The sequence below is a fragment of the Niveispirillum sp. FG156 genome (assembly GCF_057809555.1).
Window position 1 is genome coordinate 57,672 of sequence record NZ_JBMDKE010000011.1, and the last position, 56,305, is coordinate 113,976.

Below are 56,305 nucleotides of genomic sequence, written 5' to 3' on the forward strand. Positions count from 1 at the left end.
TCCGTCGACATAATCATAGGCCACGGCCTCAATGGCCTGGATGGTGGCGGTGTCGGCCTGCGCGCGGGCGGGCAGGGCGGCCACAGAAAGGGTCAGCAGGGTCAGCAGAACGGCCAGACGCATGAAATGTCTCCAACGGGATCGGTCATCCGACCCCCTTCCTGGGATTGACGTGGGCCTGTGCCAAGCTGGAAACTGCGGCATGCGTGGGGCGGGCAGGAGATTGATCGGGATGGGCATGCCGACGGGTACAGCCGCGCTGGACGGGCTGGCACCGCTGCTGACGGGGTTGCGGATTGACAATATGGACCTGTCGGGCGTGCGCGTGACCCCGTTGACCCCGTACTTGCGGGAAAAGACGGGGGAGGGGCCGTTGTTCCTGTTCGCCCGCGATGGGGCGGCCCGCATCACCCTGATCCAGCCGGGGGCGCAGCCGGTACTGATCCGGCGCGGCAGCTTCGCGGCACTTCCCCATGGTCATGGTTTCCGTCTGGCCCCGGACAAGGATCATCCCGCCGCCGCCCTGCTGATCGGGACGGCCACGCTGGACCGACGCGCGGTGGCGCCGCTGCTGGACCGGCTGCCGCCGCTTCTGTTCATGTGCCCGTCGCGCACGCTGGGCATGGATTGGCAGGATGGCACTTTCGCCATGGTGGAGGCGGCCCTGGCCCAGGGTGATCTGGCCGGGCGGCTGGTGGCGCAGCGGCTGCTGGAAAGCCTGTTCATCATCGTTGTCCGCCGTTTCCTGGAAACGAACGAGAGCTATGCCTTGGGCGCCAGCCGCACCGCCACCTCGGTGGGCCGTGCCCTGGTGCTGATGCAGGACCGGTTGGCCGATGACTGGACCCTTGCCAGCCTTGCCGATGCCTGTGGCTTGTCGCAGGCCACCCTGATCCGCCGCTTCCAGGCGCTGGTTGGGGAGGCACCCATGGCGCATCTGATGCGCCTGCGCATGGAACGGGCTGCGGAATGGCTGAAATCCGGGGATGACAAGTTGTCGGTGCTGGCCAGCCGTCTTGGCTATCAGTCAGAAGCCGCGTTCGCCCGGCGGTTCAAAGAGTTCCATGGCATCTGGCCGGGGGAATTCCGGCGGGCGGGGTAAGGGGACAGGTCACGAGCGGGGGCGCCAGCGCCATTCCCCCTCCGCCCGCCGCCAACTTATCCAGATCAACCATGCCGTTGCCGGAATCACGGCCGCAAAGACGATAGCGACATGCAACAGGGTACTCCGGACCGGGGCGATAAAGGGCAGGCCCCAGATCAGTAACAGGATCAGGGCGCTGTAACCGCCGGTGATGGCCCAGCCTTCCCAGGTCGCGGGCACCACGCCATAGCCATGCGTCTTCTGCCGGAACCAGTAACGGCTGGCCATCGGCTTACTTCCCGCCCCACCGCCAGCGCACCTCGCCCTCTGTGCGGGACCGCGCAATCATGAAGAAGATGCCGGCGTTGATTGCCACCCAGGTCAGCACGATGACGGGACGCCATGGGCCGGGCGGGATGGGGACAAAGGACTGGATGGCCTTTACCCCGCCGACAAGGATCAGGATGAAGGCTGCGGTGGCGAACCACCCCTCCCAACCGGCGGGGGAATAGCCGATACCGTGACTTTTGGGGACGAACCACGCCCGCTTTGTCATGCCGACCTCCATCTGTTGAAAGCGAGGCCCATTATAATGGCGTGTGGTGATGGGGGCAATCACAACCGGCTGATGCCGGCCCCGACCAGCAGCCGCACATCGATGCCCAGCAGGGTGACATTCTCCGCCCTGGCGCCCAGCGCACGGTAGAACAGGCCGGCGCGGACATTGGCGGGCCGCGCGTGCCAGCAGATCCAGGACAGGCCCTGATCCTGTGCCATGCGCCCCGCCGCCGCCATCAGGGCGCGGCCCACGCCCAGGCGGCGGGAACCGGGTTCGACATAGATATTTTCCAGCATCATGCCGCCGGTGGCCGTCTGGCTGTCATAACCGGGGGTCAGCAGGACCATGCCGGCCATCCGGTCCCCGCATTCGGCTACCAGACAGCGGAACATCGCATCCTCCCCGAACCCCTGTCGCCGGAACAAGGTAGGGGTCAGGGCGGGCGGTTCCATGCCTTCTTCCGCCGACAAGGCGGCGACAAAGGCACAAACAAGATCGGCGTCCGCCGGGGTGGCCCGACGGACGCCGATCTGTTTCTTAGGCTGGCTGATCACGGGACCGCGATCAGGCGGCGGCGACCTTGTCCATCTCGCGCAGGATGCTGTCGGCCATGACGGAGGTCGAGACCTTGGCCATGCCCGGCTGCATGATGTCGCCGGTGCGCAGGCCGGTGTTCAGCACGTTCTCCACGGCATTTTCCAGGATGTCCGCCTCGGCCTGCAGGTCGAAGGACCAGCGCAGGGCCATGGCGAAGGACAGGAACATGGCGATGGGGTTGGCCAGATCACGGCCGGCAATGTCCGGGGCCGAACCATGCACCGGCTCATACAGGGCCTTGCGCTTGCCATTGGCGTCGGTGGCACCCAGCGAGGCGCTGGGCAGCATGCCAATGGAACCGGTCAGCATCGAGGCTTCGTCCGACAGGATGTCGCCGAACAGATTGTCGGTGACGATCACGTCGAACTGCTTGGGATTGCGCACCAGCTGCATGGCGGCGGCATCGGCCAGCATGTGCGACAGTTCCACGTCTTGGTATTCGGCCTTGTGCAGGGCGGTCACTTCCTGACGCCACAGCAGGCCCGACTCCATGACATTGCCCTTGTCGGACGAGCAGACCTTGTTGCCGCGCTTGCGCGCCAGCTCAAAGGCCACGCGGGCGACGCGATGGATTTCGTGGGTGTCATAGACCTGGGTGTTCACGCCACGGCGTTCACCGTTCGGCAGGTCGGTGATGCCGCGCGGCTCACCAAAGTACACGCCGCCGGTCAGTTCGCGCACGATCATGATGTCCAGGCCGCGCACGATATCCGGCTTCAGCGAGGAGGCGTCGACCAGGGCGTCGAACACCTTGGCGGGGCGCAGGTTGGCGAACAGCTGCATTTCCTTGCGCAGGCGCAGCAATCCGGCTTCCGGACGCTTGTCGAAGCCCAGATTGTCCCATTTCGGACCACCCACGGCGGCCAACAGGACCGCGTCCACGGCCAGGGCGCGGGCCATGGTCTCGTCCGAGAGCGGCGTGCCATGCGCGTCGTAGGAGCAGCCGCCGACCAGACCTTCCTCAAGCGCGAACTCAATACCGCGCTTGCGGGCATACCAGTCGATGACGCGGCGGACCTGACGCATGACCTCGGGACCGATCCCGTCGCCCGGCAGCAGAAGGAGCGAACGCTTCGACATGGAATACCTCTGTGTGTTTGCTTGGCATTGGCGGCGGGTCTTCGCCGCGGCTGGATTCATAGACCTTCCCGGTCACGCCGCCAAGGGGCGGCGCGACTAGGCTAAGGCGCAAAGGTACAGGTGGATCAGGAGGCCCAGAGCCAGGGCTGACCATCCTTGGCCTTGGCTTCGAACGCATCGATGGACCCGGCCTCGCGCAGGGTCAGGCCGATATCGTCCCAGCCATTCAGCAGGCACTGGCGACGGAACGGCTCCACATCGAAGCCGATCTTCTCCCCGTCGGGCAGGGTGATGGTCTGTGCTTCCAGATCGACGGTGAAGGTGGCGTTGGCGCCATTATCGGCGGCGGCCATCAGACGATCCACCACCTCGGTCGGCATGCGGATCGGCAGGATGCCGTTCTTGAAGCAGTTATTGAAGAAGATGTCGGCGAAGCTGGGCGCGATGATGCAGCGGATGCCGAAATCGGCCAGCGCCCAGGGCGCATGTTCGCGCGAGGAGCCGCAGCCGAAATTATCGCCGGCGACAAGGATCTTGGCCTGGCGGTAGGCCGGCTTGTTCAGCACGAAATCCGCGACCTCCTGGCCATCCTTCAGGCGCAGGGAGGCGAACAGGCCGGTGCCCAGGCCGGTACGCTTGATCGTCTTCAGATAGTCGGCGGGAATGATCATGTCGGTATCGACATTCATCAGACGCAACGGGGCGGCAACACCGGTGAGCTGAACAAACTTTTCCATGAGGCTTACCCGACGACAAAGGGGACGAAACGGCCCCTTTTCTGCCATGTGCCCGCCGCATCGCGCAATACATGATCGCTGGAAGGCAGCCCTGCGACAGATGCTTGCGTAGTACTTAAACCACCACCCTTTTTCTCCCGATCCTCACCCATGGTCGGGATGGCAGAAGGGCCAAGGGCACCCTATCTTGAATGGAAGACCAAATATCTGGTTCAGCGGAGGGTCGCGCCATGCGTGTGTTCCGTATCATCCTTCCCGTCACCGCCATCGATGATGCGGCTGGCTTCTATGGTGCGCTGCTGGCGCAGGCCGGGCGGCGCGTGTCGGCGGGCCGGCATTATTTCGATCTGGGTCAGATGGTGCTGGCCTGTTACGACGCAGAGGCCGAGGGCGATCAGGGGCCGGTGCCGCCGCTGCCGCAGCCGGTCTATTTCGCGGTGCATGATCTGGAGGATTTCCACGCCCGCGCGGTCGCGGCGGGTGCCGTGATGGAGGGCGGGATCGACACCCGCCCCTGGGGCGAACGCAGCTTCTATTGTCGCGACCCGTTCGGCAACCCGCTCTGCTTTGTGGAGGCAGGCACGGAGTTTACGGGGTGATGGCACAGGCCTGTTGGGATTCGCAAATCGCCTCCCCGGCGGAGGCCGGGGCCCAGGGCCACAAGCATAAACCCTTCCATCTGCCTCGCTGTTCGCAGCACCGGCGTCGGGCACTTGGCCCCTGGGCCCCGGCCTCCGCCGGGGAGGCGGGTATAATCACGTTGAGATCAATCTCACTCAACAGGCCCCTGTCCTACGCCGCCTTGCCCAAATGTTCCTTGACGCCGCCGGCCATCAGGAAGGCCAGGCATTCATTGCGCCGCGTGCGATAGGCGCCGGGCGTCATGCCGACCGTGCGGCCGAAAATGCCCGTCAGATGCGCCTGGGATGAAAACCCCGTCTCCGCCGCGATCTCGGCCAGCGGCAGATCGCTTTCCAGCAGCAGGCGCTTGGCCCCGTTCACGCGGCGGGCCAGAACATAGCGGTGCGGTGCCTCGCCCAGCGCCGCCTTGAAACGGCGGGCGAAATGGCTGGCGCTCAACCCCGCCACGGCGGCCAGGGTGGCCAGCGACAGATCGTCATCCAGATTCTGTTCCACGAACAGCAGCACGCGGCGCAGCTGCATCGCGGACAGGGCGTTGCCGGCATCGGTGCCGGTACCGCTGCGGCGGGCCAGCACGGCCTCCACGCCTTCCGTCTCGGCGGCGATGCAGGCGGTGAATTGCGGGGGCAGGCAATCGGGCGGCGGAACGGGCATGGCATCTCCCCTGTCTGAACCGGCACCGGCATGGGCGCGAGGCTGGCTCATCAACATGGATCGCCACGGGCCGACGCCAATCCGGCCATGCTGTCATCATCGACAGGGATGGTCAGGGATGGGGCGGGCGTGGCGGGAATGGACTGAAAGAGACCGGCGGATGAAAGGGTAACCCCGAAACCGGCTCCTGACCATATGATTAACCGTCCGATCCATGGCCGGTCTGTGCGCGTCGTCACTGCTGCTGAAAAACAGGCGGGCTGCGGGTGATATCGATGTCCTTTGAGGGGTTGGCGCGTGGTGGCCGCCTGTTCTTGGAATTGGTCCGGGAAAGGTCCTGTTTGCCGGGATTTTCTCCGTAACAGCCCTGGACATGGCGGCCCATAGACCGCACATAGACGCGGGGCAATGTACCGGTGCAGTTGGAGTTACATCATGGGTTTTGCGCGTCGCATCGCGCCGGCCGCCATTGCGGCCATGGCCACCTTTTCCCTTTTCGCCGCCGGTGCCATGCCGGTCTTTGCCGAAATGGTCCTCAATCGCGGCAACCAGGCGGAACCGACCTCGCTGGACCCGCATAAGGGTACCGACGTGCAATCGGCCCGCATCGGCTACGACCTGTTCGAAGGGCTGATGACCTTCGGACCCGATGGTAAGACCATCCCCGGCGTGGCTGAAAAGTGGGAGATCAGCCCCGATGGCCTGACCTATACCTTCACCTTGCGCGCCGACGCCAAATGGTCGGACGGCACCGCGGTGACGGCAGAAGATTTCGTCTTCTCCTGGCGCCGGCTGGTCAATCTTGCGACGGCATCCGACTATGCCTATTTCCTGTGGCCCGTGAAGAATGGCGAGGCGATCAGCAATGGCAAGCTGGCGCCGGACAGCCTGGGGGCGGTGGCCGTCAATCCGCGCACCCTCAAGGTGACGCTGGAACGTCCCACCGGCTATTTCCTGGCCTCGCTGGTCCACCGCATGACCTATCCGGTGTCCAAGGCCAATGTGGAAAAGTTCGGTGCCGATTTCGTGAAGCCGGGCAATCTGGTCTCCAACGGCGCCTACAAGCTGACCGACTATATGCCGCAATCCTTCGTGAAGGCGGTGAAGAACCCGTTCTTCCGTGATGCCAAGAGCGTGAAGGTCGACACGGTCGTTTTCCACCACACCGACAGCCCGGAAACCGAGCTGCGCCGCTTCCGCGCCGGTGAGCTGGATATCGTGCAGATGGCGCCGGTCACCCAGATCGACTGGCTGAAGCAGAATATGCCGGAAGTGATGAAATTCTATCCGGTGCTGGGCACGCAGTATCTGGCCGTCAACATGACCAAGGAACCGCTGGCTTCTAACCCCAAGCTGCGTCAGGCCCTGTCGCTGGCCGTGGACCGGCAGATCATCGTGGACAAGATCACCAAGTCCGGTGAGGTCCCGGCCTATACGCTGACGGCGCCGGGCGTGCCCGGCTACACCCTGCCCGACGCCAACATGGCCAAGGCGACCCAGGCCGAACGCGACGCCATGGCCAAGAAGCTGGTGGCAGAGGCCGGCTATGGTCCCGGGGCCAAGCCCTTCACGGTTGAGATCCTGCACAACACCAACGAAAGCACCCGCAAGATTGCGGTGGGCATCGCCTCCATGTGGCAGTCCAAGCTGGGCGCCAAGGTCAGCCTGAATAATCAGGAATGGAAGGTCGTGCTGCAAAATGCCGGGGAGAAGTCCTACGCCAACATGGTCGTGCTGGGCTGGATCGCGGACTTCCCCGATCCCTACACGTTCTTGAAGCTGTTCCTGGCCGATGTCGGCAAGATGAACCGGTCCGGCTATACCAACGCCGCCTATGACGCCAAGCTGAAAGAGGCCAACCTGACCACCGATCCGGCCAAGCGTCTGGCCCTGGTGACGGAGGCGGAGGGGATGATGCTGGCCGATGCGCCGATGATCCCCATCTACCACACCTCCTACCGCAATCTGGTGCATCCGCGCGTCAAGGGCTGGTTCGAAAGCCCGATGGGCGTGCAGCCCACGCGCTATATCGAGGTCAACCGTTAACAAGCGGTTTTAATAAGGGGCGCCCGTCACCAGTGGCGGGTACCCCCAACCGGGTCATCAACAATAATCAGGCCCGGAGCAAACAGGCGGTTCGCAACCCACCATGTAAGGAACAGGAGATAATCGGGCATGTCATCATTGTGGAAGAAGATGCGCGGTCTGGTGGCCGCCACGGCCCTGCTCGTGTCGGGCATGGGGCTGGCGGCGCTGCCGGCGCAGGCGGAAAAGGTGCTGCACCGGGGCAATGGCGCGGAGCCGGAAACCCTCGACCCCGCCAAATCCAGCGGCGTGCCCGAAAGCTGGCTGCAATATGACCTGTTCGACGGGCTGCTGGTGCCCGACGGCAAGGGCAATTTCATCCCCGGTGCCGCCGAAAAATGGGATGTCAGCGCCGATGGCCGTGTCTACACCTTCCACCTGCGCCGTAATGCCAAATGGTCGGATGGCACGCCGGTGACGGCGCAGGACTGGGTTTATTCCTGGCGCCGGCTGGTCGATCCCAAGACCATGGCCGATTACGCCTATTTCCTGTGGCAGGTGAAGAACGCGCAGGACATCACGCTCGGTCGCAAGGCACCGGAAACGATGGGCGTGCGCGCCGTCGATGATTATACGTTTGAGGTGACGCTGGGCGCCCCCACCCCGTACTTCCTGTCGATGCTGCACCACCACTCCACCTACGCCGTGTCCAAGGCGAATGTGGAGAAGTTCGGGAATGAGTTCGTGAAGCCCGGCAATCTGGTCACCAACGGCGCCTATATGCTGGCGGAATCGGTACCGCAGAGCCACATCAAGATGGTGAGAAACCCCCACCATTACGACGCGGCCAATACCAGGATCGACACGGTCTTCTTCTACCCGACCGAAAACCAGGAAGCCGAACTGAAGCGCTATCGTGCCGGCGAACTGCACATCGCCTATGAAGTGCCGGTGGCACAGATGCAGTGGCTGCGTGACAACCTGAAGAGCGAATTGCACCTCGCCCCCTATTTCGGCACCTATTTCTATGCGCCGAACCTGACCAAGGAGCCGTGGAAGTCCAATAAGGACCTGCGTCTGGCCCTGAACCTGGCCATCGACCGCGACATCATCGTGGACAAGGTGAACCAGCGCGGCGAAATCCCGGCCTACAGCTTCGTGCCACCCGATACCACCAACTATACCCAGCAGTTGCCCGACTATGCCAAGTGGACGCAAGCTCAGCGCGATGCCAGGGCCAAGGAACTGATCGCCAAGGCCGGTTACGGGCCGGGGGGCAAGCCGCTGGAGATCGAGGTCCTGTACAATACCCAGGAAAACCATCGCAAGGTGGCCATCGCCGTTGCCGCCATGTGGCAGCAGAAGCTGGGCGTGAGGGTGACCTTGAACAATCAGGAATGGAAGGTGTTCCTGAATACGCGTGACGAGAAGAAGTTCAAGGACATCACCCGCCACGGCTGGATCGGCGATTACAACGACGCCAACAATTTCCTGGAACTGGTGCGCGGCGATATCGGCAAGCAGAACCCGTCCGCCTTCTCCGACCCGCAGTTCGACCTGCTGATGGCAGAGGCCAACACAACGGCGGATACGGCCAAGCGCGCGGCCCTGTTGCAGCAGGCTGAACGCCTGATGATCGAGGAAGTGGCCGTCTTCCCGATCCATTTCTACAGCTCCAAGCATATGGTCAGCCCCAAGCTGATCGGCTGGACCGACAATCTCCAGGATTTGCACCCCTCCCGCTTCCTGGATTTGAAGCCGTAGGGTTTGTCAGGTTTTGATGGAATCGGGTTGTTGCTCTCTCCACCGTCATCCCCGCGAAAGCGGGGACCCAGCGTAAGGCGCGGTCAGCGCCGATATGAGTCATATCGCGGCTATCGCCGCTCGACGCTGGGTTCCCGCTTTCGCGGGAATGACACTGTTCAAGCACACCCATCAATGTAGCCCTCCCGCGAAACCCCGACCGCGCCAACGGTTGGGGTTTTTTCTTGCCCGCATTCCGGGGCCGTCTATCCTGGGTTTCGGCCCTTTGGTGGAATGGAGAATGTCCAGTGCGGTTCCTGGCGACGTGCGTGTCCTGCCTGCTGTTGCTGGTCACCCTTCTGGTGGCGCCGGCGCGGGCAGAGATGGTGCTGCACCGTGGCAACGGGTCGGAGCCGGAAACGCTGGACCCGCATAAATCGACCGGCGAGGGCGAAAGCTGGATCGCGATGGACCTGTTCGAAGGGCTGGTCACGGCGGATGCGCAAGGCCGCATCATTCCCGGTGCCGCCCTGTCCTGGACCATCAGCGATGACCGCCTGACCTATATTTTCAAGCTGCGGCCCAATGGCAAATGGTCGGACGGGATGAAGGTGACGGCCTCGGATTTCGTCTTCTCCTGGCGACGGCTCGTCTCGCCCGCCACCCGTTCCCGCTATGCCTTCTTCCTGTGGCCCGTGAAGAACGCGGAGGCCGTGTCGAAGGGCGACATGCCGGCCAGTGCCATGGGCGTGGAGGCGGTGGATGACCTGACCCTGCGTGTCACGCTGGAGGCGCCGACCTCCTATTTCGTGGCCTCGCTGCAGCATCACGCCACCTATGCCGTGTCGCAGGCCAATGTGAAACGGTTCGGGGATGATTTCATCAAGCCCGGCAACCTTGTCTCCAACGGCGCCTTCATGCTGGCCGAGGCGGTGCCGCAGGGCCATGTGAAGCTGGTGCGCAACCCGCATTTCCATGCAGCATCCACGGTCGTGCTGGACGCCGTCTATTTCTATCCCACGGAAAACCGCGAGTCCGAACTGAAGCGCTTTCGCGCGGGCGAACTGGACGTGACCTATGACCTGCCGGATGGGCAGATCGCCTGGGTGCGGCAGAACATGCCCGCCGACCTGCGGCTGGCGCCCTTCTTCTCCACCTACTGGTTCTGCTTCAACCTGCGCAACGAGCCGTGGAAGTCGAACCCCGACCTGCGCGCCGCCCTGTCGCTGGCCATCGACCGGCAGTTGATCGTGGACAAGATCACCCAGGCCGGCGAAATCCCCGCCTATACGATCACCCCGCCGGGCACGGAGAATTACGTGGCCCCCCTGCCGGAATGGGCCCGCTGGACACAGGCACAGCGCGACGCTAAGGCCAAGGAACTGCTGGCCAAGGCGGGATATGGTCCGGGGGGCAAGCCGCTGGAGGTGGAGATCCTGTTCAACACCTCGGAGAACCACCGCAAGATCGCCATCGCGCTGGACAGCATGTGGCGGCAGAAGCTGGGTATCCGGGTCAAGATGACCAACCAGGAATGGAAGGTGGTGTTGCAGTCGCGGGCCGAGGGCAGGTTCCAGGATCTGGTGCGGGCCGGCTGGATCGGCGATTACAACGACGCCTATTCCTTCCTGTCCCTGTTCCTGTCGGACGTGAAGGGCCAGAATCACAGCGGCTATTCCAATCCCGACTATGACCGCCTGGTCCGCGCCGCCGCGTCAGAAGTGGACCCGGCAGCACGGCGGCAGCTGTTGCAGCGGGCCGAGGCCCTGATGCTGGCCGACCACCCCGTGATCCCCATCTACACCTACGTCACCACCCACATGGTATCGGCCCGCGTCAGCGGCTGGCAGGACAATATCCGCAACCTGCATTTGTCGCGGTATTTGTCGGTGGTGCGGTGAGGTTCGGTTCCGTTCACCGCCCCACCCACCCCGCCAGCATCCGCACCCAGAGGCGGCGCAGGGCTTCGTGCCCTGGGGCGGGGCCGGCGGCCAGTTCCTGCATGGCCATGCCGCGCAGCATGTAGATGGTCAGCACCATCAGGTCGGCCATTTCCGTTACATCGTCCGCGTCGGGGCGCAGCGACATGCCCCAATTGCTGCCGATGGCGGCCAGGAAGCCCGAGAAGATCGGGGCCAGCCGGGCGCGCAGTTCGGCGTCGGTGCGCGCCGCCATCGCCACCTCGAACAGCAGGTCGCGGTGGCGGCCTGTGTAGAACCGGGTCCATGCCGCCTCGATCATGGCGGACAGCCTGTCCTCCAGCGGCAGGGAAGGGTCAGGCGTCTGTGCCGGTCCCAGGGCGCGGGCCGACGCCACGGCGCCCAGCAGCAGACCCTCCGCCGCCAGGGCCAGCATCTCTGCCTTCGTCTCGAAATGATGGGCCCAGGCCCCGCGTGAGACGCCGGCCCTTTCCAGGATCACCGACAGCGACGCCCCGGCATTGCCATGGTCGGCCAGCGCGTCCAGCGTGGCCGCCGCCAGCCGCTCCCGCATCTCCTCGCGCCGTGCCGCCTGGCTGCGCCGTTCGGGCTTTGCCTGCTCCGCCACGTTCCTTCACCCGCTTCAACTTTTTCCGTTTTCATCATTGCCACAAAAGCCGGGTCGATGTAAAAACAAACCAATCGGTCTGTTTTTATAAACACACAGCGGGAGGACAGGATGGCACAGACGGACAATGTCGGGCGGCTGGCGCGCAGCATGGCTTTCTATTCGGCCTATCACCGGCACCCGCATAACCGGCTGACGCATTATTTCGGCGTGCCGACCATCGTGTTCGCGGTGATGCTGGGCCTGTCCTATATCCCGGTGCCGCTGGGCGGAGCGCAGGTCAGTGTGGCGCTGATCCTGATGGCGGTTCTGGCCGCCTATTATGTCTATCTGGACCCCATGATCGGCGGCACATTGGCGGCCCTGTCGGTGCCGTTCCTGATGCTGGCGGACCGTGTCACCACCTTGCCGGGACAGATTGCCGCCATCATCGGGGCCGTCACCTTCATCGGCGGCTGGGCGGTACAGTTGCTGGGCCACAAGTTTGAGGGCAACAAGCCGGCCCTGACGGCCAATCTGCTGCAAATCTTCGTGGCCCCGCTGTTCCTGGTGGCCGAGGCCTATTTCGCCCTGGGCCTGCGCCGGGAAGTGGAGGCACAGGTGGAACGGCTGGTGGCCGATGGTATCGGCGGTCCCGGTGCCCTTGGCCTGCCGGCGCATCAGGGCTGATCCGCCATGGGGCAGGGGCGGCGTATTCTGATCGCGGGCGCCGGCAGTGTCGGTGCCTATGCCGGTGGCTGTCTGGCGCTGGAGGGACGTTCCGTCACCCTGCTGGGGCGTCCGGCCCTGATGGACCGGGTGCGGGCACGCGGCCTGCGGGTCAGTGATCTGGACGGGCTGGACCGCAAGGCGCTGCCCGGCCCCTGCCTGCGGCTGGATACCGATCCGGCGGCGGCCATGGCAGATGCCGGCCTGATCCTGGTTACCGTCAAATGCGCCGACACGGCCGCCATGGCCGACCTGATCGCCACCCATGCCCCACCCGATGCCTGGGTCGTCAGCTTGCAGAATGGGGTTGGCAATGCCGGCATCCTGGCCGACAGGCTGGGACCCGGACGGGTGGTGGCCGGCATGGTGCCCTTCAACATCGTGCAGTTGCCTGATGGCCGCATCCATCGCGGTACCGGCGGCACCATCATGATCGCCACGGGCTTTTTCGGTCTGCGTCAGGAACTGGACGTGCCGGGCCTGCCCGTGGCTGAAAGCGCCGACATGGATGGGGTGCTGTGGGGTAAGCTGCTGATCAACCTGAACAATGCACTGAACGCCCTGTCGGGCCTGCCGCTGGCCGAACAGCTGGCCGCGCGTCCCTGGCGCCGGCTGCTGGCGGCACAGCAGTTGGAAGGGCTGGCGGCGTTGCGGCGCGCAGGTATCCGTCCGGCCACGCTGGGCGCCGTGTCGCCGCGCCTGCTGCCCCATATCCTGCGCCTGCCTGATCCGCTGTTCCGGGTGCTGGCCCGGCGCATGCTGTCGATCGACCCCTTGGCCCGGTCCTCCATGTGGGAGGATCTGGAACGCCGCCGCCCGACGGAGATCGATCAGCTGCAAGGCGCCGTGATCGCGCTGGCGGCCCGCCATGGCCTGTCCGCGCCGGTCAATGCCCGTGTGCGCGATCTGATCCGTGCGGCGGAGGCGGTGGGCGGCGGTTCGCCGGGGTTGAGGCCGGAGGCGGTGGCGTAGAGCGCATTTCCGCCGAGCGGAAACGCGCTCTACGCTTTTGTTTTCCTCAATCGCCGGCGCTGCATCCGCAGCTTGGCTTACGCCGCACGTGCGGCGCGGTGGCAGTCGCCGCCGCCGCCGCTTCCGGTAACCGCAAGCTGCTCTTAACCCATCCCGCGACAACCATCCCATTGCCATTCCCGATGATCGGCCTAGGATGCGGGGACGTTTCCCCTTGGATGTCGCATCATCATGAAGAACGCCCGCCATATCGCCGCCGCCCTGCTGGCGCTTTCCAGCCTTGCCGGCTGCATGGCCGCCCCGGCCCAGCGCGAGGCGCGCGAAGGTCTGGACCCGCGCCGGGCCTGCCTTGCGCAATGCAACCGCGACAACAATATCTGCATGGACCAGCAGTCGGCCAGCCCCGGCAACACCTCGCAGGTCGGTCGCACCGACTATGGCATGGGGGCGACCTGCAAGGCCGAATTGCAGAGCTGCCAGGCCCGCTGCTGACCCCGCTTCCGTCTCCTGGAGTCGGTACCCATGAAGAAGCTTGTCATCTCCTGCCTGGCGGGCCTGCTGCTGGCGGCCCCCTTGCCCGTGCTGGCGCAGGACCGTGCCGTGCCCGTCAACCGGGCCGATATCACCCTGTCCTTCGCGCCCCTGGTGAAACAGGCCGGCCCCGCCGTGGTGAATATCTACACCAAGCGGCGGGTGCAGCAGCGCATCTCCCCCCTGTTGCAGGACCCGCTGTTCCAGCGCTTCTTCGGTGACGCCCTGTCGGGCATTCCGCGCGAACGGGTGGAAAGCAGCCTGGGCTCGGGCGTGATCCTGGGGGCCGATGGCCTGATCGTCACCAATGCCCATGTCATCAAGGATAGTGACGAGATCACGGTCGTCCTGTCCGACCGCCGCGAATTTGCGGCCCGGCTGGTGACCACGGATGAACAGGTCGATCTGGCCGTCCTGCGCATCGATCCGGGCAAGGAAAAGCTGCCCGTGCTGGAGATGCATGACAGCGACAATCTGGAAGTGGGCGATCTGGTCCTGGCCATCGGCAACCCGTTCGGGGTGGGCCAGACGGTCACCAGCGGTATCGTCTCCGCCGTGGCCCGCACCGCTGTCGGTATTTCCGATTATAATTTCTTCATCCAGACCGATGCCGCCATCAATCCCGGCAATTCCGGTGGCGCGCTGATCAGCATGGATGGGCGGCTGGTGGGGATCAATACCGCCATCTACAGCCGGTCCGGTGGCTCCATCGGCATCGGCTTTGCCATTCCGGCCAACATGGTCCGCACCGTCGTGGATGCCGTGCGCAATGGCGGCAAGCTGGTCCGCCCCTGGATCGGGGCCGGCGGGCAGCCGGTGACCAGCGACATCGCCGCCTCCCTGGGGCTGACGCGGCCTGCCGGCGTTCTGATCAATCAGGTGCGCAAGGGCGGGCCGGCGGATCAGGCGGGGCTGAAGGTGGGCGACGTGGTCACCGCCGTCAATGGCAAGGCCGTGGATGACCCGGACAGCATGCGTTACCGCGTGGCGACGCTGGGCGTGGGCGGCACCACCAATGTCACCGTTCTGCGCAATGGCCGGGAACAGAACCTGTCCCTGCGCCTGATCGGCCCGCCGGAGGACCCGCCGCGCCAGGAAACCACGCTGGCCGGTCGCACGCCCCTGACGGGGGCCAAGGTTGCCAACCTGAACCCGGCCCTGGTGGAGGAACTGCGCTTCGATGGGGCCGACAGCGGTGTGGTCGTGCTGGAGGTCGGGCGCGGATCGCCCGCCGCGTCGTTGGGCCTGCGCCCCGGCGATGTCGTCCTATCGGTCAACAATACCGAGGTGAAACGGGTGGGTGACCTGGATGCCGCCCTGGCCGGACAGGTCCGCCGCTGGACCATCGCCGTCCGGCGCGGGGATCAGACGCTGACGACGACGGTTGGTGGATAAGAAAACCCCCGCCGGAGCGATCCGGCGGGGGTTTTGACCATACGGATGTCACACCGAAGCCCTTGTTGACGACCGCTTGCTGTAGGTCGCGGGTGAGCCGAAGGCGAACCCCGACATCAATGGCACCGTCGTTCGTCGGGGTTCACTCGCGTTCACCCACGACCTACGGCACGGGTCAGTATCAAGGACTCCGACGGTATCAGTTCACGCGGGAACCGGTGCCCAGCAGGCCCCGGTTGCGCAGCAGGGCGTCAACCTTGGGTGCGCGGCCCCGGAAGGCGACATAGGCCTCCATCGGGTCCTTGGAACCGCCGGCGCTGTACACTTCCTGGTACAGTTTCTGGGCCAGCTTCGGATCGAAGATGTTGCCGGCTTCCTTGAAGGCGTCGAACCCGTCGGCGTCCAGCACTTCCGCCCACATATAGCTGTAATAGCCGGCGGAATAGCCATCGCCGGAGAAGACGTGCGTGAAGTGCGGGCTGCGGTGGCGCATGACGATTTCCTTCGGCATGCCCAGCTTGGCCAGCTCATCGCGCTCGAACTTGTCCGGGTCCAGGTCCTTGGCGTCGGTCAGGCTGTGATAGGCCAGATCGACCAGGGCGGACGAGGTATAGGAGACGGTGGCAAAGCCCTGGTTGAAGGTCTGCGCCGCCAGGATCTTGTCCAGCAGGGCCTTGGGGATCGGCTCGCCCGTCTTGTAATGCACGGCGAAGCGCTGCAGAATCTCCGGCTGCGCGATCCAATGTTCCAGGATCTGGCTGGGGAATTCCACGAAGTCGCGTAGCACCGACGTGCCCGACAGCTGCGGATAGGTGACATCCGACAGCATGCCATGCAGGCCATGGCCGAATTCATGGAACAGGGTGGTGGCGTCATCAAACGACAGCAACGTCGGCTGGCCCTCGGCCCCCTTCGCGAAATTGTTGTTGTTCATGACGATGGGCGTCACCTTGCCCGACAGCTTCTCCTGTTCGCGCAAGGACGACATCCAGGCGCCGGAACGCTTGGAGGGCCTTGCGAAATTGTCGCTGTAGAAGACGGCGACGTGCTGACCCTTCTTGTCCTTGACCTCATACACCTTCACGTCGGGGTGATAGCGCGGCACGTCCTTCAGCTCGGTGAAGGTCACGCCGAACAGCTGATTGGCCGTGAAGAACACCGCTTCCATCATCTTATCGAGCTGGAAGTACGGCTTGATCTCTTCCTCGTTCAGGTCGTACTTCGCCTTGCGCACCTTCTCGGCGTAGTAATACCAGTCCCAGGGTTCGATCTGGATGTTCTGGCCCTCGCTTGCCGCCATCTTGGCCAGATCGTCCTTTTCCTCCGCCGCGCGCACCTTGGCCGGTTCCCAGACCTGCATCAGCAGATCGCTGACGGCCTGCGGGTTCTTGGCCATCGTGTCGGCCAGCTTGTATTCGGCAAAGGTCTTGTAGCCCAACAGGTTCGCGCGCTCGATCCGCAGCTGCACGATCTCCTTGATGGCGGCGTTGTTGTCCTGGGCATCGCCATTGTCACCGCGCGCGGTCCAGGCCTTCCAGGCCTTTTCCCGCAGGGCACGGTCGGCGGAGAAGGTCAGGAACGGCTCGATCGAGGAACGCGACAGGGTGATGACATACTTGCCCTCATCCCCGCGCTCCTTCGCGGCCTGGGCGGCGGCGGCGCGCACGAATTCCGGCAGGCCGACCAGTTCTTCCTGGCTGGTCAGGACCAGCTTGTATTCCTTTTCATCGGCCAGGACATTCTGGCTGAACTGCGTGGACAGGACGGCCAGACGCTGCAGGATGGCGGCCATCCGGTCGCGGTCCTTGCCCTCCAGCTTGGCGCCGGCGCGCACGAAATCGATGTAATAGCGCTCAAGGACGCGGGCCTGTTCCTTGGACAGTTTCAGGCTGTCGCGCTTGGCATACAGCGTGTCGATGCGCGCGAACAGGGCGGCATTCAGGTTGATGGCATTGCCATGCGCCGCCATGACCGGCGCCATTTCGCGCTGGATCTTCTGGAGCTGATCATTGGTGTTGGACGCGGTCAGGCTGCTGAACACGCGGGACACATTGCCCAGCATGGTGCCGCTCTTTTCCAGGGCGTCGATGGTGTTGGCGAAGGTGGGGGCGTCCTTATTGTCGGTGATCGCCTTGATCTCCGCCAGATGGTCAGCCATCGCCTTCTCATAGGCCGGCTTGAAATGCTCCGGCTTGATGGCGTCATAGGGCGGAACGCCGAACCGCGTGTTCCAGGGATGGAAGAAGGGATTGTCGCTGGTCACCTTGGTCTCCGCCTGCGCCACCTGCATGGGCGCTTCCGCCGCCTGCGCCATCATCGGCATGCATGTGCCTGCCATGGCCAGGATCAGGGCCGAAGCCCCGTTCTTCAATACCGCTTTCACTGCCTGTCCCCTTATTTCTTATTGAGGGATTGTCCGAACCGTCATGGGTCGGGCATCGCGCCGCACCTGACAAGAGGCGAAACATTTCCGTTACAATGAACCATCATCTTCGCCGAAATTGTCGCGGATCATGTCAGCCCGAGGGCTGGCGGCGGTATGAAAGGCTCGTTTACACTGCCCTTCCGCCCCTATCACCGGACCCGCCATGACCGCCGCACATACACCCGTTCCCCGTCTGGCCGACCTTGACATGAAGGCCCATCGCTATGCCGACAAGGGGGCCTATCAAAAGGAACTGGAAAAATTGCAGGAGAATATCCTGCATGTGCAGCAGGCCTACTGGCATGGCAAGCGCCGGGCCGTGATCGTGTTCGAGGGCTGGGACGCCGCGGGCAAGGGCGGGGCCATCCGCCGCCTGACAGAGAACCTGGACCCCCGCGGCGCCCATGTCTGGCCCATCGCCGCGCCTACGGCGGCCGAACAGGGCCGGCACTATCTGTGGCGCTTCTGGCAGCGTCTTCCCGAACCCGGCACCTTCGCCATTTTCGACCGGTCCTGGTATGGGCGCGTGCTGGTGGAACGGGTCGAAGGCTTCGCCAAGCCCAATGAATGGCGCCGCGCCTATGATGAGATCAACGAGTTCGAGCGGCTGCTGGCCGATGATGGCGTGCGCATCATCAAGCTGTTCCTGCACCTGTCGCCCGAGGAACAGTTGGACCGGTTCAAGGAGCGGCTGAACAATCCCTATAAGCGCTGGAAACTGACGGCGGAGGACCTGCGCAACCGCGACCGGCGGCCTGCGTATGAGGAGGCCATCGACGAGATGTTCGCGCGCACCAGCACGGATCAGGCGCCCTGGGTCGCCGTGCCCGCCGATGCCAAATGGCATGCCCGCGTGGCCGTGCTGCGCCATGTCGTGGATGCCCTGGCGTCGGGCGTGGACGTGACGCCACCGCCGCTTGACCCGGCGGTGAAGAAGGCGATGGAGAAGCTGCTGGCTTGATATGGCCGGTCAAGATTTCTGACCCGCCATACGGCGGCGACTGCCGCCGCGCCGCGCGTGCGGCGTGATGCCCAAGCCGCCGGATGGCGGCGCCCGGCGCCCGAGGGAACATGGGAAAAGGCGTTACGAGCCCTTCTTGTCCAACGGCGTGGCATCGGCGGCGCGGCGGGTGCGCTGCCAGGCGTCCAGGGTCCGGCGCAGATTGGCGGCGGCTTCCCGCTGTAACGCGGTGCGCCCGGCGGCGGGATTGTTGAAGGCTGTCTCCAGTTCCTCCTGCTCCGCCAGACAGGCCTCATAGCTCAACAGCGCATTGCGGTCGCTGTCGATGCGGTCGGCATGGCCGCTCTGGATGCCGCCATCGATACGCGGCAGGGTGCAGGGACCCGCAAGGGCTGGCCCGGCCAGCAGCAGGGCGGTCAGGGTAAGGGTACAGGCTTTGGCGGACATGCGGACACCCGATGGAGGGTCGCGATAGAGACGAGGATAGCGGCCATAACCGCCATGCCTCCCTCAGAGAGTCGCATGAAAGAACAGGGTGCGACAGTGCGTATTTCACATGAAAAGCATCTGCACCTAACTTAGGCACGCGCGCGGAAAATGCCGGCGCTGCATCCGCAGCTTGAGCCTATCCGCCTCCCCGGCGAAGGCCGGGGCCCAGGGGGTCAAGCGCCCAACACTGGTGCCGCGGACAGCAAGGCAGGTGGAAATGTTAATGCCCTTGGCCCCTGGGCCCCGGCCTTCGCCGGGGAGGCGATCTATAAATTTCAATGGGTTGGACAGACAGTCTGTTAAATTTCAACAGACCCTAACCACGCCGCCCGCACCACGCAGGGCGACGGCCAGGGTGGTTGCCGTGCTTTCGGCATCGCGCGGCACAATCGCCATGCCGTCGGCGGCAGCGGCCAGGCCGGCATGATCGGCGGGGCCCGGCTGGTCAGCCAGGATCACGTCCCAGGAACTGGCGGCCTTGCGTAGCACCTGTACCGCGCGTGACGGGGTGGGGACCAGCGTCACCTCGCACCCATACCCATCCAGTTCCAGGATCAGGGCATCGGCATCTTCGGAGGCCGACACCATCAGCACCCGCACCGCCGCCTCACGCCGGCTGGACGGGATGCGTTCGGCCAGTTCCATGGCCTGACGGCCTGCCTTCTGGATCTGGCGGGCGAAATCACGCTGCGGCCCGTCGGGCAGGTCAGCCTCCAGGAAGGAGGCGAAGCCCAGCAGGGCGTTCAGCGCATTGACAAGGTCGTGGCGCAGCCCGCGCGGCAGGCCATTGGCCTCCAGCGCGGGGGTTTGCGCGTCATCAGCGGGCAAGGCCCAGCTCCACGGCGCGCATGGCGGCCTGCGTACGGTTCTTGGCGCCCAGCTTCCGGCACAGGCCCCGGATATGCAGCTTCACCGTCACCTCCTCAAGGTCCAGCGCGCGGGCGATCTCCTTGTTGGACTGTCCCTTCAGCAGGAAGTCCAGCACCTCACGCTCGCGCCGTGTGAAGGTGCTGTTGAGCGCGTTGCCGTCCGACGCCATGGCGCTTTCGGCCAGATTGTCGGGCATGAAGGTTTCGCCCGCCGCCATGCGCTGCACGGCCTGCAACAGGATGGACCCCGGCAGCGTCTTGGGCAGGAAGCCCACGGCGCCATGGGCCATGGCCAGACGGATATCCTCGTTCTTGGCCTCGCCCGACATCAGGGCGATCTTCAGCGACGGGTAGCGTTCGCGCAGGCGGACAAGACCGTTCAGCCCGTTCATGCCGGGCATGCGCAGGTCCAGCAGCAGGATGTCGAACGGCGCCCCGTCATCCAGGACTTTCAACGCCTCGCTCACTGTACCCACGCCCTGGACGAAAGTACCCGGCGCCTCGCGCTCGAAATGCGAGCGCAGGGCATCACGCAGCAGGTCATGGTCGTCGGCAATCAGCAGGCGCATGTTTTTCTGCCCAAGGAGTTCACGTTAACGGGTCAATATTACAGCAACGGACGATTGCGCATAGCCCCCTGTTTGGGCCACCACCGGAATAGGTGCCATTAGCCTATGACCTTAGGCCGCATGGGCAGGGTGAAGGGGCGATGATGTTTTGCTTTGACTTGGCCGCGCGGCTGCGATAACGGTTTGGACAGGTGAAAGGTAATGCCGTTCGCCGGGGTGTCTTGACATATCCCCGTCCTTTCCGGACTGCCGCAGGGTGGACCGGCGCGAATCGCCGAAAGCAGGTTCTACCCGGACCGCCTTCGGCAAGGGTCATTACCGGGGTTGGTTTCCCGACCGTCCCTCTGCTTCACCCGCCGCCCCCATCCATTTTCAGGTCATTCGTCCAAAGCGAAGTCCCGTACTTCCGGCCCCTGGTTCCGATTCCGTCGCCGAACCTTGGCCGTGATCCCGCCCCAATCGGGGCGCATCCATGGGGGTGCCGCCCCCGTTCCCGCAACCGGCCCCACGGCCGACCGACAGCCAGATCCGATGAATCTCCAGGAACTCAAGGCCAAAACCCCCGCCGAGCTGCTCGCCTTTGCCGAAGAGCTGCAGATCGAGAATGCCGGCACCCTGCGCAAGCAGGACATGATGTTCGCCATCCTGAAGCAGCTGGCCGACAATGACGTGCCGATCTATGGCGAAGGCGTGCTGGAGGTGCTGCCCGATGGGTTCGGCTTCCTGCGCAGCCCGGAAGCCAACTATCTGCCCGGCCCCGACGATATCTATATCTCCCCGTCCCAGGTGAAGCGCTTCGGCCTGCGCACCGGCGACACGGTGGAGGGTCAGATCCGGGCGCCCAAGGATGGGGAGCGCTATTTCGCGCTGCTGAAGGTCAACACGATCAATTTCGACCATCCGGACAAGGTGCGCCACCGCATCAATTTCGACAACCTGACCCCGCTTTACCCGGATGAACGGCTGAAGCTGGAGGTGGAGGTCGATAATACCGGCAAGGGCCGCAAGGACATGACCACCCGCGTCATCGACCTTGTCGCCCCCCTGGGCAAGGGCCAGCGCGCCCTGATCGTGGCGCCGCCGCGCACCGGTAAGACGGTGATGCTGCAGAACATCGCCCATTCCATCGCCACCAACCACCCGGAAGTCTATCTGATCGTCCTGCTGATCGATGAGCGTCCGGAAGAAGTGACCGACATGGCCCGCTCCGTGCGCGGTGAGGTCGTGTCCTCCACCTTCGACGAACCCGCCACCCGCCATGTGCAGGTGACGGAGATGGTCCTGGAAAAGGCCAAGCGTCTGGTGGAGCACAAGCGTGATGTCGTCATCCTGCTGGACAGCATCACCCGCCTGGGCCGCGCCTATAACACCGTCGTTCCCTCGTCGGGCAAGGTGCTGACCGGTGGTGTGGACGCCAACGCCCTGCAGCGCCCGAAGCGCTTCTTCGGTGCCGCCCGCAATATCGAGGAAGGCGGCTCGCTGACCATCATCGCGACCGCCCTGATCGATACCGGCAGCCGCATGGACGAAGTGATCTTCGAAGAGTTCAAGGGCACTGGCAACAGCGAGATTGTCCTGGACCGCAAGCTGTCCGACAAGCGCATCTTCCCGGCGCTCGACATCCAGAAGTCGGGCACCCGCAAGGAAGACCTGCTGGTCGACAAGGGTGCGATGGCCAAGATGTGGATTCTGCGCCGCATCCTGAACCCGATGGGTCCGCAGGACGCGGTCGAGTTCCTGGTCGACAAGCTGAAGCAGTCGAAGACCAACAACGATTTCTTCGACAGCATGAACCAGTAAGGGGCGCTCGCCCCGGGTTTGGAAAGGGCCGCCACCGGGCAACCGGGGCGGCCTTTTTCATGGGTTGCGTCGGGGACGAAAATCCTCAGCTCCTGCCCTCGACCTGACCTGCAACCATGATCCCGTCCCCCCTATCTGCTGACGCCGTCCGCCCTTTCTGCTATGCTTGGCGCCATCAACACCCGATCAGCGCTCACTGAAACACACCCCGTTTTTATGTTTCACAGCGTTGCACAGCGCCGAAAACGCCGGGCCCTCCATCCGAAGCCATAGACCTTTTCATAGGCCGCGTGACCGCCATCACGGCGCCCCGCCACGCAAATGGATAGGATGGGTGAAATTGATCATCCCGCCATTGAAATGTCATGGAACCGGCGCATGATCACATCGTTGCCTCGTGGAACCGCGTATGCAGGCCCTCAAGGGGCCCGGACAGGAGGACGCCTATGGAAAACAATGATTTGATGCTTGATGACACCCTGCTTGGCGAGGCCAGCCTTGGTGAGCTTCTGTCCGATCCCATCGCTCTGCTGCTGATGGATCGCGACGGGGTGATGCCGGAGGATGTGCTGCGCATCGTCCGCGTCACGGCGGGCCGGATCGCCAGCAATGATTGCGGTCCCGTTGGTGCGGCCATATCGGCGGCCTGACCTTTTGCACCCGATATGACGGACGGGGGGATCGCCCGTCCGATTGAACTGCCGCTGCCCCCGTGCCATATGCAATTGTGAGATTGCAATGCCGGAGGGGTATCGTGCCCGACAGCCTGAACCATGCCGACCTGGGCGAATTGCCCGCCTGGGACCTGACCGACCTGTATGCCGGCCCTGACTGCCCGGCACTGGCCGCCGACCTGACCCAGGCGGATGCCGATGCCGCCGCCTTTGCCGAACGGTACCAGGGCAAGCTGGCGGGGTTGAGCGGGGCTGAACTGGCCCATTCCATCGCCGATTATGAGAAGCTGGATGAGGTTCTGTCGAAGGTCATGTCCTTCGCGGGCCTGCTCTATGCCTCCAACATGGCCGATCCCAATATTGGCCGCTTCTACCAGGGGATGAGCGAGCGGGTGACGGGCATTTCCGTCCATCTGCTGTTCTTCACGCTGGAGATCAACCGGCTGGAGGATGCGGCGCTGGAGGCCAAGCTGGCCAGCCCGGTCCTGGCCGCCTACCGTCCCTTCCTGCGCGATACCCGCATCTTCCGCCCGCATCAGCTTTCGGACGAGCTGGAAAAGCTGCTGCATGAGAAGTACGTGGCGGGCCGTGCGGCCTGGACCCGGCTGTTCGATGAACATCTGGCCGACCTGCGCTTCCCCATCCGGGGGGAGGAACTGACGTCGGCCCAGGCCCTCAACCTGCTTTCCTCCACCGATGCCGGTGTCCGCCGGGAAGCGGCCCAAGTGCTGGGGGAGGTGCTGGGGAAGAACCAGCGCACCTTCGCCCACATCATGAACACCCTGATCAAGGACAAGGAGATCGAGGATCGCTGGCGCAGCTACGCCAACCCCTGGTCATCCCGCAACCTGGCCAATCAGGTGGAGGATGAGGTGGTGGACGCGCTGCTATCCTCGGTGCGCGCCGCCTACCCCCGCCTGTCCCACCGCTATTATGCGCTGAAGGCCAAGTGGTTCGGTCAGGATAAGCTGGACTATTGGGACCGCAACGCGCCGCTGCCCGGCGATGATGATCAGAAAATCCCGTGGAACGAAGCCAAGCGCATTGTGCGCGACGCCTATGCCCGCTTCAGCCCGCGCATGGCGGAGATCGGGCAGCACTTCTTCGACAATCCCTGGATCGATGTGCCGCCGCGCCCCGGCAAGAACCCCGGTGCCTTCGCGCACCCGGTGGTGCCCTCGGCCCATCCCTATCTGCTGCTGAACTATATGGGCCGCACGCGCGATGTGATGACCCTGGCGCATGAGCTGGGCCATGGCGTTCATCAGTATCTGTGCCGCGAACAGGGGCATTTGCAGGCTTCAACCCCGCTGACCTTGGCCGAAACCGCGTCGGTGTTCGGGGAGATGCTGACCTTCCGTGGCCTGCTGGACGCCACCACCGATCCGAAGAAGCGCATGGCGCTGCTGGCCGGCAAGGTGGAGGATATGATCAACACCGTCGTCCGCCAGATCGCGTTTTATCAGTTCGAGCGCAAGCTGCACTCGGAGCGGCGCGAGGGTGAGCTGTCAGCCGAGCGGATCGCCGATATCTGGATGGAGGTGCAGACCGAAAGCCTGGGTCCGGCCTTCCGCTGGGAAGACAGCTACCGGCCTTACTGGACCTATATCGGCCATTTCGTCCACTCGCCCTTCTATGTCTACGCCTATGCCTTCGGCGACTGTCTGGTGAACAGCCTCTATGCGGCCTATCAGGAGGCGGCGGCCAAGGGCCAGGGGGCGGAGTTCGCGGACAAATATATGGAAATGCTGTCGGCGGCGGGCACGCTCCACCATACCGACCTGCTGGCCCCGTTCGGCCTGAACCTGACCGACCCGTCCTTCTGGAACAAGGGCCTGGGCCTGCTGGACAGCTTCATTACGGAGTTGGAGGGGCTGTGAGAGGGGAGTACTCCCCTCGGGCCGAGTTTCCGTGGATTACGCTTCGCCAATCCGCGCTACGCAATTTGCTCGTCCAATCGTGGAGCAATCGTAGCGCGGATTAGGCGAAGCCGTAATCCGCGGACCCCCGGCTCACCCGCTTACTTCTTCAACCCGATCTCGCGCAGGCGCTGATCCAGATACTGACCCGCCGTCAGCGCGTCCGACAGGGGCGCGTCGGGGCGGGGGTGCAGGAACAGCGGCATGGAATAGCGGGAGACGTTGTGCTCCGGCGGCGGGTTCACCACGCGGTGGGTCGTCGCCGGGAAATACCCGCCCGACGCCAGTTTCAGCATGTCGCCGGCATTGACGGCGATCATCCCGGCATCGCACGGCACGTCATGCCAGTTGCCGGCGGTGTCCTGGGCCTGCAGCCCCGGCTCGCTGCCCGTCACCAGCAGGGTGATCAGGTTGATATCCTCATGCGCGGCGGCGCGCACGGCCCCCGGCTCATACCCCTCGCCGATGGGCGGGTAGTGCAGGACGCGGAACAGCGTGCTGGTGGACCCATCCATCATGTTGGGCAGCGGCTGCTTGAAGCTGTTGCGCAGATCCTCGGGCACAGTGTCCTGGATCCAGTTCAGCAAGGTCAGGCCCATGGCAGACAGGTCGGCATACATCCGGTCGGTCGCGTCCTTCACCTGCGGCGGCAGGCGGCGACCCGGATAGACATGGTAGAATTCCTTCAAGTCCTTGACGGCGTTGTCCTTGGCGTTTTCTGACTTGAAGGGGAAATAGCCGTCCTGGGTTTCCGGGTCGAATTTGTACTCGTGCTTGCCGTCCCAGGCGAAGAAGCCGGACCAGACCTTGTACAGGTCCTGGATCAGGGCGGTATCGATGCTGTGATTGCGCAGGACGGCAAAGCCGGTCTCGCGCAGCGAGGTGACGAACTGCTCTGCTGCGTCGGGCGCCCGGTAATCCACGGTGGCGATGTTGAACATGGGTCTGTTGCCTTGGGGCTAACGGTTATGCGTATGGCTTGGTTCCTATCATCACGTTGCCACGCCCCGCGTCAATAGGCGGCCCCTTGCCGGAATGTCGCGCACTGAATATGTTGCGGCGCGATAGACACCTTAACCATGCGGCGGCCCCCGATGCGTCCCACGCCCCTGCGTTTCCTGGCCGGTTCAGAGGCCATGGCCCGCATCCGCCGTGACGGGTTGCATGAGGATCTGTTCGATGTGGTGGCCGGGGCCAGCGGCGGGGCGAAATGGCTGGCCCTGACAAGGCTGGACCAGGCCCTGTTCGGACGCTGGTTCCAGAAGCGGGAGCGCCCCCTGCACATGGTGGGCAGTTCCATCGGCACTTGGCGCTTTGCCTGTCTGGCCCAACCCGACCCGGTGGCCGCCTGCAAGCGGTTTGAGGCCTGTTATCTGGACTATGCCGTGGATGGGCCGGTAACTGCCGCCGAACTGACCGCCCATTGCCGGGACTTCCTGGATGTGATCTTCGGGGCCGACGGGATCGGCCATGTACTGGCCCATCCCTTCATGCGGCAATCGATCCTGGCGGTGCGGGGCCGGGGGCCAATACGGCCCGGTGCGGGCAAGGTGGGGCTGGGCCTGGGATTGGGTGCCGCCGGCCTTGCCAATCTGGTCAGCCGCCGGACCCTGCCGGCCTTTTTCGAACGCACCGTCCTGCATGATGGCCGCGACGCGCCGCCCTTCGACCTGAAGGCGGAATTCCCGACCCAGGCCGTGGCCCTGTCGCCCGCCAATCTGGTGCCGGCCCTGCTGGCATCGTCTGCCGTGCCCTTCGTGTTCGACGGGGTGGCGGATATGGTGGGGGCACGGCCCGGCCTGTATCTGGATGGCGGCATCATGGATTACCATCTGGATATGGGCTTCACGCCGCCGGGCCTTGTCCTCTATCCGCATTTCTCCCACCGCATCGTGCCGGGCTGGTTCGACAAGACGCTGCCCTGGCGCTGGCCGCGCGTCGCCAATTTGTCACGCATGCTGGTCCTGTGCCCGTCGGTGGCGTTTGCCCAGGCGCTGCCCTTCGGCAAGATCCCCGATCGTGGCGATTTCCGCCGCATGGATACCGCTACGCGGCAGAAATACTGGCGCACGGCGGTGGCGGAGACGGACCGGCTGGCCGATTGCTGGCGTGAAGCGGTGGAAAAGGACCGGGTGCCGGACCTGCTGGAACCGCTCCTCCCCTGACGCGCCGGACCAGTGTCATCGAACCGGCACTTGACCGCCGGCCCCTGCATCGGCTTCATGCGCGAACCTTACTCCCCTCCAGTCGGAGCCCGCACCCATGGCCGTCTCGCCGCTCGCCCCCGCTTCCTTCCCGTCGCTGCCGCCCATCGCCGGCGTGCGTCTGGCCGGGCACCGCGCCGGCATCCGGTACAAGACGCCGCGCAACGACGTGATGGTGGCGGTGCTGGATGAAGGCTCCAGCGTGGCCGCCGTCCTGACCCGGTCGCTGACGGCATCGGCCCCCATCCATCGTTGCCGCGCCCATCTGGCTGGTGGGGCTGTGCGCGCCCTGGTCGTCAATGCCGGTAATTCCAATGCCTTCACCGGCAAGGCCGGCGAAGCATTCGTGGACGCCACCATCGACGCCACCGTCGCCCTGCTGGGCTGCAAGGCATCGGAAGTGTTCCCCGCCTCCACCGGCGTCATCGGGCAGCCGATGGCCGCCGACCTGATTGCCAAGTCCCTGCCCGAAGCCTTCACCAAGCTGGCTCCGGCGGAGGGTGAGGCGTGGGAGGTGGCGGCGCGCGCCATCATGACCACCGACACCTTCCCCAAGGGGGCCTCGGCCACGGTCACCATCGACGGCGTGACGGTGACGGTGGCCGGCTTCGCCAAGGGCAGCGGCATGATCGCGCCCGACATGGCGACGATGCTGGCCTATGTCTTCACCGACGCCAATATCGCCCATGCCCCGTTGCAGGCCGTGCTGTCGTCGGCCACCGACCGCAGCTTCAATTCCATCACGGTGGATGGCGACACCTCGACCTCTGACACGTTGGTTCTGTGCGCCACGCGCAAGGCCGGGCATGGGGCCATCGAGGCGAATGACGATCCGCGTCTGGCGGCCTTTGCCAAGGCCGTGGACGCCGTCTGCCTGGACCTGGCGCAGCAGATCGTGCGCGATGGTGAGGGGGCGACCAAGTTCGTGGAAATCCGCGTCACCGGTGCCGACAGCGATGCCGCCGCCAAGCGCATCGCCCTGACGGTCGCCAATTCACCGCTGGTGAAGACCGCCGTGGCCGGTGAGGATGCCAACTGGGGCCGTATCGTGGCCGCCGTGGGCCGCTCGGGCGAACGCGCCGACCGCGACCTTCTGGTCATCTCCGTCGGCGGCGTACAGATCTGCGCCAACGGGATGGAGGTTCCTGGCTATGACGAGACGCCTGTCGTCGCCCACATGAAGGGCCAGGAAATCCTGATGGAGGTTGATATCGGCCTGGGCTCCGGCAACGCCACGGTGTGGACCTGCGACCTGACCCACGGCTATATCGACATCAATGGCAGCTACCGGTCGTGAGCGGCGGCGACACACCCTGCTGGCAGGAGCCGGCCCGGACAGGGCCGGTCCGCACTGTCCTGGTGGCCGCCGTCGCCCTGGTCGATGCCGACGGGCGCGTGCTGCTGGCGCAGCGTCCGCCCGGCAAATCCATGGCGGGCCTGTGGGAATTTCCCGGCGGTAAGGTCGATGAGGGCGAGACGCCGGAAGCGGCCCTGGTGCGGGAATTGAAGGAGGAGTTGGGGATCGATACGGCGGAAAGCTGCCTCGCCCCCATCGCCTTCGCCAGCCACACCTATGAGACGTTCCACCTGCTGATGCCGCTTTATGCGGCACGCGTGTGGAAGGGGACGCCGACCCCGATGGAGGGGCAGCAGCTGGCCTGGGTCAAGCCGGTGCGTATGGCCGATTACCCGATGCCGCCGGCGGATATTCCGCTGATCCCGATCCTGCGGGACCTGCTCTAATCATCGTCGCAGGGTGTGGATCGACCGGATCAGCAGGGCGATGACCACCAGGGCACCCCCCTGGTGGGCGGAACCCAGGGCCACCGGCACGGCATGCAGCAGGGTGGTGATACCCAGCACCACCTGCCCGCCAATGCCCAGCGACAGCCACAGCGCCGACCGCTTCGCCACCTCCGGCAAATCGGCCCGCTGTCCCACGCGCCAGGCATAGGACAGGACGGTGGCGGCGGTGGCGATGGCCAGCCAGCGGTGCGTGAACTGCACCATGGCGGTATTTTCCAGGAAGTTCAGCCAGGCCGGCGACAGGTTCCAGACCTCCGGCGGGGCAAACTCCCCATTCATCAGCGGCCAGGTATTATAGGCGAAGCCGGCATCCAGCCCGGCCACAAAGGCCCCCCACACGACCGTGATGGACACCAGCAGCATGGCGGCCCAGCCATGGCGGCGCAGGCCGGCACGGTCAGGGCGGTGGGCGGCACCGGGATGGCGCAGGCCCAGGCCCGCCTGGATCAGCAGGGCGTAGAGGATCAGGGCCATCGACAGATGCATGGCCAGCCGGTAATGGCTTACATCGGTGCGCACGGACAGGCCCGACTGCACCATGAACCAGCCGATGAAACCCTGCAGCCCGCCCAGCAGGAACAGGCCCACCAGTTTGGGCAGCATGGACCTTGTCACCATGCCCTTCACAGCGAACCAGACCAGCGGCACCGCGAAGACCACGCCGATCAAGCGGCCCCACAGGCGGTGGAACCATTCCCAGAAGAAGATCTGCTTGAACTCATCCAGGCTCATCCCCTGGTTCAGGACCTGATATTCGGGGATCTGCTTGTACTTTTCGAACTCCGCCAACCACTGCGCCTCGTTCAGCGGCGGTAGGGCGCCCGTGATGGGCTTCCATTCGGTGATGGACAGGCCGCTTTCCGTCAGGCGGGTGATGGCACCGATGATGGCCATGACAAAAACCATGCCGGCACAGGCCAGCAGCCAGTTGGCGACGGCGCGATGGCCGGGTACGGGAGGGGCGGCGGTCATGACAGGCCGTTCGGTGAATGAAAAGATGGGGTGATATGGGGTCGATACGGCCCGCTGGTCAAATGCCGGGCTTGCGGCCCCGCGTCGCAGCCAGGGCGGACAGGATCGGCCCCACCGATGCCGGATCGCGCATGACCGTCCCCATCACCGCGACGCCTGCCGCCCCGGCACCGATACAGGCCCCGGCATTCCCGCCATCGACCCCGCCCAGCGCCAGGGTGGGCAGGGGCAGGCCGGACAGCACTGCCGGCCCCAAGGCCGGGCCATAGCCCGGCTTGGATGGGGTCAGGAAAATGGGGCTGAGCGTGGCATAATCCGCCCCGTCGCGCGCCGCCGCCGCCACAGCATCCCGGTCATGGCAGGAGGCGCCGATCAGGGCATCCGGTCCCAGCAGGGCCCGTGCCGTGATGATATCCCCGCCATCCGGCAGATGCACCCCGTCACACAGGCTGCCCAGCGCCATATCGCCATGGATGGTCAACACGCCACCGACCTGCGCCAGGACAGGCCGCAGCCGCATCAGCAGGGCGGATTGATGGTCGCGCGGCAGGTCCTTTTCCCGCAGGCTGACCCAGCGGCACCCGGCGGCCACACAGGCGGCCACCACCGACGCCAGATCGCCACCCGCCTGATGCCGGTCGGTGATCAGCAGCAGGGGTGGGTCGGGCAGCAGCCTCACGCCGTCAGCTTTCCGCCGATCTGGTGGGCGTAGCCGCGCAGGAAGGCGGCACCATCCACCGGCCCCTTGCCCGGCCGCTGCACCCGGATCAGACGCAGCGCCCCCTCGCCACAGGCCAGGGTCGGGCCGGTGTCCAGCAGGGTGCCGGGTTCGCCCGCCCCATCGACCGCCTGTGCCTCCAGCACCTTCAGCTTCTCGCCATTGGCCAGATCGATCCAGGTGCCGGGCCAGGGGGTGAGGCCGCGCACCTGCCGGTCCAGTTCGGGGGCGGACCGGGTCAGGTCCAGCCGTCCCTCATCCTTAGACAGTTTGGCGGCATAGGTCACGCCCTCTACCGGCTGCGCCACCGGGGGCAGGCTGCCATCGGCAATGCCGGGCAGGGCGGCCACCATCAACCGCGCGCCCATCTCGGCCAGCGCGTCATGCAGGTCGGCGGCATTCATCCGCGCCGTTATGGGCAGCCGGTCTTTCAGCAGCATGGCACCGGTATCCAAGCCGGCATCCATCTGCATGATGGTGACGCCGGTTTCCGCATCGCCGGCCAGGATCGACCGCTGGATAGGGGCCGCCCCGCGCCAGCGCGGCAGCAGGCTGGCATGGACATTGACGCAGCCCAGGCGTGGCGCATCGAGAATGGCCTGCGGCAGGATCAGGCCATAGGCCGCGACGATGGCGCAATCCAGGTTGAGCGCTGCGAACTCCGCCTGTTCCTCTGCCTTGCGCAGGCTTTTGGGCGTGCGGACGGGAATGCCCAGCGCCTCGGCGCGGCGATGCACGGGACTGGCCTGCAATTGCTGCCCCCGCCCCGCGGGACGCGGCGGCTGGCTGTAGACGCACACCACCTCATGCCCGGCGGCCACCAGCGCATCCAGGATGGAGACGGAAAAATCCGGCGTGCCCATGAAGGCGAGACGCAGCGGCATGGGGCACCTTTCAGAAGGGGTGGGCGGAAGCGTTACTTCTTCGCCTTGTTGTATTTGCGCAGCAGCATGTTGCGCTTCAGCGACGAGAGGTGGTCGATGAACAGCACGCCGTTCAGATGGTCGATCTCGTGCTGGATGCAGGTGGCCAGCAGGCCGTCGGCATCCATTTCCCGCACCTCGCCGCCCCGGTCGACATAGCGCACGCGCACCATCTTGGGCCGCGTCACCTCGGCATAAATCTCCGGAATGGACAGGCAGCCTTCCTGGGTGATGGCCTGTTCGTCAGAGGTCCAAATCAGTTCCGGGTTGACCATGGCCAGCGCGTCGCTGCGGTTTTCCGACACGTCCACGACGATGACCCGCTCAAGCAACCCGATCTGTGGGGCCGCCAGACCGATGCCCGGCGCCTTGTACATGGTCTCCAGCATGTCATCCATCAGCGTCGCCACGCGGCCATCGACATTGGTCAAGGGCTTGCACTTCGCCTTCAGGCGGGTGTCGGGGATGGTGAGGATGGGCAGCAGCGACATGGGTGCGGGGTCCGGGCAGAAAAGGGGCGGGACGGGACTGTCCCCATGGGGCAAATATGCCCAGCGCCGCCAATGGTCAAGCGCGATCCCGGCGGGGCGGACCGGCGGGTGAAACTGATACCAATCTGCCGAGGGTTTGACCCTTGGCAGATTGGAGGCTGGCGACCGCCAGCCCGGCGCTCGTGCGCCGCGAGCCAAGCTGCCGTATGGCAGCGCCCGGCGCATGAGGGAGATTGGTATGTCAGCGCGCGTCCCCTTGCATTCCGGACGTGACAGGCCCATGACATAGCGCATGGACCCTGGGGTGCCGCATGCATTATCGCCATGCGGCTGAGATCACACCCATCGAACCTGATCCGGGTCATGCCGGCGAAGGGAGAAGGCGGAAATGAGTTTGCTGCACAGACCCGACAGACCGCGCGTCGCCATCATCGGCGGCGGCATCATCGGCATGGCCATCGGCTGGCGGCTGGCCCAGGCCGGGGCATCGGTCGATATCTTCGACCGGGCCAGTGCGGGCCAGGGGGCGACCCGCGCCGCCGCCGGCATGCTGGCGGCCGGGGTGGAGGCGGAACCGGGCGAGCAGCGCCTGCTGCCGCTGTGCCTGGAAAGCCAAGCCCGTTGGCCGGGTTTCGCCGCAGAGCTGGAGGCGCTGACCGGTATGCAAGTCGGCCTGCGCAGCGAGGGCACGCTGGTCGTGGCCAGCACCCGGGACGAGGTGGAGCTGCTGCGCTCGAACTATGAGTTTCAGCGCGGGTTGGGCCTGGACCTCGTCTGGCTGTCGGGGGCGGCGGCCAAGGAGAAGGAACCCTTCCTGAACCCGCGTACCGCCGCCTGCATATTCAGCGCCAAGGATGGGCAGGTCGATAACCGGCTGGCCGCTGCGGCCCTGCGCGTGGCCCTGGAAATGACCGGCGCGCGCCTGCATGAGGGTGTGGATGTCACGGGTCTGGATGTGCAGGGCGGGCGGGTGACGGGCGTGGTCCTGGGTGACCGCAGTGTGGCCGCCGATACGGTAGTCCTGGCGGCGGGTGCCTGGTCGCGCCTTGTCCCCGGACAGGCCAGCCCGCCGCCGGTGCGGCCCGTGAAGGGGCAGATGATGTCGCTCGCCATGGACCCCGCCAACCCGCTGTTGTCGCATGTGGTCTGGGCGCCCAAATGCTATCTGGTGCCGCGCGCCGACGGCACCCTGATCATCGGGGCCACGACAGAGGAAAAGGGGTTTGACGCGCAGATGACGGCGGGCGGGGTTCTGGCCCTGCTGGATGCGGCCTGGCGCGCCCTGCCGGGGGTGGAGGAACTGCCGGTCAAAGAGATGTGGGTGGGCCACCGGCCCGGCTGCCGCGATGATGCGCCCATCCTGGGGCCGGCGGCGGGGCTGGAGGGGTTGGTGCTGGCCACGGGGCACCACCGCAACGGCATCCTGCTGGCCCCCCTCACGGCGGATGCCATATCCTGTCTGGTCTTGACCGGGCGTGTCGATCCGCATATCGCCCCGTTTGGGGCTGGCCGTTTCGATGCGGCGCGGGCCGCGTAAGGGGTGGAGCTGATGATCAGCGTCAATGGCAAGAACCTGGAACCGGACAATTACGCCCTGACCGCCGTGATGGCGGTGGAAGGGATTGATCCGGCCACGCGCGGCATTGCCGTGGCCCTCAACGATACTGTGGTTCCGCGCGGGCGCTGGGCCGATACCATCCTCTCCCCCGGCGACCGGGTGGAAATCGTCAAGGTTCTGCAAGGTGGTTGAGATGAATGATCCGCTGAAGATCGCGGGCAAGAGCTTCCGGTCGCGCCTGTTCCTGGGCTCTGCCGGTTATCCCAACCAGCAGGTGTTCCTGGACAGTCTGGCGGCGTCCGGCGCTGAAATCCTCACCGTCTCCGTGCGCCGCGCCGACCTGACCGGATATGGCGAAGGCTTGCTGGATCTGGTGGCGGGTAAGGTCTGGCTGCTGCCCAATACCGCCGGCTGTTCCACGGTCAAGGATGCCGTGCTGACCGCGCAGCTGGCGCGGGAGGCCATGGACACCAACTGGATCAAGCTGGAACTGATCGGCGACCGCGAGACGCTGTATCCTGACGTGGAGCAGCTTTTGCGCGCGGCGGATGAGCTGGTGCGTGACGGGTTCGTGGTCCTGCCCTATTGCACCGATGATCCCATCATCTGCCGCCGGCTGGCCGATGTCGGCTGTGCCGCCGTCATGCCGCTGGGTGCCCCCATCGGCACAGGCCTGGGCATCCTGAACCCGTACAATATCGAGACGATCTGCCGGAACAGCGCGGTTCCCGTGGTCCTGGATGCCGGTATCGGCACCGCCAGCGATGCGGCACTGGCCATGGAACTGGGCTGCGATGCCGTGTTGCTGAATACCGCCGTGTCGAAAAGTACCGATCCCGTGATGATGGCGGCGGCCATGCGGGCCGGGGTGGAAGGGGGCCGCATGGCCCGTCTGGCGGGCCGCATCCCCAAGCGTCTGCGTGCAGAGGCATCAAGCCCGGAACTGGGGTTGATTGGGACGTGATGGTCCCCTGCCGGGTTTCCGCGGATTACGCTGACGCTAATCCGCACTACGCTGATATCTGGTTGCGAGCATTTTCGTAGCGCGGATTAGGCGTAGCCGTAATCCGCGGAAACTCCGTGTCACGGCCCCTACGCCGCCATCCCCGCCGCATGGCCGCTGGACCAGGCCCATTGGAAATTATAGCCGCCCAGCCAGCCGGTGACGTCCACGGCCTCTCCCACCACGAACAGGCCGGGGACTTTCTTGGCTTCCATGGTCTTGGATGACAGTTCGGCGGTGTCCACCCCGCCCAGCGTCACCTCCGCTGTGCGGTAGCCTTCCGTCCCGTCCGGCAGCACCGTCCAGGCGTGCAGGGCGCTGGACACCGCCATCAGGTCGGCATCCTTGATGTCGGCCATGGGTCGGTTGACCAGGGGCGCAGGGCCGATCAGCGCCACCTCAAACAACCGCTCGGCAAAGCGGCGGGGCAGGATTTCGCCCAGGATGGTCTTCAGCTCCGCCTTGTGGCGTGTCTTCTTCAGGCCTTTCAGATGCTCGGCCAGGGCCAGATCGGGTGACAGGTCAATGCGTACCCCCTGCGTCTCCCGCCAGTAGGAGGAGATTTGCAGGATTGACGGCCCCGACAGGCCGCGATGGGTAATCAGCAGCGCTTCGCGGAACCGGCCCTTGCCGCAGGAAACCGATGCCTCCAGCGGTACGCCCGACAGGTCCTTCAGCTTGTCCAGATCGACAGGCGCAAAGGTCAGAGGCACCAGGGCCGGGCGCGGCTCCACAATATTCAGCCCCCATTTGCGCGCCAGACGGAAGGCGAAATCGGTGGCCCCCATCTTGGGGATGGAGGGACCGCCCGTGGCCAGGATGAAGCTGTCGGCGGTGAAGGGGCCATGGCTGGTCGCCACACTGAACCCGCCGCCATCAATGGGCGTGACCTCATCAATCCGGCATGCGGTGCGGATGGTCACGCCGGCATCGGCGCATTCATCCAGCAGCATGCCCAGGATGCGTGGCGCCCCATCGTCACAGAACAGTTGCCCCAGCTTCTTCTCGTGCCAGCCGATGCCGTGCCGGTCGACCAGGGCGATGAAATCATGCTGCGTGTGGCGTTTCAGGGCGGAGATGGCGAAATGCGGGTTGCCCGACAGGTACCGGTCGGGCTTGGCATCGAGATTGGTGAAATTGCACCGTCCCCCGCCGGAGATCAGGATCTTCTTCCCCACCTTCTCCGCATGGTCCAGCACCAGAACGCGCCGCCCGCGCCGCCCGGCAAAGATGGCGGCGTAAAGCCCTGCGGCCCCGCCGCCGGCGATGATGATGTCGTGATGCGTATCCATGCTGGTGCGTTACCAGGGAACAGGCGGGGGATCAATCCTCCCCTTCCAGATCAACGTCGGGCAGGCCCTTGGTGTTGGCCAGTTTGCATTTGGCAAAATCCACGCCGCGCAGGTCGGCATTGGTCAGGTTGGCGTCGGTCAGGTCGGCGCCCTTGATGCTGACATTGCGGATCTGGGCCTGACGCAGGTCGGCCCCCGTCAGATTGGCGCCCGTCAGGTCGGCCCCGACCAGCACGGCCTTACCCAGGCGTGCCCGTTCCATGTTGGTCTGCCAGTCATGGCCCTGGATATTGATGGGCGAGGCCAGCACCCCCGTCATATCCGCGCCCACCAGCATGGATCGGATCATCCGTGACCCGCGCATGTTGGCGTTGCGCAGGTTGGCCCCACGCAGATCCGCCGATGACAGATCGGCCATCAGCAGGGCGGAACGTGACAGGTTGGCATTGCGCAGCACGGCACCCCGGAAAATGCCTGCCGACAGGGTCATGCGCGACAGGTCCATGCCCGTCAGATCCTTGCCCGACAGGTCCAGCTGCTTGCCGGCCCCGCCATTGGTTTCGATCCATTTGGCGTGCGCTGTCAGCATGGTGGCCAGGTCTTCCTCCATCCCGGCCAATTGCTCGACAGTCTTGATATCCTCAACATTGGCCAGGGTCAGGTCCACCCCGTCCAGGATGGCACCGATCAGGTTGGCGCCCTTCAGGTTGGCATGGCGCAGGATGGCGCCTGTCATGATGGCGCCTTCCAGATTGGCGCCTTCCAGATTGGCTTCCGTCAGGTCGCAACTGGTCAGGTCGCATCCCGTCAGGTTGCTGTCCGACAGGTTGGCCTTCACCAGGATCGACCCGCGCAGATCGGCATCGCGCAGGTCGGTCTGCATGACAAAACTGTCCGACAGCCGCGCCTTGGACAGGGTGGCGCGCATGATCACGGCCTTGGACAGGTCGGCTTCTGCGCTATTCTGCACCGACACCAGCTCCCCGTTGCGGGCCAGCGCCAGGGTGCCGTTGCGGAAATCGGCGGAGGTCAGGTTGCAGCTGATCATCACCGCGCCGCGCAGGATGGCCCCGCGCATGTCGGCCGCCGTCAGGTCCGCATGCATCAGATCGGCTTCGGCCAGATCGGCGGCATAGAAATTGGTCATGCGCAGGTCGGCCCCACGCATCAGGGTGTTGTGCAGCTTGGCACCCGTGAAATCGGCAGAGGCCAGCACGGAGCCCGACAGGTCCAGGTTGGACAGTTCGCACAGCTTGAAATGCGCGCGCACCCCGGTGACGCGCTGTTCCACAAAGGCCTGATGCTGTTTCAGCATCACGTCCAGATCGTTCTGCGCGATCTTGTTCCGGTAGACGCCCAGCCGTTCATCCAGCAGCGAGGGCGATTTCTGGATCGCCACACGGCTGAGATTGGCGTTTGAGGAACCGCCGGTGCGGGTGAATTTGGACATCGCGGTCTTGTGGCCTGGAAACCCTGCCGGAAACATCCCGGCCCTTGTAAACGCATTAAGACACGGGCTGACTATAACGCAAAGGGGTAATGCGAAAGGTCAGGCGAGCGTCACGCGAAGATCACAGGGGTTAATCCATATCCACCTTGCCGCGCATCTTCTTGACGCCCGACCGGGTGGTCTTCGCGTCCAGGCGGCGGGTCTTCGACGCCAGCGTGGGGCGCGTGGGACGGCGCGGCGCCTGACGTTCTGCTGCCTTGGCCAGGATTTCCACCAGCCGCGCCTTGGCATCCTCGCGGTTGCGTTCCTGGCTGCGATGGGCCTGGGCCACCAGCACCAGAACCCCGTCCGCCGTCAGCTTCCGCCCCGCCACGCCGCGTACCCGCTGTTTCAGCCAGTCGGGCAGCGTGGGGGAGCTGGCGACGTCGAAACGCAGTTGCACCGCCGTTTCCACCTTGTTGACATTTTGCCCGCCCGGACCGCCGGCGCGCAGGAAGCTTTCCTGAAGCTCCTCCTCGTCAATGGCGATATGGGGGGTGATGGGGATCATGGGTCCGGTTCCGCTGCTGCTGACCGTCAACAACAGCAATCGGGGCCGATCGTCAAGGGCCGGGCGATCTCATGTAGGTGCGGAGTTCGATACGGTTACAATCAACCAGGAACGCATCGATCTTGCCGGCCTCGCGCGTGACAATCAGGCTCATTGGCATCCAGTCAGCGGCAATCAGAAGGCGTTCATCTTGCGTGCCGCTAAATAGCAAGCCGACCGCGACCTCGCATGTCGCGGTCGCCGAAGGTGGATTCTGTCCCGGTCTCGTCGCCGATTGGACATTGGGATTGTCGCCGGAAGCCGGACACGCATCGGCAAGGTCCGTGATCCACTCCACACGGCGCAAGACCTCGACTTGGCGGGTTACGAATGGCCAATTGTCGAACACCAGAGGGGCGGTCGGCTCTGGCGGGCGCACCGACATTTGGGATCGGAAGGGCTCTGGTATTCCGGTCGGTAGAATGGGCGGTTTCCACTCCCGCCAGCGGGCTTGAAGCTGCTCGATGCTCGAAATGGCAAGGGAGAACACCTCGAACTTGAGGCATAGATCGCGCGGATGGACAGTGATGAGCCAAGAGCGTCCGGCATTGTCGCCAAGCCAGACATGGTCGGCCAGTTCGACCTTCATTCCCGTCAGGCCGTTTACGATTGCGCGCAATGCCTCGCTTTCGGCCTGGAGTTCATGGGCGGGATACTCGATGGGCATCAGTCAGTTTCCACGAGGCTGTACCTGCCGGCACGGCATCCAACAGCACGTCCAAGCAGGTACGGCCTGTGACGAAGCGGTAATGGGAATCGGGCGATAGAGCGGCATGCCGACCCCGATAGTGGAAGGTCTTTCAGAGTGTGGTGGAGGCGAGCCTATCGTCAAGGGCCGGGCGGGGTTGCAGGCTTACGGTCGGGCACGGGGGAGGATTGGGCCGGCGTCGGCGCGCCCTTCTTCCGCCCATGGCTGATGCGGGGGTCGGGCGGGTCGATGCGCGGGGGCGGCGGTCCCTCGATGCCGGGGGCCGGTGGGGCGGGTGACGACGGGTCCTGCAACGCGCGAAGTGCCTGATCGGCATCCAGGCGCAAATTATCGGCGTCCCGCCGCTGCATCGGGTCCGGATTGGGTTGCCGCGACAGGTCGGCCCCACCCCGCAGGCCATCCACCTGCGCCCGGCCGCGTTCGGCGTCCAGCGGGCTGGGGCTGGCCGGCAATCCCGGCAGGCCGGGCGGCGGGGACAGAAGCGGGTTTTCCTGAGCCCCGGCAAGGGGGCACAGCATCATCAGGCCAGCCAGAGCGGAGAGGGAAAACGCCTTTCGCATGCACCTCATATGGGCACCATCCCCCCGCCCGCACAGGGGTGAAACCAGCCATGCGGACAGGGCCGCAACAACCCCTTGCACCCCCGCCCATTCGCATGGATAAGCTGACGCCAAGACGCACCCGCACGTGCCCCTGGCCTTTTGCGCCATGCAACGACGTCAGGCGTCCTTTTTGGCAGCACCGGTCATCCGTGGGCCGGTACCCCGAGAGGGATAGTCACATGAACGCCGTTTTCCGCCGCGAAGGCATGGTCCGGTAAGGACCCCGCTGGTTCGCTTCGTCCGTTGACGCTTTGCGGTCCTGTTCGACCCGGCAATCACGACGCGGCACCAGATCCCGATCTTCCCCGCTCCATCCGGCTGGCCGGTCCGTACCGCCCGCCGCGATCATTTCATATTCCCGCCCTGTTCTGCGCCCATTGATCGGCGAGGCTGGGTGGCATGGGGTATTGTTCCCCGGAGGCTTCGTCCATGGCCCAGGTCCGTTTCCGCACCGCCGTCGCCCCCCTGCGCCGCGCCGCCGCGCGCAGCAGCACGCCCCGCCTGCCCAGCGTCGATCAGATGGTGGCCCGCCTGGAACCAGCGGAACCCATGCACTGCATCCGCCCCGCCACCCTGCGCGCCACGGCGGATCGGTTCCTGGACCTGTTCGGGCAGGCCACGGAGGGCCGGGGTGACGTACTGTATGCCGTGAAGTGCAATCCCGACCCGGCCTTCCTGCGCGCGCTTTACCAGGGCGGCATCCGGCATTTCGACTGCGCCTCGCCGGCGGAAATCCGCGTGGTGCGGCAGATGTTTGCCGATGCGCAGATCCATTACATGCACCCGGTGAAGAACCGCGCCGCCATCGCCAAGGCCTATAACGACTATGGGGTCCGCGACTTCTCGCTGGACAGCATGGAGGAACTGGACAAGATCGCCGCCGTTACCGGCAATGCCGCCGACCTGGGCCTGTTCATTCGCCTTGCCATGCCCAAGGGTAAGGCCGCCTATGATCTGTCGGGCAAGTTCGGGGCGCAGTTCGATGATGCCGTCACCCTGCTGCGCCGCGCCCGGACCGTGGGTGCGCGGGTCGGCCTCTGCTTCCATGTCGGCAGCCAGATGCTGGAACCAGCCGCCTATGGCCGCGCCCTGGAACTGGCGGGCCGGGTGATCAGGGCCGCCGGCGTTGCCATCGATGTGCTGGATGTCGGCGGCGGCTTCCCCGTCGCCTATCCGGACATGGAACCGCCCGACCTGACCCTGTACATGGACGCCATCGCCACGGGTCTCGCGGCGCTGAACCTGCCGGCCAGCACCCGCATCTGGTGCGAGCCGGGCCGCGCCCTGGTGGCCGCCGGCGGTTCCGTCGTGGTGCAGGTGGAACGCCGCCGGGGCAGTGATGAGCTGTTCATCAATGACGGCGTCTATGGCAGCCTGTCCGACGCGGGCGTTCCCGGCTTCCTGTTCCCCTGCCGCCTGATCCGCCGCACCGACGCGGCCCTGGCCCCGTTCAGCTTCTGGGGGCCCACCTGCGACAGCGCCGACCGCATGAAGGGTCCCTTCCTGCTGCCCGCCGACGTGCGGGAAGGGGACTGGATCGAGATCGGGCAGCTGGGTGCCTATGGCGCCACCCTGCGGACGGAGTTCAACGGCTTCGATCATGCGCATCTGGTGGAAGTATCCGACAGCCCCCTGATGAAAACATCAGGTCATCAGGCAGAGTCATCATTGTCCTTTGTTGCGGCTTGATCCATCCTGTACAGAGATTGCGGATGGGGAGTGATCAGTTTTGCAACGAATTAAGGCAATGAACAAATGAAACAACTGAAACAAGGGTTGATCGCTGCCCTTATACTTGCCACCGCTACATTCCCCTCCCTGGCACAGCAACCCCCGGCCAAGCCCGCCGAACTGGCCGTGCTGGCCATGGAGGAGGGGACCTGGGATGCGGACATCACCTTCCCTGCCCGCAAGGAGGGCGAACCGGACGGCAAGGCCAAGGGCGTGCAGGTCAACCGCCTGCGGTCGGACGGGATGTGGATGTTGAACGAGTTTTCCGTGGATGGCACACCCTATCAGGGGACGGGCCTGTGGGGGTACGATCCCAAGAGCGGTGAATATATCGGCATCTGGTCTGATAATAATGAGTTCCGCATCCGCAACGATCGTGGCCGTTACGACGCAACCACAAAGACCATGCATTGGAAGGCGGAGATGGTGCAGGCCGACGGGCAGATCATCCCGCTGCAATTCACCGAGGAATTTCAGGGACTGACACGAGTATTTCACATGGACGCCATTGCACCCAAGAGCGGCAAGGTGATACCACTGGTTCACATCATCTTCACGAAACGCAAAGCCTGATATAGCATTGTGACAATTCCAACCGGGCGCGGTCCCATCCATTCGGGCGGGGCCGTGCCTTTCTGTTGTCCTGCATCCAGTCCGCGAAGCACGTCAACCCCACAGCCATGAGGCTCCCATAGGCGGGTAATAGCCCCGGAGAACCCACGAAAATGACCCAATATCAGAAGCATTGTGCCCTTCCCGGGCGTCTTGTGATGGTAGGCTTCGGCAGCATCGGCCAAGGTGTGCTGCCCCTGATTCTGCGGCATATCGAAATTGACCGGCAGAACATCACCATCATCACGGCGGACGAGCGCGGCCACGGTGAGGCTGACTATTTCGGCATCAAGTTCGTCAAGGAACCACTGACCCGGCAGAATTACCGGGCCATGCTGGAACCCCTGCTCTCCAAGGGCGATTTCCTGCTGAACCTGTCGGTGGATGTCTCGTCCACGGCGTTGGTTGAGCTGTGTGCCGAACGCGGCGCGCTCTATCTCGACACCTGTATCGAGCCGTGGCCCGGCGGTTACACCGACCCCAGCCTGTCGCCCTCCATGCGCTCCAACTACGCGCTGCGCGAAACGGCGCTGGATCTCCGGTCCAAGCTGGGGACGAACGCGCCCACCGCCGTGCTGACCCATGGCGCCAATCCGGGCCTGGTGTCGCATTTCGTGAAGCAGGCCCTGCTGAACATTGCGGAGGATACGGGCCGCGACGTCACCGATGTGCCCGCCGACCGTGCCGCCTGGGCCGCCTTGGCGCATGATTTGGGCGTGAAGGTGATCCATATCGCCGAACGCGACACCCAGGTCTCCTCCATCCCGAAAAAGCGGGGGGAGTTCGTGAATACCTGGTCCATCGACGGTTTCATCTCGGAGGGCTGTCAGCCGGCGGAACTGGGCTGGGGCACGCATGAGGCGACGTTCCCGCCCGACGGTATCCGCCATGAATTTGGCGGCCAGGCCGGTATCATCCTGAACCGCCCCGGCGTGACACAGCGCGTGCGCACCTGGACCCCGATGGAAGGCCCCTTCCACGGCTTCCTGATCACGCATAGCGAGGCGCTGTCGATCCCCGACTATCTGACGGTGCGTGACGCCGACGGCAAGGCGCTCTACCGCCCCACCTGCCACTATGCCTATCACCCCTGCGACGATGCCGTGAAATCCATCCACGAATTCGCCGGCAAGAATTTCGTGCAGCAGGAAACCCAGCGCCTGCTGATGAAGGAAATCATCGACGGCGTGGACGAACTGGGCGTGCTGCTGGCCGGCCATGAAAAGGGCGCCTACTGGTTCGGCTCGCAGCTGACCTGTTCAGAGGCCCGCCAACTGGCGGAATTCAACAGCGCCACCAGCCTGCAGGTCACGGTCGCCGCCTTGTCCGGCATGATCTGGGCCATCGAGAACCCGGATCGCGGCATCGTGGAAGCCGACGACATGGATTTCCAGCGCTGCCTGGATATCTGCATGCCCTACCTGGGGCCGGTGGTCGGCGCTTATACGGACTGGACGCCCTTGGATGGGCGGAACAAGCTGTTCGTGGAGGACGTGGACATGTCCGATCCGTGGCAGTTTAAGAATATTCGGGTGGTTTGAGGGGGATGTGGCTCTGCGGCAGTGTGCCACGGAGCCATTACCATCTCCTAATTAGCCAAATTTGTACGGTTCGTGGCATTTCCGAGAGAGTAAAATGAAGGAGCTGTACATTCTCGATAGAAATGCTGTGTCATTGATTGGCTTATTTATTAGGAATGGTGAAATTAAAGATAAAGAAAAAATGATTCAAATCGGAAAATTAAATGAATTAAATTCTCATAATTTTTGTATTTCATTGATTTTGTCCTTATATGAGGGATCGTTTGGTCGGAAAATTGTCAACAGGGGTGAGCTTGATGAAATTTTAGATAATGAGTGTAAAAACGTCGACTTATTTTATAATAAGTCTAGCACTGATTATTCTGCCATTTCACATCCAGAAATGAGAGAAACGCTCTACAAGATGATTTCTGAGGCACCCTGGGAGCCAAATTATCAAGTTCATAATGAATTTCTTTGCGAGGTTTGCCCCCTCATTGTTCGAGATCTCTCGGCTACAGACGCCTGGAAAGTTAAGGATATTATTTTGGAGCAGGCAAATAAGCTGAGAATACCATTAAACCACATCACAGTAGCGCTGTGCATAGCAAAAGCTTTTGGTAATAAAGACGTCGGTGGGGTGTTAAAGCCAAAATTAGAAAACACAGATTATCATAATGCACTTGGTGATATTTTCTCCATCATGAGGTTTAATATTTGGAAACACATGTGCATTCAACGAGACCCAGGGCTTTGGAAAAAAATATCCTTTTTTACTTTTGATAAGTCCCTCAAAAGGATCGAGGAGTTACTGGAAATGCAGGTATCCTCTTTGAATTTCGATTCTCAATTTTGGTATGCTGAATATAAATATCAATATAGAAAAGATTTGTTGCCAAAAATAAGTGAATCGGAATTCATGGCGCTGTGCCAAGAATTGAGCGGAATTCATTAAAATTCATGACTTGTTTTTATTATAATATTTATAACTTTGACAGATTGCATTCTCTATATCGCTGCTTTTCCTGCCTATATTGAGCTTTGACCTATAGGGCTAAAGGCCGCATGATGCCCTTGCCATAAAGGGGCACTACATGTACCCCATCACCTCTCAGGACCGGAGCAGAAGCGGCTGATCGAGCAGGCGGTGGCGTTGAAGGGGCGGTCAGTGACGGATTTTGTGCTAGCCAGTGTGCAGGATGCGGCCCGGCGGGCGATTGAGGAGCATCAGCGCCTGGAACTGTCCGTGCGGGACAGTCAGGCCTTTGTCGAAGCCCTGTTAAACCCGCCGCCGCCCAACGACCGGCTGCGGGAAACGGTGGCGCGCTATCGTCGGACCATGGGCACCGCCAAGATCATCAAAACCCCACCACTTCCCTGACGCTGCCTGTATCCATGAACGGGCGGTAGCAGGGTTCGGGCACTTCGTAGCCGCGTGTCGCTCTCCCACCGTCATCCCGGCGAAAGCCGGGACCCAGGGGCGGCAAGCGTCAACATTTCCACCTGCTTCGCTATCCGCAGTACTGACGTCGGGCGCATGGCCCCTGGGTCCCGGCTTTCGCCGGGATGACGGGGAAGTGGTGCTTCCCTTAATGGTGTGTCGATCCAGTGGCTGACGGGTACAGCCACGCTGACAGCCCCCCAAACTTCCCCCTGCCATCCATTCCATAACTGACCCATATCATGTCGCGCCTCTGCCACGCAGGGTAGAAGGCCCCGGAAACCTGATCGTCAAACCATTCCGGGACATCCTTCCATGCTGGATATCCGCCGTCTGCCCGTCGCGGGCAAAGTCACTTTGTTCAATGCGCTGGGGCTTGTGGTGCTGGGCGCCATCACCCTGACGCTGGGATACATGGTCATGACCGGGGTGATGGAGCGGCAGGCCGTTGCCACCCAGGCCCTGTCCATGCGGGTCGCCCATTCCATTGTCGAGAATGGCGACGATGCCTATGCGCTGGCCGATGGCCGGCTGATCCAGGGCGGGCGGGTGCTGGATGGCGACATGGCATTGGTCGATGCCATCGCCAGGGCGACTGGCGGCAGTGCCACCATCTTCCGCGGGGATGCGCGCGTGGCGACCACGGTGTTGAAGGAGGATGGCAGCCGGGCTGTGGGCACGGCCCTGGCGGCGGGGCCGGCGCGTGATGCCGTGCTGGGCGCGGGACAGGCCTATCGCGGCACCGTCGATATCCTGGGCAGCACCTATTATGCCGGCTATGACCCGTTGAAGGACAAGGAGGGCAGGGTCGTCGGCATCCTCTATGTCGGGCTGAAAAAGGCCGATCTGCTGGCGGAATTCAACCGGGGCATCACCTGGATCGCGTTGGGTGCGCTTGTGCTGACCCTGATCATGTCCGTATCGGCCCTGGGGCTGGCCCGCTGGATGCTGGCGCCGCTGGGCCGGCTCAGCGCCCGGATGGACGGCATGCGCCAGGGCCGGCTGGACCAGCCCGTGCCCGACCGGGAGAAGCAGGATGATGTGGGCGAGATGGCCCGTGCCGTGGAAAGCTTCCGCCTGACCCTGATGGAAACAGAGGGTCTGCGGCGGGAACAGGAACAGCAGCGGCAGAAGGCGGAACAGGCCCGTGTCGCGTCGCTGCGCACCATGGCCGACACGGTGGAGGATGAGACGCGCCACGCCGTCGATGCCGTCGCCGCACAGACCCAGTCGATGGATGCCGAGGCCAAGGTGATGGCCGCCGCCGCCGACCGCATGGGCAACAATGCCCAGAATGTGGCCGCCGCCGCCGAACAGGCCCTGGCCAATGCCCAGACGGTGGCATCGGCCACCAACCAGCTGACCGCCTCCATCGGCGAGATCACGGCCCAAGTGGCCCATGCCAGCGCCGTGACCCGCGACAGCGTGGCGGCCAGTGCGGAAGCGGCGACCGCCATCGACGCGTTGTCGGAAAGCGTGACGCAGATCGGCGGCATCGCCGGCCTGATCGCCGATATCGCGTCGCAGACCAACCTTCTGGCGCTGAATGCCACCATCGAGGCGGCGCGGGCCGGCGAAGCGGGCAAGGGCTTTGCCGTTGTCGCGTCGGAGGTGAAGAACCTGGCCAGCCAGACGGCGCGGGCCACGGAGGATATCGCCCAGCGCATCCAGGGCATCGGCGCCGTGCGCGACCGGGCCGTGGCCGCCGTCAGCGACATCACCTACCAGATCCAGCAGGTGGATCAGGTAGCTGCCGGCATCGCGGCGGCCATGGAGGAACAGTCCGCCGCCACGACCGAGATTGCCCGCAATGTCGAACAGACCGCCGATGCCGCGCGCGAGGTGGCGTCACGCATCGCCGAGGTATCGGCGGAGGCGGCACAGACCGACCGCTGTGCCAATGATGTGCAGGTGGCGGCGCATCAGATGGCGGACAGTGTGGAACATCTGCGCGAAACCCTGGTGCGGGTCGTGCGCACCGCCTCCACCGATGTGGACCGCCGCCGCCGCCCGCGCTTTGCCGTGTCCATCGACTGTCAGGTGGAACAGGGCGGACGCACCCTGGCCGGTCGTGTGGTGAACCTGTCGGAGGGCGGGGCCATGCTGACGGTCGCGGGCATCGCGCCATCGCCGGGGGTGCTGGTGATGGCGGGCCTGCGCCTGCCCTTCCGCACGCCAGAGCAGGCACAGGGCGCGGGCCATGTGAAATTCACCCTGACAGACGCCGAAGCAACGGCCCTGCGCACCCGTTTCACGGGCCTGACGGCGGGGGCCATGGCGGCGTGATGCTGACCCCGCCGAGATTGTAACAATCCGCCTCCCCGGTGCCAAGCCGGGGCCCAGGGGCCACAGAGGCAACGGCTGACGCAGCTTTGATCGGACGCTGCCCATCGGTTGGGCGCTTGGCCCCTGGGTCCCGGCCTACGCCGGGAAGGCGAAATGGAGTGATCTGCCGCCATCGGACAGAATACGCTCCATCTCACGGGGAACGAGCTGGTCCCCGGCAAAAAGCCGAATGACACCAACCCTTTCCCCATCACCCCATTGCGCCCGCCCCCGTCCCCTGTCACCCTCTCCGACAAATATGCATCCATGCGGAGAAAATAAATGCGGGTGACGGGTCGGACGGGGTTGAAGCGGGTGGGGACGGGATTGCTGGCGGCGCTGGTCCTGCCCTTCCTGGCGGTGCCGGTACAGGCGCAAGGCGCGGCCACGCCCGATATTCCCGCCTATATCAAATCCGACGTGAAGGCGCTGGAGGGCAAGATCGTGGCCTGGCGCCGCGACATCCATCAGCATCCCGAACTGGGCAACCGCGAGACACGGACGGCCAAGCTGGTGGCCGACCACCTGAAGAAGCTGGGCATGGAGGTGCAGACCGGGGTGGCGCATACCGGTGTGGTGGCCGTGCTGAAGGGTGCCAAGCCCGGTCCCGTCGTGGCCCTGCGCGCCGACATGGACGCGCTGCCCGTTACCGAACAGGCCGACGTGCCCTTCGCATCGAAGGTTCGCACCACCTATAACGGCCAGGATGTGGGCGTCATGCATGCTTGCGGCCATGACGGCCATGTCGCCATCCTGATGGGTGTGGCCGAACTGCTGGCCAAGCGCAAAGGGGAACTGCGCGGCACCGTCAAGTTCATCTTCCAGCCGGCGGAGGAAGGCCCGCCGGCGGGGGAGGAAGGCGGGGCCGAGATGATGGTCAAGCAGGGCGTGCTGTCCACCGATCCCAAGCCGGAGGCGATCTTCGGCCTGCACCTGTTCTCTGCGGGGCGTGCGGGTACCATCAGCTACCGTTCCGGCCCGGCCATGGCGGCGGCGGACAGTTTCCACATTACCGTACAGGGGCGGCAGACGCATGGCGCCTATCCCTGGGCTGGGGTCGATCCCATCGTGACGGCGTCGCAGATCGTGACGGGCCTGCAGACCATCGTCAGCCGTAATGTGGAACTGATCAAGGAGCCGGCCATCGTGTCGGTCGGCGCGCTGAACAGCGGGGTGCGCGACAATATCATCCCCGACAAGGCGGAGATGATCGGCACCATCCGCACCTTCGACCCCAAGATGCGCGAACAGATTCACCGCCGCATCAAGGAGATCGCGGAGAATATCGCCGAAAGCCAGGGCGCCACGGCGACGGTGCATATCGACCAAGGCTATCCCGTCACCGACAATAACCCCGCACTCACCGCCTGGGCCGCCGCCATCCTGGAAAAGGTGGCGGGTGCGGGCAATGTCTCGGTCGGGCCGAAGGCGGGCGGGGCGGAGGATTTCAGCTATTTCCAGCAGAAAATCCCCGGCTTCTTCTTCTGGGTCGGGTCCACCGGGCCGGAGGTTCCGCTGGACAAGGCCCCGTCCAACCATTCGCCCCTGTTCAAGGTGGATGAGGCATCGCTGCTGACCGGGGCGGAGGCGATGGCCGCCGTCACCGTCGCCTATCTGCAAAGCCATTGAGGCGAGGGTTTAGTGATGCGCGCTATTTTGCTGACAGGGGCGGCCCTGGCCGCCCTGATCCTGCCGTCCGTTGCCCTTGCCGCCGATGCGCCGCCCGTGCCCGCCTATGTGATGGAGGATGCTCGCGCGCTGGAGGCCAAGATCATCGCCTGGCGGCGGGATATCCACCAGCATCCCGAACTGGGCAACCGCGAGACGCGGACCGCCAAGCTGGTGGCCGATCACCTGAAAAAGCTGGGGCTGGAGGTGCAGACCGGGGTGGCGCATACCGGCGTCGTTGCCGTGCTGCGTGGTGGCAAGCCCGGCCCTGTGGTGGCACTGCGCGCCGATATGGACGCGCTGCCCGTTGCCGAACGGGTGGACCTGCCCTTCGCGTCGAAGGTGCGCACGACCTATAACGGCAAGGATGTGGGGGTGATGCATGCCTGTGGGCACGACACCCATGTCGCCATCCTGATGGGCGTGGCCGAACTTCTGGCCAAACGCCGCGCGGAGCTTCCGGGTACGGTCAAGTTCATCTTCCAGCCCGCCGAGGAAGGTGCCCCGGCGGGAGAGGAAGGCGGGGCCGAACTGATGATCAAGCAGGGTGTGCTGTCCACCGATCCCAAGCCGCAGGCGATTTTCGGCCTGCATGTCGGGTCGGATGATCATATCGGCAAGGTCGGCTACCGCCCCGGCCCCGTGATGGCCGCGTCCGACACGTTTCGCATCAAGGTGAAGGGTAAGCAGACGCATGGTGCCTATCCCTGGGCAGGCACCGACCCGATCGTGGCGGCATCGGCCATCGTCACGGGCCTGCAAACCATCGTCAGCCGCAATCTGGAACTGATCAAGGAACCGGCGGTGGTGTCGGTGGGCGCCATCAATGGCGGGGTGCGCAGCAATATCATCCCCGACGAAACCGATCTGATCGGCACCATCCGCACCCTGGACCCCGCCATGCGCGAACAGGTCCATCGCAGGCTGAAGGAGGTGGCGACCGGCATCGCCGCCGCCCATGGCGCGACCGCAGAGGTGGAGATCGACCTGGGCTATCCCGTCACCGTCAATGACAAGGACCTGACCGCCTGGGCCGTGCCCGTTCTGGAACAGGTGGCGGGCAAGGATAATGTCAGCCTGGCGTCCAAGGGGCTGGCGGCGGAGGATTTCAGCTTCTATCAGCAGAAAATCCCCGGCTTCTATTTCTTCATCGGCGTCACCGACCCCGATGTGCCGCTGGATCAGGCGCCCAGCAACCATTCACCCCTGTTCAAGGTGGATGAACGCGGCCTGCTGGTCGGGGCGCAGTCCATGGCGGCCCTGACCGTCGCCTATCTTTCCTCCCACTGATGGCGGGTTGCGATGATCAAGCTGAAGACAATCCTGCGCGCGGGCGGTGCGGCCCTGACATTCATGACCCTGCTGTCCCCGGTGGTGCAGGCGGCTGATGCCCCGTCCGTGCCCGCCTATGTGAAGGCCGATGCCAAGGCGCTGGAGGCGAAAATCATCGCTTGGCGCCGCGATATCCATCAGCACCCGGAACTGGGCAACCGGGAGATACGCACGGCCAAGCTGGTGGCTGATCACCTGAAAAAGCTGGGGCTGGAGGTGCAGACCGGTGTGGCCCATACCGGCGTGGTCGCCGTGCTGAAGGGGGGAAAGCCCGGCCCGGTGGTGGCGCTGCGCGCCGACATGGACGCGCTGCCCGTCACCGAACAGGTGGATGTGCCCTTCGCGTCCAAGGTCCGCACCAATTATAACGGCCAGGATGTGGGCGTCATGCATGCCTGCGGCCATGACGGCCATGTCGCCATCCTGATGGGGGTGGCCGAACTGCTGGCCAAGCGTCGCGCCGACCTGCCGGGTACCGTCAAGTTCATCTTCCAGCCCGCCGAAGAAGGCGCGCCGGAGGGGGAGGAAGGCGGGGCCCAGCTGATGGTGAAGCAGGGCGTGCTGGACACCGAACCCAAGCCACAGGCGATCTTCGGCCTGCATCTGGGCTCCTCCTATCACGCCGGCACCATCGCCTATCGCCCCGGCCCGGCCATGGCGGCGGCGGACACGTTCAAGATCGTGGTGCAGGGGCGGCAGGCGCATGGCGGCCGGCCCTGGACGGGTGTGGACCCGCTGGTCACCTCGGCCCAGATCCTGGTCGGCCTGCAAACCATCGTCAGCCGCAATATGGAGGTGATCAAGGAACCGGCGGTGGTGACGGTGGGCGCGCTGAATGGCGGCGTGCGGTCCAACATCATCCCGGACAAGGCGGAAATGGTCGGCACCATCCGCACCTTTGATCAGGGCATGCGGGCAGAGGTGCATGACCGCATCCGCCGGGTCGCGGAAAACATCGCCGAAAGCGCCGGGGCCAAGGCCATCGTCACCATCGAGACGGGTTATCCCGTCACCGACAATGACCGCGGCCTGACCGCCTGGGCCGCCCCGGTGCTGGCGCAGGTGGCGGGGCCGGGCAAGCTGGTGGAAGGCACCAAGACGACGGGGGCGGAGGATTTCAGCTTCTTCCAGCAGAAAATCCCCGGCTTCTTCTTCTGGGTCGGCGCCACCCCGCCTGACACGCCGCTGGACAAGGCACCCAGCAACCACTCGCCCCTGTTTAAGGTGGATGAAAGCAGCCTTGCCTTGGGTGCCGAAGCCATGGCCAGCCTGACGGTGGCATGGCTTTCCAGCCATTAGAGCTGTTTTCGGTTGACCGGAAACAGCTCCGGCGGCGACTGCCGCCGCGCGGCACGTGCCGCGTAAGCCAAGCTGCGGATGCAGCGCCGGCGCATGAGGAAAACGAAAAGCTAGAGCGTGTTTCCGGTCAGCGGAAACACGCTCTAGGGGCGGCACCCCATTCGGGTTAACCGTCCGAAGCGCAAAAGGCTAGGCGGGCCAACTGTCCCAGGCCCGCCATTTTTCGGCCCCCTCCGCGCCATGCGTGGGGGGTGGAGTGTATCCAGGACAAGCCGGCGGGGGAGGAAGCCGGCGGAACAGACCTGGAGAAAGCTCATGTCACTCAGCAGCCCCTTGCCCACCTACAGTTTCCTGGCCGCCGCCGGGACCACGCCGTCCGGCGGTTCTACGCCGCTGACCCAGGGGGACCTGCATCTGCGCTTCGATACCGGCCATACACTGTGGCAGGACCGGCCCGTGCCGCTGACAGGAACGGAGATGAAGATGCTGCGCCTGATGGCGCAGAAACCCGGCACCCCCGTCACCTATCGCGAACTGTATGATCTGGTGCATGGGCCGGGCTTCATGGCCGGCAAGGGTACCGCCGGCTACCGCGCCAATGTCCGCGCCTTCATCAAGCGCATCCGCAAGAAGTTCCGGGATATCGACAAGAGCTTCGATGCCATCGGCAATGATCCCGGCACGGGATATGTCTGGAGGACGCAAGGGGCGTGACCTCGCCCGCCCGCGCGGATGGCGCCTGACGCCGGATCGGCAAACCGTAGGTCAGGTCGAGTCAAAGCCTCGCCCTGACCTACGCAGATCTTGCCGGTTCAGTGCTCATTTACCCTCACCCCGCAGCCAGGCCAGCGAGCGGGCCAGATGGGCCGCCGGCGTTGGCGATTCGTCTTCAAGGACGTACCAGTCGACACCGGCGGCCCGGGCCGCCGTCACCAGGGCCGCCCAATCCACGCTGCCGGCCCCGATGGGCGCGAAATCGCTGGAAGGGGCCGATCCGGTGAATTCCCCCGTGCTACCGCCGGGCCGCATATCTTTCACATGCAGCAGCTTGACCCGCCCGCCCAGCTGTTTCAGCAGGGCGACGGGATCGACCCCGGCCTTCAGCACCCAGAACACATCCATCTGCAATTCAACGCAGGACGGGTCCAGCCCCGCCAGCAGCCGGTCCATCAGGGTGCCTTTGCCGCCTGGATCGGTAGCAAATTCATACCCATGCACATGGTACATCACGCGCAGACCGGCGGCCTTCAGCGCGGGGCAGGCGGCCTTGTAGGCGGCGATGGCGGCATCCACCTCCGCCGGCCCGATGCCCTTGTCCGACGGTGCCCCCTGCGGCTTCAGCCAAGCCACACCGACATAGCGGTACCCCACGGTCTTCGCTGTGGCGATGATGCCTGGCACATTGTCGCGCAGGTCGGACAGGCTGACATGGCTGCCGACGGCGACCAGGCCTGCCTGATCCAGCAGGGACTTGAACCCGGCGGCATCGCGGCCCAGCAGGCCATAGGCCTCCACCTGCGTAACGCCGCTGTCGCGCAACGCCTTCAGGGTGGCCGGTGCGTCGCGGCTCAAATCCTTGTGCAGGCTGAAAAGCTGCACCGCGATGTTCGCATCCGGGACCGGCGGGGTGGCGCCGCCCAGGGCTGTCATTGCCGTTCCCATCGCCAGCGACAGCCCGATGGCCGCGCCGCGTATCCATGTCCTGCCCATCGTTTCCCCCTTTTTGTTCTGACAGCGTTATCAGATGCCGCTTCGCTTATCGCCCCTGTGGTTTCCAGGCGCAAGCGGGAATGAATCTGCTTGAGAACAAAATAAGAACATTGTAGATAGGAACGGAAAGCGAACATGAGGTGATGGAGAGTGTGATGCGACCGGCGATCCGACACAGCGTCCTGACGGGGAATGTGGGTCTGGCGAATTTCCGCGGCCATGATTTCCAGATGCATTGCGTCTGCTGTGGGGAGGAAAGCCGTTGGCGGACCGACATGCTGACCCGCCGCTATGGCCATCATTGGCCCGTTGCGGAATTCAGCCGGGGCTTCACCTGCCAGGGCTGTGGGGAGGTTGGAACCTCCGTCCTGCGCATCGTCGACCGCCCCGCGGATCAGCAGCATACGCGCTTCCGCCGCATGGCGCCCCGCCCGACCTATGGCATCGATCCGACCCCATCCCAGCCCGCGCATTGGCGGATGCGTGAGCAGGGGGAAGGTGCGGCGGCATAAACCGCCGTTTGCCTTCCGGCCGCCTTGTTCCGTTCTGTACAACTCCGTTACAACGGAATGGGGCGGCCTTCGACCATGGCCCCACCTGAAAATGGGGATGATGATGCGGCGACTGATCCTGTGCGGCCTTTCCCTTCTGCTGCTGGCCCTGCCGGCGGCGGCGCAGCAGAAACTGGTCTTCGCCACCGATTGGCGGGCACAGGCCGAACATGGTGGCTTCTATCAGGCGCTGGCCGCCGGGCTTTACAAGGCGCGCGGGCTTGACGTCACCCTGCGCCAGGGCGGCGTGGGCATGGACCCGCAGCAATTGCTGGCCGCCGGTGCCATTGATGCTGCCATGGGCTCCAACGGCTATTTCACCTTGAATCTTGTGGAGGCGGGGGCCCCCGTCGTGACGGTGGCGGCCCTGTTCCAGAAGGATCCCTTCATCCTGATGTCCCATGACCGGCCGGACGTGAACTCTCTGGCCGACATGAAGGGCAAGCCGATTTCCATCGGCGATCCCAGCGTCCACACCATCTGGCGCTATCTGAAATCCCGCTACGGGTATGAGGATGCGCAGATCCGCAAATATACCTTCAACATCGCCCCGTTCCTGGTGAACAAGCAGGCGATCCAGCAGGGCTATGCCACCTCCGAACCGCTGACGGCGATCAAGGCCGGGGCGAAGCCGAAAGTGTTCCTGCTGGCCGATTACGGCTATCTCTCCTACGCCGCCACCATCATGGTGCGCAAACAGCTGGCTGATCAGAAGCCGGAAGTGGTGCGCGCCTTCGTGGAGGCGTCGATTGAGGGCTGGAAACAATATCTCAATGGCGATCCCAGCGCTGCCAACGCCCTGATCAAGCGCGACAATCCGGAAATGGATGATGAGACGCTGGCCTATGCCCGGTCCAAAATGATCGAGTATGGGCTGGTGGAAAGCGGTGACGCCCTGAAACAGGGGATTGGCGCCATGACGCCGGAACGCTGGGACGCGTTCACGAAGCAGATGGTGGAACTTGGCATCTACAAGCCCGGCCTCGACTGGCGACAGGGCGTGGATTTCCGCTTCCTGCCCAAGCCATAAAGCAAAACCCCCGCCGGTCGCCCGGCGGGGGTTCGCTTATCAACACCCTGGAAAGGGCGTCGATATCAGTAGCGGTAGTGATCCGGCTTGAACGGACCCTGCACCGGCACGGCGATGTATTCAGCCTGCTTGTCGGACAGCACGGTCAGCTTGGCGCCGATCTTGTCCAGGTGCAGGCGGGCCACCTTCTCGTCCAGGTGCTTGGGCAGCACATAGACCTTGTTCTCGTACTTGGCATGGTTCAGCCACAGCTCGATCTGGGCCAGCACCTGATTGGTGAAGCTGGCGGACATCACGAAGCTGGGGTGACCCGTGGCGCAGCCCAGGTTGACCAGACGGCCCTTGGCCAGCACGATCAGGCGCTTGCCATCGGGGAACACGACCTCATCGACCTGCGGCTTCACTTCGTCCCAGACATAGTTCTGGAGCGAGGCGATCTGAATTTCGCTGTCGAAATGGCCGATATTACAGACGATGGCGCGGTCCTTCATGGCGCGCATATGGTCCAGCGTGATGACGTCCACATTGCCGGTGGCGGTCACGAAGATGTCGCCGACGGGGGCGGCGTCTTCCATAGTGACGACCTGATAGCCTTCCATGGCGGCCTGCAGGGCGTTGATCGGATCAATCTCCGTCACCAGGACGCGGGCACCCTGGGTGCGCAGCGACGCGGCGGAACCCTTGCCCACATCGCCATAGCCGGCGACGACGGCAACCTTGCCGGCGATCATCACGTCGGTGGCGCGCTTGATGCCGTCCACCAGCGACTCGCGGCAGCCATAGAGATTGTCGAACTTCGACTTGGTGACGCTGTCATTCACGTTGATGGCGGGAACCTTCAGGGTGCCAGCCTTCACCATCTCATACAGGCGATGCACGCCCGTCGTGGTCTCTTCCGACAGGCCCTTAATGTCGGCCAGCATTTCCGGGTACTTGTCGTGCATGATCTGGGTGACGTCGCCGCCATCGTCCAGGATCATGTTGGGGGTCCAGCCATCGGCGCTGCGCAGCGTCTGCTCGATGCACCACCAGAATTCCTCTTCCGTCTCACCCTTCCAGGCGAAGACCGGGATGCCAGCGGCGGCGATGGCGGCTGCGGCCTGATCCTGGGTGGAGAAGATGTTGCACGACGACCAGCGCACGGTCGCGCCCAGCGCCGTCAGCGTCTCGATCAGGACAGCCGTCTGAATGGTCATGTGCAGGCAGCCGACGATGCGGGCACCGGCCAGCGGTTTGGACGCGCCATATTCCGCACGCAGGGCCATCAGGCCCGGCATCTCGGTCTCGGCAATGGTGATTTCCTTGCGGCCCCAGCCGGCGAGCGAGATGTCGGCGACCTTGTAATCGGTGAAGGCGGTCATGGATGGCTCCGGTCGCACCCCTGCGGGTGCTGATCTTGGCGTTTACAGAATGCAAAGCAGCGGCATGCCAGAATGACCGCCGCGTCTGGTGCAGGATGTATCAGGCGGAGTGGTTGTGGGCAAGCATAAAGATATCTTTATGTGTGCATCTGTCTGTTGCGGTTTCGTGTCGGCTCCGCGACGTTTTGACGCCAGCCATGTGCAGGAGGCGGATTGCCACCCCTGCGACACTGGCGGACTATCGTATGCGGCGGGGGCCGTTTGCTGAGGTGGGTGGCGATGGAAACGGATGATCATGAACAGGCCGGCGGGCGTCGGCCCGCATTGGCGACGGAGAACCAGACGGATGCACAGCGCCGTCAGGCCCGGCAGGCGGACCAGATCCGCGACATGGAACGCATGATGCGGGGCGTTGTCGCCTTCACGCG

55 protein-coding genes, 1 pseudogene and 1 riboswitch (2 of these 57 only partly in view) are annotated in these 56,305 nt (G+C 64.3%); of the genes and pseudogenes, 32 read left to right on the forward strand and 24 right to left on the reverse strand.

Annotated features, from left to right (window positions below):
- Positions 1-123: the 5' end (the start) of a nuclear transport factor 2 family protein gene (locus ACODSP_RS08905; protein ID WP_488965257.1), read on the reverse strand. 321 nt of this gene lie to the left of the window's left edge; 123 of the gene's 444 nt are visible here — the first part of the coding sequence; it begins with the start codon at positions 121-123; its stop codon lies beyond the left edge, outside the window.
- A gap of 109 nt (positions 124-232) precedes the next feature.
- Between ACODSP_RS08905 and ACODSP_RS08910 the strand changes: the two genes are divergently transcribed.
- The gene (locus tag ACODSP_RS08910; protein WP_488965258.1) at positions 233-1,102 is read left to right on the forward strand and encodes a helix-turn-helix transcriptional regulator; all 870 of its coding nucleotides are present in this window, start codon (positions 233-235) and stop codon (positions 1,100-1,102) included.
- A 9-nt stretch (positions 1,103-1,111) separates the two neighbouring features.
- Here the strand turns inward: ACODSP_RS08910 and ACODSP_RS08915 are convergent, their stop codons facing one another.
- The 5 genes from ACODSP_RS08915 to leuD form a co-directional block, all read right to left on the reverse strand.
- Positions 1,112-1,372 carry a hypothetical protein gene (locus ACODSP_RS08915; protein WP_488965259.1) on the reverse strand — a complete coding sequence of 87 codons (261 nt, stop codon included), beginning with the start codon at positions 1,370-1,372 and terminating at the stop codon, positions 1,112-1,114.
- A gap of 4 nt (positions 1,373-1,376) precedes the next feature.
- On the reverse strand, positions 1,377-1,640 hold the full coding sequence (locus ACODSP_RS08920; RefSeq protein ID WP_488965260.1) for a hypothetical protein: 264 nt from the start codon (positions 1,638-1,640) through the stop codon (positions 1,377-1,379).
- A gap of 59 nt (positions 1,641-1,699) precedes the next feature.
- Positions 1,700-2,197, reverse strand: coding sequence for a GNAT family N-acetyltransferase (locus ACODSP_RS08925; RefSeq protein WP_488965261.1), 498 nt, complete (start codon positions 2,195-2,197; stop codon positions 1,700-1,702).
- 10 nt (positions 2,198-2,207) lie between these two features.
- Positions 2,208-3,320, reverse strand: a complete 1,113-nt coding sequence (gene leuB / locus ACODSP_RS08930; RefSeq protein WP_488965262.1) for a 3-isopropylmalate dehydrogenase — start codon at positions 3,318-3,320, stop codon at positions 2,208-2,210.
- Between the two features lie 125 nt (positions 3,321-3,445).
- The gene (leuD, locus tag ACODSP_RS08935; RefSeq protein WP_488965263.1) at positions 3,446-4,057 is read right to left on the reverse strand and encodes a 3-isopropylmalate dehydratase small subunit; all 612 of its coding nucleotides are present in this window, start codon (positions 4,055-4,057) and stop codon (positions 3,446-3,448) included.
- A 230-nt stretch (positions 4,058-4,287) separates the two neighbouring features.
- Here leuD and ACODSP_RS08940 point away from each other — a divergent pair, with 230 nt between their 5' ends.
- On the forward strand, positions 4,288-4,656 hold the full coding sequence (locus tag ACODSP_RS08940) for a VOC family protein (RefSeq protein ID WP_488965264.1): 369 nt from the start codon (positions 4,288-4,290) through the stop codon (positions 4,654-4,656).
- A gap of 193 nt (positions 4,657-4,849) precedes the next feature.
- Here the strand turns inward: ACODSP_RS08940 and ACODSP_RS08945 are convergent, their stop codons facing one another.
- The gene (locus ACODSP_RS08945; protein ID WP_488965265.1) at positions 4,850-5,353 is read right to left on the reverse strand and encodes a helix-turn-helix domain-containing protein; all 504 of its coding nucleotides are present in this window, start codon (positions 5,351-5,353) and stop codon (positions 4,850-4,852) included.
- Between the two features lie 435 nt (positions 5,354-5,788).
- Between ACODSP_RS08945 and ACODSP_RS08950 the strand changes: the two genes are divergently transcribed.
- The 3 genes from ACODSP_RS08950 (at position 5,789) to ACODSP_RS08960 (ending at position 11,022) form a co-directional block, all read left to right on the forward strand.
- Positions 5,789-7,399, forward strand: a complete 1,611-nt coding sequence (locus ACODSP_RS08950) for a peptide ABC transporter substrate-binding protein (protein WP_488965266.1) — start codon at positions 5,789-5,791, stop codon at positions 7,397-7,399.
- Positions 7,400-7,528: 129 nt separating this feature from the next.
- Positions 7,529-9,142: a peptide ABC transporter substrate-binding protein gene (locus tag ACODSP_RS08955; RefSeq protein WP_488965267.1), complete on the forward strand. Its 1,614-nt coding sequence runs from the start codon at positions 7,529-7,531 to the stop codon at positions 9,140-9,142.
- Between the two features lie 287 nt (positions 9,143-9,429).
- Positions 9,430-11,022 (forward strand): peptide ABC transporter substrate-binding protein, encoded by a 1,593-nt coding sequence (locus ACODSP_RS08960; RefSeq protein WP_488965268.1) that lies wholly within the window; start codon positions 9,430-9,432, stop codon positions 11,020-11,022.
- A 13-nt stretch (positions 11,023-11,035) separates the two neighbouring features.
- On the opposite strand, the gene ACODSP_RS08965 is transcribed toward ACODSP_RS08960, so the two are convergent.
- A complete protein-coding gene (locus ACODSP_RS08965) occupies positions 11,036-11,668 on the reverse strand; it encodes a TetR/AcrR family transcriptional regulator (RefSeq protein WP_488965269.1) in 633 nt (210 codons plus the stop codon).
- A 111-nt stretch (positions 11,669-11,779) separates the two neighbouring features.
- On the opposite strand from ACODSP_RS08965, the gene ACODSP_RS08970 reads away from it, so the two are divergent.
- The 4 genes from ACODSP_RS08970 to ACODSP_RS08985 all read left to right on the forward strand — a co-directional run bounded on the left by ACODSP_RS08970 (position 11,780) and on the right by ACODSP_RS08985 (position 15,274).
- The gene (locus ACODSP_RS08970) at positions 11,780-12,337 is read left to right on the forward strand and encodes an Mpo1 family 2-hydroxy fatty acid dioxygenase (RefSeq protein ID WP_488965270.1); all 558 of its coding nucleotides are present in this window, start codon (positions 11,780-11,782) and stop codon (positions 12,335-12,337) included.
- A gap of 6 nt (positions 12,338-12,343) precedes the next feature.
- Positions 12,344-13,348 carry a 2-dehydropantoate 2-reductase gene (locus ACODSP_RS08975; protein WP_488965271.1) on the forward strand — a complete coding sequence of 335 codons (1,005 nt, stop codon included), beginning with the start codon at positions 12,344-12,346 and terminating at the stop codon, positions 13,346-13,348.
- Between the two features lie 231 nt (positions 13,349-13,579).
- Complete coding sequence (locus tag ACODSP_RS08980; protein WP_488965272.1) at positions 13,580-13,840, forward strand: hypothetical protein; 261 nt, start codon at positions 13,580-13,582, stop codon at positions 13,838-13,840.
- Positions 13,841-13,870: 30 nt separating this feature from the next.
- Positions 13,871-15,274, forward strand: a complete 1,404-nt coding sequence (locus ACODSP_RS08985) for a DegQ family serine endoprotease (protein ID WP_488965273.1) — start codon at positions 13,871-13,873, stop codon at positions 15,272-15,274.
- A gap of 199 nt (positions 15,275-15,473) precedes the next feature.
- Here the strand turns inward: ACODSP_RS08985 and ACODSP_RS08990 are convergent, their stop codons facing one another.
- Positions 15,474-17,657, reverse strand: a complete 2,184-nt coding sequence (locus tag ACODSP_RS08990) for a M3 family metallopeptidase (RefSeq protein ID WP_488965274.1) — start codon at positions 17,655-17,657, stop codon at positions 15,474-15,476.
- A gap of 205 nt (positions 17,658-17,862) precedes the next feature.
- Between ACODSP_RS08990 and ACODSP_RS08995 the strand changes: the two genes are divergently transcribed.
- On the forward strand, positions 17,863-18,660 hold the full coding sequence (locus tag ACODSP_RS08995; RefSeq protein ID WP_488965275.1) for a polyphosphate kinase 2 family protein: 798 nt from the start codon (positions 17,863-17,865) through the stop codon (positions 18,658-18,660).
- Between the two features lie 123 nt (positions 18,661-18,783).
- Here ACODSP_RS08995 and ACODSP_RS09000 read toward each other — a convergent pair whose 3' ends face one another.
- The 3 genes from ACODSP_RS09000 to ACODSP_RS09010 all read right to left on the reverse strand — a co-directional run bounded on the left by ACODSP_RS09000 (position 18,784) and on the right by ACODSP_RS09010 (position 20,587).
- Entirely contained in the window at positions 18,784-19,107 is a 324-nt protein-coding gene (locus tag ACODSP_RS09000) for a hypothetical protein (RefSeq protein ID WP_488965276.1), read from the reverse strand.
- Positions 19,108-19,455: 348 nt separating this feature from the next.
- Complete coding sequence (locus ACODSP_RS09005) at positions 19,456-19,977, reverse strand: hypothetical protein (RefSeq protein WP_488965277.1); 522 nt, start codon at positions 19,975-19,977, stop codon at positions 19,456-19,458.
- Positions 19,967-20,587 carry a response regulator gene (locus ACODSP_RS09010; protein ID WP_054168488.1) on the reverse strand — a complete coding sequence of 207 codons (621 nt, stop codon included), beginning with the start codon at positions 20,585-20,587 and terminating at the stop codon, positions 19,967-19,969. The genes ACODSP_RS09005 and ACODSP_RS09010 overlap by 11 nt, the downstream gene beginning before the upstream one ends.
- A gap of 531 nt (positions 20,588-21,118) precedes the next feature.
- On the opposite strand from ACODSP_RS09010, the gene rho reads away from it, so the two are divergent.
- The 3 genes from rho to ACODSP_RS09025 all read left to right on the forward strand — a co-directional run bounded on the left by rho (position 21,119) and on the right by ACODSP_RS09025 (position 24,941).
- Complete coding sequence (gene rho, locus ACODSP_RS09015; RefSeq protein ID WP_054168533.1) at positions 21,119-22,387, forward strand: transcription termination factor Rho; 1,269 nt, start codon at positions 21,119-21,121, stop codon at positions 22,385-22,387.
- 446 nt (positions 22,388-22,833) lie between these two features.
- A complete protein-coding gene (locus ACODSP_RS09020) occupies positions 22,834-23,037 on the forward strand; it encodes a hypothetical protein (RefSeq protein ID WP_488965278.1) in 204 nt (67 codons plus the stop codon).
- A 104-nt stretch (positions 23,038-23,141) separates the two neighbouring features.
- Positions 23,142-24,941, forward strand: a complete 1,800-nt coding sequence (locus tag ACODSP_RS09025; RefSeq protein ID WP_488965279.1) for a M3 family oligoendopeptidase — start codon at positions 23,142-23,144, stop codon at positions 24,939-24,941.
- A 140-nt stretch (positions 24,942-25,081) separates the two neighbouring features.
- Here ACODSP_RS09025 and ACODSP_RS09030 read toward each other — a convergent pair whose 3' ends face one another.
- Positions 25,082-25,921, reverse strand: coding sequence for an isopenicillin N synthase family dioxygenase (locus ACODSP_RS09030; protein WP_488965280.1), 840 nt, complete (start codon positions 25,919-25,921; stop codon positions 25,082-25,084).
- Positions 25,922-26,074: 153 nt separating this feature from the next.
- Between ACODSP_RS09030 and ACODSP_RS09035 the strand changes: the two genes are divergently transcribed.
- From ACODSP_RS09035 to ACODSP_RS09045, 3 genes are all read left to right on the forward strand, one after another.
- Positions 26,075-27,145, forward strand: a complete 1,071-nt coding sequence (locus ACODSP_RS09035; protein ID WP_488965281.1) for a patatin-like phospholipase family protein — start codon at positions 26,075-26,077, stop codon at positions 27,143-27,145.
- Positions 27,146-27,242: 97 nt separating this feature from the next.
- A complete protein-coding gene (gene argJ / locus ACODSP_RS09040; protein WP_488965282.1) occupies positions 27,243-28,481 on the forward strand; it encodes a bifunctional glutamate N-acetyltransferase/amino-acid acetyltransferase ArgJ in 1,239 nt (412 codons plus the stop codon).
- A 59-nt stretch (positions 28,482-28,540) separates the two neighbouring features.
- A complete protein-coding gene (locus ACODSP_RS09045) occupies positions 28,541-28,927 on the forward strand; it encodes a (deoxy)nucleoside triphosphate pyrophosphohydrolase (protein WP_488965324.1) in 387 nt (128 codons plus the stop codon).
- Here ACODSP_RS09045 and ACODSP_RS09050 read toward each other — a convergent pair whose 3' ends face one another.
- From ACODSP_RS09050 to def, 4 genes are read right to left on the reverse strand one after another with little or no spacing between them, the layout of a single operon-like run.
- Positions 28,928-29,962, reverse strand: a complete 1,035-nt coding sequence (locus ACODSP_RS09050) for a COX15/CtaA family protein (protein ID WP_488965283.1) — start codon at positions 29,960-29,962, stop codon at positions 28,928-28,930.
- 58 nt (positions 29,963-30,020) lie between these two features.
- The gene (locus tag ACODSP_RS09055; RefSeq protein WP_488965284.1) at positions 30,021-30,641 is read right to left on the reverse strand and encodes a thiamine phosphate synthase; all 621 of its coding nucleotides are present in this window, start codon (positions 30,639-30,641) and stop codon (positions 30,021-30,023) included.
- The gene (gene fmt, locus ACODSP_RS09060; protein WP_488965285.1) at positions 30,638-31,564 is read right to left on the reverse strand and encodes a methionyl-tRNA formyltransferase; all 927 of its coding nucleotides are present in this window, start codon (positions 31,562-31,564) and stop codon (positions 30,638-30,640) included. Before fmt ends, ACODSP_RS09055 begins: the two co-directional genes overlap by 4 nt.
- Before the next feature lie 32 nt (positions 31,565-31,596).
- The gene (def, locus tag ACODSP_RS09065) at positions 31,597-32,094 is read right to left on the reverse strand and encodes a peptide deformylase (protein ID WP_102113445.1); all 498 of its coding nucleotides are present in this window, start codon (positions 32,092-32,094) and stop codon (positions 31,597-31,599) included.
- Between the two features lie 290 nt (positions 32,095-32,384).
- Positions 32,385-32,490: riboswitch (TPP riboswitch) on the forward strand.
- Between def and thiO the strand changes: the two genes are divergently transcribed.
- The 3 genes from thiO to ACODSP_RS09080 all read left to right on the forward strand — a co-directional run bounded on the left by thiO (position 32,483) and on the right by ACODSP_RS09080 (position 34,616).
- A complete protein-coding gene (gene thiO / locus ACODSP_RS09070; RefSeq protein WP_488965286.1) occupies positions 32,483-33,631 on the forward strand; it encodes a glycine oxidase ThiO in 1,149 nt (382 codons plus the stop codon). It overlaps the preceding riboswitch by 8 nt.
- 12 nt (positions 33,632-33,643) lie before the next feature.
- Positions 33,644-33,844, forward strand: coding sequence for a sulfur carrier protein ThiS (gene thiS / locus ACODSP_RS09075; protein ID WP_488965287.1), 201 nt, complete (start codon positions 33,644-33,646; stop codon positions 33,842-33,844).
- Position 33,845: 1 nt separating this feature from the next.
- Positions 33,846-34,616 (forward strand): thiazole synthase, encoded by a 771-nt coding sequence (locus ACODSP_RS09080; RefSeq protein ID WP_488965288.1) that lies wholly within the window; start codon positions 33,846-33,848, stop codon positions 34,614-34,616.
- A 128-nt stretch (positions 34,617-34,744) separates the two neighbouring features.
- On the opposite strand, the gene ACODSP_RS09085 is transcribed toward ACODSP_RS09080, so the two are convergent.
- The 5 genes from ACODSP_RS09085 to ACODSP_RS09105 all read right to left on the reverse strand — a co-directional run bounded on the left by ACODSP_RS09085 (position 34,745) and on the right by ACODSP_RS09105 (position 39,255).
- A complete protein-coding gene (locus ACODSP_RS09085) occupies positions 34,745-35,947 on the reverse strand; it encodes a BaiN/RdsA family NAD(P)/FAD-dependent oxidoreductase (RefSeq protein ID WP_488965289.1) in 1,203 nt (400 codons plus the stop codon).
- Between the two features lie 31 nt (positions 35,948-35,978).
- Positions 35,979-37,397, reverse strand: a complete 1,419-nt coding sequence (locus tag ACODSP_RS09090; protein WP_488965290.1) for a pentapeptide repeat-containing protein — start codon at positions 37,395-37,397, stop codon at positions 35,979-35,981.
- Positions 37,398-37,527: 130 nt separating this feature from the next.
- Positions 37,528-37,947 (reverse strand): alternative ribosome rescue aminoacyl-tRNA hydrolase ArfB, encoded by a 420-nt coding sequence (gene arfB, locus ACODSP_RS09095; RefSeq protein ID WP_488965291.1) that lies wholly within the window; start codon positions 37,945-37,947, stop codon positions 37,528-37,530.
- 52 nt (positions 37,948-37,999) lie between these two features.
- Positions 38,000-38,653 carry a hypothetical protein gene (locus tag ACODSP_RS09100; RefSeq protein WP_488965292.1) on the reverse strand — a complete coding sequence of 218 codons (654 nt, stop codon included), beginning with the start codon at positions 38,651-38,653 and terminating at the stop codon, positions 38,000-38,002.
- Between the two features lie 161 nt (positions 38,654-38,814).
- Positions 38,815-39,255, reverse strand: a complete 441-nt coding sequence (locus ACODSP_RS09105) for a hypothetical protein (protein ID WP_488965293.1) — start codon at positions 39,253-39,255, stop codon at positions 38,815-38,817.
- A gap of 471 nt (positions 39,256-39,726) precedes the next feature.
- Between ACODSP_RS09105 and ACODSP_RS09110 the strand changes: the two genes are divergently transcribed.
- From ACODSP_RS09110 to ACODSP_RS09155, 10 genes and pseudogenes are all read left to right on the forward strand, one after another.
- Positions 39,727-40,986, forward strand: coding sequence for a type III PLP-dependent enzyme (locus ACODSP_RS09110; RefSeq protein ID WP_488965294.1), 1,260 nt, complete (start codon positions 39,727-39,729; stop codon positions 40,984-40,986).
- 66 nt (positions 40,987-41,052) lie between these two features.
- Positions 41,053-41,601 carry a DUF1579 family protein gene (locus tag ACODSP_RS09115; protein ID WP_488965295.1) on the forward strand — a complete coding sequence of 183 codons (549 nt, stop codon included), beginning with the start codon at positions 41,053-41,055 and terminating at the stop codon, positions 41,599-41,601.
- Between the two features lie 152 nt (positions 41,602-41,753).
- Entirely contained in the window at positions 41,754-43,181 is a 1,428-nt protein-coding gene (locus tag ACODSP_RS09120) for a homospermidine synthase (protein WP_488965296.1), read from the forward strand.
- A 94-nt stretch (positions 43,182-43,275) separates the two neighbouring features.
- Entirely contained in the window at positions 43,276-44,115 is an 840-nt protein-coding gene (locus ACODSP_RS09125; protein WP_488965297.1) for a hypothetical protein, read from the forward strand.
- Positions 44,116-44,289: 174 nt separating this feature from the next.
- Positions 44,290-44,541: pseudogene (locus ACODSP_RS09130) on the forward strand (type II toxin-antitoxin system TacA family antitoxin); the annotation flags it as partial.
- Between the two features lie 375 nt (positions 44,542-44,916).
- A complete protein-coding gene (locus tag ACODSP_RS09135; RefSeq protein ID WP_488965298.1) occupies positions 44,917-46,887 on the forward strand; it encodes a methyl-accepting chemotaxis protein in 1,971 nt (656 codons plus the stop codon).
- A 321-nt stretch (positions 46,888-47,208) separates the two neighbouring features.
- Positions 47,209-48,555 (forward strand): amidohydrolase, encoded by a 1,347-nt coding sequence (locus ACODSP_RS09140; RefSeq protein WP_488965299.1) that lies wholly within the window; start codon positions 47,209-47,211, stop codon positions 48,553-48,555.
- A 15-nt stretch (positions 48,556-48,570) separates the two neighbouring features.
- Complete coding sequence (locus ACODSP_RS09145; protein WP_488965300.1) at positions 48,571-49,884, forward strand: amidohydrolase; 1,314 nt, start codon at positions 48,571-48,573, stop codon at positions 49,882-49,884.
- 12 nt (positions 49,885-49,896) lie between these two features.
- Positions 49,897-51,225, forward strand: coding sequence for an amidohydrolase (locus ACODSP_RS09150; RefSeq protein WP_488965301.1), 1,329 nt, complete (start codon positions 49,897-49,899; stop codon positions 51,223-51,225).
- Between the two features lie 315 nt (positions 51,226-51,540).
- Complete coding sequence (locus ACODSP_RS09155) at positions 51,541-51,939, forward strand: helix-turn-helix domain-containing protein (protein ID WP_488965302.1); 399 nt, start codon at positions 51,541-51,543, stop codon at positions 51,937-51,939.
- Between the two features lie 105 nt (positions 51,940-52,044).
- Here ACODSP_RS09155 and ACODSP_RS09160 read toward each other — a convergent pair whose 3' ends face one another.
- Positions 52,045-52,935: a sugar phosphate isomerase/epimerase family protein gene (locus ACODSP_RS09160; RefSeq protein WP_488965303.1), complete on the reverse strand. Its 891-nt coding sequence runs from the start codon at positions 52,933-52,935 to the stop codon at positions 52,045-52,047.
- A gap of 155 nt (positions 52,936-53,090) precedes the next feature.
- Here ACODSP_RS09160 and ACODSP_RS09165 point away from each other — a divergent pair, with 155 nt between their 5' ends.
- Entirely contained in the window at positions 53,091-53,447 is a 357-nt protein-coding gene (locus tag ACODSP_RS09165) for a hypothetical protein (RefSeq protein WP_488965304.1), read from the forward strand.
- A 97-nt stretch (positions 53,448-53,544) separates the two neighbouring features.
- Entirely contained in the window at positions 53,545-54,516 is a 972-nt protein-coding gene (locus tag ACODSP_RS09170; protein WP_488965305.1) for an ABC transporter substrate-binding protein, read from the forward strand.
- Between the two features lie 65 nt (positions 54,517-54,581).
- Here the strand turns inward: ACODSP_RS09170 and ahcY are convergent, their stop codons facing one another.
- Positions 54,582-55,877 (reverse strand): adenosylhomocysteinase, encoded by a 1,296-nt coding sequence (ahcY, locus tag ACODSP_RS09175; protein WP_488965306.1) that lies wholly within the window; start codon positions 55,875-55,877, stop codon positions 54,582-54,584.
- 279 nt (positions 55,878-56,156) lie between these two features.
- On the opposite strand from ahcY, the gene ACODSP_RS09180 reads away from it, so the two are divergent.
- On the forward strand, positions 56,157-56,305 hold the 5' portion of the coding sequence (locus tag ACODSP_RS09180; RefSeq protein ID WP_156344641.1) for a hypothetical protein. It continues 13 nt past the right edge of the window; only the first 149 of its 162 coding nucleotides appear in the window; it begins with the start codon at positions 56,157-56,159; its stop codon lies off the right edge, out of view.

Bases quoted from the DNA above. Each gene is read 5' to 3' on its own strand.
- leuB (WP_488965262.1), bottom strand. From the start codon at position 3,320: ATGTCGAAGCGTTCGCTCCTTCTGCTGCCGGGCGACGGGATCGGTCCC.
- ACODSP_RS09000 (WP_488965276.1), bottom strand. From the start codon at position 19,107: ATGTCCGCCAAAGCCTGTACCCTTACCCTGACCGCCCTGCTGCTGGCC.
- thiO (WP_488965286.1), top strand. From the start codon at position 32,483: ATGAGTTTGCTGCACAGACCCGACAGACCGCGCGTCGCCATCATCGGC.
- ACODSP_RS09030 (WP_488965280.1), bottom strand. From the start codon at position 25,921: ATGTTCAACATCGCCACCGTGGATTACCGGGCGCCCGACGCAGCAGAG.
- ACODSP_RS08920 (WP_488965260.1), bottom strand. From the start codon at position 1,640: ATGACAAAGCGGGCGTGGTTCGTCCCCAAAAGTCACGGTATCGGCTAT.
- ACODSP_RS08950 (WP_488965266.1), top strand. From the start codon at position 5,789: ATGGGTTTTGCGCGTCGCATCGCGCCGGCCGCCATTGCGGCCATGGCC.
- ACODSP_RS09105 (WP_488965293.1), bottom strand. From the start codon at position 39,255: ATGCGAAAGGCGTTTTCCCTCTCCGCTCTGGCTGGCCTGATGATGCTG.
- ACODSP_RS08955 (WP_488965267.1), top strand. From the start codon at position 7,529: ATGTCATCATTGTGGAAGAAGATGCGCGGTCTGGTGGCCGCCACGGCC.
- ACODSP_RS09155 (WP_488965302.1), top strand. From the start codon at position 51,541: ATGTCACTCAGCAGCCCCTTGCCCACCTACAGTTTCCTGGCCGCCGCC.
- ACODSP_RS08945 (WP_488965265.1), bottom strand. From the start codon at position 5,353: ATGCCCGTTCCGCCGCCCGATTGCCTGCCCCCGCAATTCACCGCCTGC.
- ACODSP_RS08975 (WP_488965271.1), top strand. From the start codon at position 12,344: ATGGGGCAGGGGCGGCGTATTCTGATCGCGGGCGCCGGCAGTGTCGGT.
- ACODSP_RS09085 (WP_488965289.1), bottom strand. From the start codon at position 35,947: ATGGATACGCATCACGACATCATCATCGCCGGCGGCGGGGCCGCAGGG.
- ACODSP_RS09020 (WP_488965278.1), top strand. From the start codon at position 22,834: ATGGAAAACAATGATTTGATGCTTGATGACACCCTGCTTGGCGAGGCC.
- def (WP_102113445.1), bottom strand. From the start codon at position 32,094: ATGTCGCTGCTGCCCATCCTCACCATCCCCGACACCCGCCTGAAGGCG.
- ACODSP_RS09160 (WP_488965303.1), bottom strand. From the start codon at position 52,935: ATGGGCAGGACATGGATACGCGGCGCGGCCATCGGGCTGTCGCTGGCG.
- ACODSP_RS09090 (WP_488965290.1), bottom strand. From the start codon at position 37,397: ATGTCCAAATTCACCCGCACCGGCGGTTCCTCAAACGCCAATCTCAGC.
- ACODSP_RS09100 (WP_488965292.1), bottom strand. From the start codon at position 38,653: ATGCCCATCGAGTATCCCGCCCATGAACTCCAGGCCGAAAGCGAGGCA.
- ACODSP_RS08915 (WP_488965259.1), bottom strand. From the start codon at position 1,372: ATGGCCAGCCGTTACTGGTTCCGGCAGAAGACGCATGGCTATGGCGTG.
- ACODSP_RS09110 (WP_488965294.1), top strand. From the start codon at position 39,727: ATGGCCCAGGTCCGTTTCCGCACCGCCGTCGCCCCCCTGCGCCGCGCC.
- ACODSP_RS09140 (WP_488965299.1), top strand. From the start codon at position 47,209: ATGCGGGTGACGGGTCGGACGGGGTTGAAGCGGGTGGGGACGGGATTG.
- ahcY (WP_488965306.1), bottom strand. From the start codon at position 55,877: ATGACCGCCTTCACCGATTACAAGGTCGCCGACATCTCGCTCGCCGGC.
- leuD (WP_488965263.1), bottom strand. From the start codon at position 4,057: ATGGAAAAGTTTGTTCAGCTCACCGGTGTTGCCGCCCCGTTGCGTCTG.
- ACODSP_RS09115 (WP_488965295.1), top strand. From the start codon at position 41,053: ATGAAACAACTGAAACAAGGGTTGATCGCTGCCCTTATACTTGCCACC.
- rho (WP_054168533.1), top strand. From the start codon at position 21,119: ATGAATCTCCAGGAACTCAAGGCCAAAACCCCCGCCGAGCTGCTCGCC.
- ACODSP_RS09125 (WP_488965297.1), top strand. From the start codon at position 43,276: ATGAAGGAGCTGTACATTCTCGATAGAAATGCTGTGTCATTGATTGGC.
- ACODSP_RS08940 (WP_488965264.1), top strand. From the start codon at position 4,288: ATGCGTGTGTTCCGTATCATCCTTCCCGTCACCGCCATCGATGATGCG.
- thiS (WP_488965287.1), top strand. From the start codon at position 33,644: ATGATCAGCGTCAATGGCAAGAACCTGGAACCGGACAATTACGCCCTG.
- fmt (WP_488965285.1), bottom strand. From the start codon at position 31,564: ATGCCGCTGCGTCTCGCCTTCATGGGCACGCCGGATTTTTCCGTCTCC.
- arfB (WP_488965291.1), bottom strand. From the start codon at position 37,947: ATGATCCCCATCACCCCCCATATCGCCATTGACGAGGAGGAGCTTCAG.
- ACODSP_RS08985 (WP_488965273.1), top strand. From the start codon at position 13,871: ATGAAGAAGCTTGTCATCTCCTGCCTGGCGGGCCTGCTGCTGGCGGCC.
- ACODSP_RS08910 (WP_488965258.1), top strand. From the start codon at position 233: ATGGGCATGCCGACGGGTACAGCCGCGCTGGACGGGCTGGCACCGCTG.
- ACODSP_RS09080 (WP_488965288.1), top strand. From the start codon at position 33,846: ATGAATGATCCGCTGAAGATCGCGGGCAAGAGCTTCCGGTCGCGCCTG.
- ACODSP_RS09135 (WP_488965298.1), top strand. From the start codon at position 44,917: ATGCTGGATATCCGCCGTCTGCCCGTCGCGGGCAAAGTCACTTTGTTC.
- ACODSP_RS08970 (WP_488965270.1), top strand. From the start codon at position 11,780: ATGGCACAGACGGACAATGTCGGGCGGCTGGCGCGCAGCATGGCTTTC.
- ACODSP_RS08995 (WP_488965275.1), top strand. From the start codon at position 17,863: ATGACCGCCGCACATACACCCGTTCCCCGTCTGGCCGACCTTGACATG.
- argJ (WP_488965282.1), top strand. From the start codon at position 27,243: ATGGCCGTCTCGCCGCTCGCCCCCGCTTCCTTCCCGTCGCTGCCGCCC.
- ACODSP_RS09145 (WP_488965300.1), top strand. From the start codon at position 48,571: ATGCGCGCTATTTTGCTGACAGGGGCGGCCCTGGCCGCCCTGATCCTG.
- ACODSP_RS09050 (WP_488965283.1), bottom strand. From the start codon at position 29,962: ATGACCGCCGCCCCTCCCGTACCCGGCCATCGCGCCGTCGCCAACTGG.
- ACODSP_RS09120 (WP_488965296.1), top strand. From the start codon at position 41,754: ATGACCCAATATCAGAAGCATTGTGCCCTTCCCGGGCGTCTTGTGATG.
- ACODSP_RS09170 (WP_488965305.1), top strand. From the start codon at position 53,545: ATGATGATGCGGCGACTGATCCTGTGCGGCCTTTCCCTTCTGCTGCTG.
- ACODSP_RS09035 (WP_488965281.1), top strand. From the start codon at position 26,075: ATGCGTCCCACGCCCCTGCGTTTCCTGGCCGGTTCAGAGGCCATGGCC.
- ACODSP_RS09150 (WP_488965301.1), top strand. From the start codon at position 49,897: ATGATCAAGCTGAAGACAATCCTGCGCGCGGGCGGTGCGGCCCTGACA.
- ACODSP_RS09165 (WP_488965304.1), top strand. From the start codon at position 53,091: ATGCGACCGGCGATCCGACACAGCGTCCTGACGGGGAATGTGGGTCTG.
- ACODSP_RS09010 (WP_054168488.1), bottom strand. From the start codon at position 20,587: ATGCGCCTGCTGATTGCCGACGACCATGACCTGCTGCGTGATGCCCTG.
- ACODSP_RS08980 (WP_488965272.1), top strand. From the start codon at position 13,580: ATGAAGAACGCCCGCCATATCGCCGCCGCCCTGCTGGCGCTTTCCAGC.